Source organism: Cohnella cellulosilytica (assembly GCF_042431195.1).
Lineage (GTDB): Bacteria > Bacillota > Bacilli > Paenibacillales > Paenibacillaceae > Cohnella > Cohnella cellulosilytica.
On sequence record NZ_JBHMDN010000073.1, the window covers coordinates 1 to 57,671 of the forward strand.

44 protein-coding genes (1 of these 44 running past the window's edge) are annotated in these 57,671 nt (G+C 58.4%); 26 read left to right on the forward strand and 18 right to left on the reverse strand.

Annotation, left to right across the window (positions count from 1 at the left end; translation table 11 throughout):
* From ACFFT4_RS31380 to ACFFT4_RS31425, 10 genes are all read left to right on the forward strand, one after another.
* Window positions 1-1,122 (forward strand): type 1 glutamine amidotransferase family protein (locus ACFFT4_RS31380; protein WP_378053100.1); only part of this gene is annotated, 1,122 nt, incomplete at its 5' end.
* Window positions 1,119-2,054 (forward strand): nucleoside hydrolase, encoded by a 936-nt coding sequence (locus tag ACFFT4_RS31385; RefSeq protein ID WP_378053102.1) that lies wholly within the window; start codon window positions 1,119-1,121, stop codon window positions 2,052-2,054. The genes ACFFT4_RS31380 and ACFFT4_RS31385, both read left to right, overlap by 4 nt.
* A gap of 282 nt (window positions 2,055-2,336) precedes the next feature.
* Window positions 2,337-3,356 (forward strand): ABC transporter substrate-binding protein, encoded by a 1,020-nt coding sequence (locus tag ACFFT4_RS31390; RefSeq protein WP_378053104.1) that lies wholly within the window; start codon window positions 2,337-2,339, stop codon window positions 3,354-3,356.
* Window positions 3,357-3,395: 39 nt separating this feature from the next.
* On the forward strand, window positions 3,396-4,508 hold the full coding sequence (locus ACFFT4_RS31395) for an ABC transporter ATP-binding protein (protein WP_378053106.1): 1,113 nt from the start codon (window positions 3,396-3,398) through the stop codon (window positions 4,506-4,508).
* Window positions 4,505-6,160, forward strand: coding sequence for an ABC transporter permease (locus ACFFT4_RS31400; protein ID WP_378053108.1), 1,656 nt, complete (start codon window positions 4,505-4,507; stop codon window positions 6,158-6,160). The genes ACFFT4_RS31395 and ACFFT4_RS31400 overlap by 4 nt, the downstream gene beginning before the upstream one ends.
* A 91-nt stretch (window positions 6,161-6,251) precedes the next feature.
* Window positions 6,252-7,952 (forward strand): sensor histidine kinase, encoded by a 1,701-nt coding sequence (locus ACFFT4_RS31405; RefSeq protein ID WP_378053110.1) that lies wholly within the window; start codon window positions 6,252-6,254, stop codon window positions 7,950-7,952.
* Entirely contained in the window at window positions 7,945-8,748 is an 804-nt protein-coding gene (locus ACFFT4_RS31410; protein WP_378053112.1) for a response regulator transcription factor, read from the forward strand. Before ACFFT4_RS31405 ends, ACFFT4_RS31410 begins: the two co-directional genes overlap by 8 nt.
* Before the next feature lie 390 nt (window positions 8,749-9,138).
* Window positions 9,139-9,939 carry an SDR family NAD(P)-dependent oxidoreductase gene (locus ACFFT4_RS31415; RefSeq protein ID WP_378053114.1) on the forward strand — a complete coding sequence of 267 codons (801 nt, stop codon included), beginning with the start codon at window positions 9,139-9,141 and terminating at the stop codon, window positions 9,937-9,939.
* Entirely contained in the window at window positions 9,936-10,724 is a 789-nt protein-coding gene (locus ACFFT4_RS31420) for an SDR family NAD(P)-dependent oxidoreductase (RefSeq protein ID WP_378053116.1), read from the forward strand. Before ACFFT4_RS31415 ends, ACFFT4_RS31420 begins: the two co-directional genes overlap by 4 nt.
* 31 nt (window positions 10,725-10,755) lie before the next feature.
* Complete coding sequence (locus tag ACFFT4_RS31425; RefSeq protein ID WP_378053118.1) at window positions 10,756-12,156, forward strand: mandelate racemase/muconate lactonizing enzyme family protein; 1,401 nt, start codon at window positions 10,756-10,758, stop codon at window positions 12,154-12,156.
* A 150-nt stretch (window positions 12,157-12,306) separates the two neighbouring features.
* Here ACFFT4_RS31425 and ACFFT4_RS31430 read toward each other — a convergent pair whose 3' ends face one another.
* The 7 genes from ACFFT4_RS31430 to ACFFT4_RS31460 all read right to left on the reverse strand — a co-directional run bounded on the left by ACFFT4_RS31430 (window position 12,307) and on the right by ACFFT4_RS31460 (window position 21,327).
* The gene (locus tag ACFFT4_RS31430; RefSeq protein WP_378053458.1) at window positions 12,307-13,869 is read right to left on the reverse strand and encodes a helix-turn-helix domain-containing protein; all 1,563 of its coding nucleotides are present in this window, start codon (window positions 13,867-13,869) and stop codon (window positions 12,307-12,309) included.
* The gene (locus tag ACFFT4_RS31435; protein WP_378053120.1) at window positions 13,856-15,661 is read right to left on the reverse strand and encodes a sensor histidine kinase; all 1,806 of its coding nucleotides are present in this window, start codon (window positions 15,659-15,661) and stop codon (window positions 13,856-13,858) included. Before ACFFT4_RS31435 ends, ACFFT4_RS31430 begins: the two co-directional genes overlap by 14 nt.
* Entirely contained in the window at window positions 15,658-17,013 is a 1,356-nt protein-coding gene (locus ACFFT4_RS31440) for an extracellular solute-binding protein (RefSeq protein WP_378053122.1), read from the reverse strand. The genes ACFFT4_RS31435 and ACFFT4_RS31440 overlap by 4 nt, the downstream gene beginning before the upstream one ends.
* A gap of 86 nt (window positions 17,014-17,099) precedes the next feature.
* Window positions 17,100-18,074, reverse strand: coding sequence for a mannonate dehydratase (locus tag ACFFT4_RS31445; protein ID WP_378053124.1), 975 nt, complete (start codon window positions 18,072-18,074; stop codon window positions 17,100-17,102).
* 104 nt (window positions 18,075-18,178) lie between these two features.
* Complete coding sequence (locus ACFFT4_RS31450) at window positions 18,179-19,522, reverse strand: ABC transporter substrate-binding protein (RefSeq protein ID WP_378053126.1); 1,344 nt, start codon at window positions 19,520-19,522, stop codon at window positions 18,179-18,181.
* A 42-nt stretch (window positions 19,523-19,564) separates the two neighbouring features.
* A complete protein-coding gene (locus ACFFT4_RS31455) occupies window positions 19,565-20,395 on the reverse strand; it encodes a carbohydrate ABC transporter permease (RefSeq protein ID WP_378053128.1) in 831 nt (276 codons plus the stop codon).
* 2 nt (window positions 20,396-20,397) lie between these two features.
* Window positions 20,398-21,327, reverse strand: coding sequence for a carbohydrate ABC transporter permease (locus ACFFT4_RS31460; protein WP_378053130.1), 930 nt, complete (start codon window positions 21,325-21,327; stop codon window positions 20,398-20,400).
* A 234-nt stretch (window positions 21,328-21,561) separates the two neighbouring features.
* Between ACFFT4_RS31460 and ACFFT4_RS31465 the strand changes: the two genes are divergently transcribed.
* Window positions 21,562-22,467: an RraA family protein gene (locus ACFFT4_RS31465; RefSeq protein ID WP_378053132.1), complete on the forward strand. Its 906-nt coding sequence runs from the start codon at window positions 21,562-21,564 to the stop codon at window positions 22,465-22,467.
* Between the two features lie 20 nt (window positions 22,468-22,487).
* Here ACFFT4_RS31465 and ACFFT4_RS31470 read toward each other — a convergent pair whose 3' ends face one another.
* The 9 genes from ACFFT4_RS31470 to ACFFT4_RS31510 form a co-directional block, all read right to left on the reverse strand.
* Complete coding sequence (locus tag ACFFT4_RS31470) at window positions 22,488-23,654, reverse strand: helix-turn-helix domain-containing protein (RefSeq protein ID WP_378053134.1); 1,167 nt, start codon at window positions 23,652-23,654, stop codon at window positions 22,488-22,490.
* Window positions 23,655-23,668: 14 nt separating this feature from the next.
* Window positions 23,669-24,316 (reverse strand): GntR family transcriptional regulator, encoded by a 648-nt coding sequence (locus ACFFT4_RS31475; protein ID WP_378053136.1) that lies wholly within the window; start codon window positions 24,314-24,316, stop codon window positions 23,669-23,671.
* Window positions 24,317-24,495: 179 nt separating this feature from the next.
* Window positions 24,496-26,244: a methyl-accepting chemotaxis protein gene (locus tag ACFFT4_RS31480; protein ID WP_378053138.1), complete on the reverse strand. Its 1,749-nt coding sequence runs from the start codon at window positions 26,242-26,244 to the stop codon at window positions 24,496-24,498.
* A gap of 177 nt (window positions 26,245-26,421) precedes the next feature.
* The gene (locus ACFFT4_RS31485; RefSeq protein ID WP_378053140.1) at window positions 26,422-27,204 is read right to left on the reverse strand and encodes an alpha/beta hydrolase; all 783 of its coding nucleotides are present in this window, start codon (window positions 27,202-27,204) and stop codon (window positions 26,422-26,424) included.
* A gap of 3 nt (window positions 27,205-27,207) precedes the next feature.
* Window positions 27,208-28,236 carry a FecCD family ABC transporter permease gene (locus ACFFT4_RS31490; RefSeq protein ID WP_378053142.1) on the reverse strand — a complete coding sequence of 343 codons (1,029 nt, stop codon included), beginning with the start codon at window positions 28,234-28,236 and terminating at the stop codon, window positions 27,208-27,210.
* Window positions 28,220-29,239: a FecCD family ABC transporter permease gene (locus ACFFT4_RS31495; protein WP_378053145.1), complete on the reverse strand. Its 1,020-nt coding sequence runs from the start codon at window positions 29,237-29,239 to the stop codon at window positions 28,220-28,222. The genes ACFFT4_RS31490 and ACFFT4_RS31495 overlap by 17 nt, the downstream gene beginning before the upstream one ends.
* Window positions 29,240-29,249: 10 nt before the next feature.
* Complete coding sequence (locus tag ACFFT4_RS31500; protein WP_378053147.1) at window positions 29,250-30,188, reverse strand: ABC transporter substrate-binding protein; 939 nt, start codon at window positions 30,186-30,188, stop codon at window positions 29,250-29,252.
* Between the two features lie 87 nt (window positions 30,189-30,275).
* Window positions 30,276-31,892, reverse strand: coding sequence for an AraC family transcriptional regulator (locus tag ACFFT4_RS31505; protein ID WP_378053149.1), 1,617 nt, complete (start codon window positions 31,890-31,892; stop codon window positions 30,276-30,278).
* A gap of 610 nt (window positions 31,893-32,502) precedes the next feature.
* Window positions 32,503-34,632: a DNA topoisomerase 3 gene (locus ACFFT4_RS31510; protein WP_378053152.1), complete on the reverse strand. Its 2,130-nt coding sequence runs from the start codon at window positions 34,630-34,632 to the stop codon at window positions 32,503-32,505.
* Window positions 34,633-34,842: 210 nt separating this feature from the next.
* Between ACFFT4_RS31510 and ACFFT4_RS31515 the strand changes: the two genes are divergently transcribed.
* From ACFFT4_RS31515 to ACFFT4_RS31540, 6 genes are all read left to right on the forward strand, one after another.
* Complete coding sequence (locus ACFFT4_RS31515; protein WP_378053154.1) at window positions 34,843-35,391, forward strand: hypothetical protein; 549 nt, start codon at window positions 34,843-34,845, stop codon at window positions 35,389-35,391.
* Between the two features lie 936 nt (window positions 35,392-36,327).
* A complete protein-coding gene (locus tag ACFFT4_RS31520) occupies window positions 36,328-37,701 on the forward strand; it encodes an extracellular solute-binding protein (protein ID WP_378053156.1) in 1,374 nt (457 codons plus the stop codon).
* A 301-nt stretch (window positions 37,702-38,002) separates the two neighbouring features.
* Window positions 38,003-38,896, forward strand: a complete 894-nt coding sequence (locus ACFFT4_RS31525; RefSeq protein ID WP_378053158.1) for a carbohydrate ABC transporter permease — start codon at window positions 38,003-38,005, stop codon at window positions 38,894-38,896.
* Window positions 38,897-38,911: 15 nt separating this feature from the next.
* Window positions 38,912-39,796, forward strand: coding sequence for a carbohydrate ABC transporter permease (locus tag ACFFT4_RS31530; protein ID WP_378053160.1), 885 nt, complete (start codon window positions 38,912-38,914; stop codon window positions 39,794-39,796).
* 9 nt (window positions 39,797-39,805) lie between these two features.
* A complete protein-coding gene (locus ACFFT4_RS31535) occupies window positions 39,806-41,596 on the forward strand; it encodes a sensor histidine kinase (RefSeq protein WP_378053162.1) in 1,791 nt (596 codons plus the stop codon).
* A gap of 4 nt (window positions 41,597-41,600) precedes the next feature.
* The gene (locus ACFFT4_RS31540) at window positions 41,601-42,896 is read left to right on the forward strand and encodes a response regulator (RefSeq protein ID WP_378053164.1); all 1,296 of its coding nucleotides are present in this window, start codon (window positions 41,601-41,603) and stop codon (window positions 42,894-42,896) included.
* Window positions 42,897-43,301: 405 nt separating this feature from the next.
* Here the strand turns inward: ACFFT4_RS31540 and ACFFT4_RS31545 are convergent, their stop codons facing one another.
* The gene (locus ACFFT4_RS31545; protein ID WP_378053166.1) at window positions 43,302-43,679 is read right to left on the reverse strand and encodes a hypothetical protein; all 378 of its coding nucleotides are present in this window, start codon (window positions 43,677-43,679) and stop codon (window positions 43,302-43,304) included.
* A gap of 366 nt (window positions 43,680-44,045) precedes the next feature.
* Between ACFFT4_RS31545 and ACFFT4_RS31550 the strand changes: the two genes are divergently transcribed.
* Entirely contained in the window at window positions 44,046-44,426 is a 381-nt protein-coding gene (locus tag ACFFT4_RS31550) for an antibiotic biosynthesis monooxygenase family protein (protein ID WP_378053168.1), read from the forward strand.
* A 178-nt stretch (window positions 44,427-44,604) separates the two neighbouring features.
* Here ACFFT4_RS31550 and ACFFT4_RS31555 read toward each other — a convergent pair whose 3' ends face one another.
* Window positions 44,605-45,852 carry an EAL domain-containing protein gene (locus ACFFT4_RS31555; RefSeq protein ID WP_378053170.1) on the reverse strand — a complete coding sequence of 416 codons (1,248 nt, stop codon included), beginning with the start codon at window positions 45,850-45,852 and terminating at the stop codon, window positions 44,605-44,607.
* 439 nt (window positions 45,853-46,291) lie between these two features.
* Here ACFFT4_RS31555 and ACFFT4_RS31560 point away from each other — a divergent pair, with 439 nt between their 5' ends.
* From ACFFT4_RS31560 to ACFFT4_RS31595, 8 genes are all read left to right on the forward strand, one after another.
* Window positions 46,292-49,693 carry a stalk domain-containing protein gene (locus ACFFT4_RS31560; protein ID WP_378053172.1) on the forward strand — a complete coding sequence of 1,134 codons (3,402 nt, stop codon included), beginning with the start codon at window positions 46,292-46,294 and terminating at the stop codon, window positions 49,691-49,693.
* Between the two features lie 270 nt (window positions 49,694-49,963).
* Window positions 49,964-50,509 carry a signal peptidase I gene (gene lepB, locus ACFFT4_RS31565; RefSeq protein ID WP_378053174.1) on the forward strand — a complete coding sequence of 182 codons (546 nt, stop codon included), beginning with the start codon at window positions 49,964-49,966 and terminating at the stop codon, window positions 50,507-50,509.
* Between the two features lie 214 nt (window positions 50,510-50,723).
* A complete protein-coding gene (locus ACFFT4_RS31570; protein ID WP_378053176.1) occupies window positions 50,724-52,499 on the forward strand; it encodes a cache domain-containing sensor histidine kinase in 1,776 nt (591 codons plus the stop codon).
* A gap of 3 nt (window positions 52,500-52,502) precedes the next feature.
* Window positions 52,503-54,143: a response regulator gene (locus tag ACFFT4_RS31575; protein ID WP_378053179.1), complete on the forward strand. Its 1,641-nt coding sequence runs from the start codon at window positions 52,503-52,505 to the stop codon at window positions 54,141-54,143.
* 105 nt (window positions 54,144-54,248) lie between these two features.
* Window positions 54,249-55,598: an ABC transporter substrate-binding protein gene (locus ACFFT4_RS31580; protein ID WP_378053181.1), complete on the forward strand. Its 1,350-nt coding sequence runs from the start codon at window positions 54,249-54,251 to the stop codon at window positions 55,596-55,598.
* A gap of 93 nt (window positions 55,599-55,691) precedes the next feature.
* Entirely contained in the window at window positions 55,692-56,582 is an 891-nt protein-coding gene (locus ACFFT4_RS31585; RefSeq protein WP_378053183.1) for a carbohydrate ABC transporter permease, read from the forward strand.
* A gap of 12 nt (window positions 56,583-56,594) precedes the next feature.
* On the forward strand, window positions 56,595-57,401 hold the full coding sequence (locus ACFFT4_RS31590) for a carbohydrate ABC transporter permease (protein WP_378053185.1): 807 nt from the start codon (window positions 56,595-56,597) through the stop codon (window positions 57,399-57,401).
* Window positions 57,402-57,422: 21 nt separating this feature from the next.
* Window positions 57,423-57,671, forward strand: the start of a protein-coding gene (locus tag ACFFT4_RS31595) for a glycoside hydrolase family 43 protein (protein WP_378053187.1). 1,860 nt of this gene lie beyond the right edge of the window; only the first 249 of its 2,109 coding nucleotides appear in the window; it begins with the start codon at window positions 57,423-57,425; its stop codon lies beyond the right edge, outside the window.

Consider the following 57,671-nt stretch of genomic DNA (forward strand, 5'->3'; position numbering starts at 1 on the left):
GAAAATCCGTACGGCGGCGTCGTGCCCGAGCTGCTGGAGAACCTGCGCGCCGGGCGGATGGCCGAGCAGTTCCAGCTGATGCTGCTGGAGGCGACGACCTACGGGTGCAACCTGTCGGTGCCGTACGGGGGCTGGATGGGCAACACGATCCGCGACGCGTTCTATGCGCCGAAAGCACCGACGATGGCGGTGCAGCAATTCCTGAAGCGCAACGCGCATCTGATCTCCGACGTGTCGGGAGCGGAGGTCGTCGTCAACTACAGCTACCCGAGCTACTATTACCGGGAGAACGACGCGGTGGAGAACGATCCGAATCAGGCGACGATGCTGTCGTCCACGGTGAACAAGGACGTGGTGATGCCGTTCTGGGACATCATCAAGGAGATGAGCCGGCAGCACGTGCCGTTCGACGTCTTGATCTCGTCCGACGGAGAGCTGTTCCAAGATACGTTCGACCTGGCGAGTCTGAGCAAGTACAAATGCCTCGTGCTGCCCGACAACAACAAAATGACGTCCGAGCAGCTAAAGGTCGTGCTGGACTATCTGGAGAAGGGCGGCAAGGTGGTCGTGTACGGCCGGCTGGCGAACGAGATGGGCGATGCGGCGCTAGCGGAGCGGATATTGGCGCATCCGGGAACGAAGGTGTGCGACCCGGCGGAGAAGCTGTGGGGATTTGTCGGTTCCATACGCGAAGTGCTGCCGGATCGCAGGTTCCAGCTTGAGGTGGAAGGGCGCCCGGATATCGGGCTGAACCCGCACCGGCTGGCGGACGGGCGGACGGCGGTGCATCTGGTGAACTACCAGTTCCACCGGGAGCAGGACCGGGTCGTACCGATCGAGCGCGTGACGTTCCGGCTGCGGGTCGACCGTCCGGTGGGAGGGCTGGCGCTGCATACGCTGGACGGGCGGGAGCTCGGAGCGGAGTGCCGTTATGAGGACGGTTATTTGACGGTGACGATTCCGTCGATGCCGCTGTACGTGCTGGTAGAGTGCCTGACCGAGCGAGCCGGAGGAAAGGGACCGTGCAGATCCGGCTGTATCTGCCGCTGCGGTCATTCGTCGAATTCGGAGGGACGCCCCTGCCAAACGGAAGGTCAAGCGGATGAGGAGGCACAGACATGAGCCGGAACGCGGCAAGGAAAAGAATCATTATCGATACCGATATCGGGGGAGATCCGGACGACGCGACGGCCATTGCGCTTGCGCTCGCCTCGCCGGAGCTCGTCATCGAGGGCATTACGACGGTCTACTCCGATGTCGAGTATCACGCCAGACGGGTTGCCCGGCTGTTCGAGCTGGCGGGTGCCGTTCCGGTTCCCATCTATAACGGACTGTCGAAAACCCTCCTGCGCAACCGGGACGTCAGTTGGTCGAGCGAGGCGGACACGCAGGAGGAGTCGGGAGACGGAGACGCGTTGGACGGCGGATCTCAACCGGAGGACGCCGGCAGCGCCGTCGCCTTCATCGTTCGTTCGATTATGGCCGCGCCCGGCGAAATTACGCTCGTCTGCATCGGACCGCTGACGAACATCGCCGCGGCGATTATCGTCGAGCCGCGAATCATTGGAGCGGTGAAGCAAATCATTCTGATGGGCGGCGTCACCCGATTGGGAAGCAACGGAGCCGAGCTGTATCCGGTGGAGCACAATATCAAATGCGATCCGGAAGCGGCCTCGGTCGTCTTCGGCTCGGGAGCGTCGATCGTAATGGTCGGCCTGGACGTCACGACCAAGGCGCGGATTACCCGCGAGCACTGCCGCAGGCTGATCGCTTCCGGCAAGCCGGTCAACGCGGCGCTGGCCGACGTCATGGAACGCTGGCTCGTCCGCATTGGGGAAGCCTCGACCCCGATGCACGATCCGATGGCCATGGCGCTGGCCATCGACGCCACGCTCGCTACGACGAGAAGGATGAACGTCCGCATCGATTACGATCACCGGGAGGGCACGGGCCAGACAGTCGCGACGGCCGATCCGGACAGCCCGGTGGAGGTATGCATGGACGTCGAAGCCGAGAGGTTTCTGGACTTGCTGTTCGGCCGGTTGTGCAAGTAGAAGTAGAGCAGGCATATGACCGGGCGAGTTTGTTTTTATATATGGAAAAAAGAAAAGAATCATTATTAAAGCCGGTTAAGGCTTTAATAATGATTCTTTTTTGCGTTGCGACATGGTGAGGCAGGTAATTCAGTAATTTTCTGGGTTGAGGAAATGAAAAGTTGACCAATCCGGTTGCGAATATTAGACGATGTTCTCGAATCGTAGGATTATGCATTCCGGATAAGCGGGCTAAAATGAAAGGGCATTCAAAATTAAATCCACTACTGGAGTGAATACAAAATGAGAAGGCTTTCTATTTTATTGGCGGTCTGTACGCTGCTTGCAGGGGCGTTAAGCGCATGCGGGGGCGGGTCGAAATCCTCTAAAGAGAACAAATTGGTCGTCTACAGTCCGAACAGCGAAGAGATCGTCAAGACGATCATCCCGATGTTCGAGAAACAGTCGGGAATTACGGTCGAGCTGGTCACCGCCGGAACCGGAGAAATTTTAAAGCGCATTCAGTCCGAGAAATCGAACCCTTACGCGGACGTTATGTTCGGAGGATCGATGGCGGGTTACCTCAGCAACAAAGATCTGTACGAGCCGTACGTATCGCCCAACGACGAGTTGCTGCTGGAAGGGCACCGCAATACGAGCGGCTTCGCGACTCCGTACATCGGGGACGGAAGCGTGCTGCTGGTCAATACGAACCTGGTCGGCGACATCAAAATCGACAGCTACGCCGATCTGCTGAACCCGGCGCTGAAGGGCAAGATCGCTTCGGCCGACCCGGCCAGCTCCAGTTCCGCGTTCGCTCAATTGACGAACATGCTCAAGGCGATGGGCGGCGATTACGAGAGCGAGGCGGGCTGGAACTACGTCGGCGAGCTGATCCAAAACCTGGACGGTAAAATCGCCAGCGGCTCCGGCGCCGTCCACAAGAGCGTCGCGGACGGAGAATACGTCGTCGGCTTGACGTACGAGGATCCGGCCAGCACTTACGTGCGCAACGGCGCTCCGGTCAAGGTTGTCTATCCGAAGGAAGGCGCCGTATTCCTCGACGCCGGCTCGGGCATCATCAAGGGCGCCCCTCATCTGGAGAACGCCAAGAAGTTCATCGACTTCATCCTCTCGAAGGAAGCGCAGGACGCGTTCGGCAGCCAGCTTACGAACCGCCCGCTTCGCAAGGACGCGCAGCTCGGCGACTACATGACGCCGTACAGCGAAATCAATATGATCGACGAGGACACGAAGTACGTCAGCGAAAATAAATCGAAAATCGTCGAGAAATATACCGACTTGTTCGCGAGCCTGCAATAAGGCCGCCATTCTGGATAAAAAAAAGCGGGTGACAACGAGATGAGCGTGACGATATCCATTCAGGATTTGGTCAAAAAATACGGAGACGCCACCGTCATTCCCGAGCTATCCGTGGAGATCAAGAAGGGTGAATTTTTCACCCTTCTCGGTCCCTCGGGCTGCGGAAAAACGACGCTGCTGCGCATGATCGCAGGCTTCAACAGCATCGAAGGCGGCACAATCAAGTTCAACGAGAAGACAATCAACAACGTGGAGCCGGGCAAGCGGAACATCGGCATGGTATTCCAGAACTACGCGATCTTCCCGCATCTGTCGGTCACGGGCAACATCGCGTTCGGCTTGCAGAACCGCAAGCTCGCCAAGCCGGACATTGCCGCCAAGGTCGAGGACATCCTGAAGGTCGTCCAGATCGAGCAGTACAAGGACCGGATGCCCAAGAACCTGTCCGGCGGTCAGCAGCAGCGCGTCGCCCTGGCCCGGGCGATCGTGATTCGGCCGGACGTGCTGCTCATGGACGAGCCGCTGTCCAACCTGGACGCCAAGCTGCGCGTCGATATGCGCAACGCGATCAAGGAACTGCAGCGGGACGTTGGCATTACGACCGTCTACGTGACCCACGACCAGGAGGAGGCGATGGCCGTCTCCGACCGGATCGCCGTCATGAAGTCCGGCATCATTCAGCACTTGGGCACGCCTCAGGAAATCTACCAGCGCCCGGCCAATCTGTTTGTCGCGACGTTCATCGGCCGCACGAACGTGCTGGAAGCGGCGCTGACAAGCAACCAGGGAACGCGTATGCTGCGTTTCGGAGAAGGCGGCTATCAGGAGCCAGTCGACCACTTGAGCATTCCCGGGGAGGATGCGAATAAGCCGCTGCTGGCGGTGAAGGTATCGATCCGCCCGGAGGAATTCGTCATCAGCGAGGACGGAACGGGCATCCAGGCGAAAATCGTGCACAGCGTATTCCTCGGCCAGATGACGCATTATTTCGTTTCGCTGGAATCGGGGCAGAGCGTGGAGATTACCCAGGAATCGACGACCGCGCGGCCGCTGGAGCCGAATGAGATCATCCGTCTGAAAGTAAAGAAAGATAAAATCAACATCTACGATGCCCACGGAGAAACGAACTACACGGGGAGCGGACGCCCATGATCCAAGCGCGCAAAAGATTCGACGTCTGGACCAACCTCTCCCTGGTCATTTTCGCCTTCTACATTTTGTTTCTGGCCGTGCCCTTGTTCACGATGCTGTTCAAAAGCTTCTACGACGGAAACACGGGAGAGCTGTCGCTGGCTTATTTCACTAAATTTTTCAGCAAGCCTTATTATTTGAACGCTTTGTGGAACAGTATGAAAGTAACGGTCTGCGTCACGCTGCTCGCCGCGCTGATCGCGACGCCTCTGGCGTATATCATGTCTACGGTGAAAATCAAAGGAAGCTCCGCGATTCAAATTCTGATTCTGATCTCGTCCATGTCGGCTCCGTTCATCGGCGCTTACTCTTGGATTCTGCTGTTGGGGAGAAACGGCGTCATTACCCGGTTTTTCAAGGATACGCTCGGGATTGCGATGCCTGACATATACGGATTTACCGGTATTCTGCTCGTCTTGACGCTCCAGATGGTGCCGCTGATCTTCATGTACGTCTCCGGCGCGCTCAAGAATGTGGACCAGTCGCTGATGGAGGCGGCGGAAAGCATGGGCTACAAGGGCTTCGCCAAAATGAGAAAGGTGCTGCTGCCTCTCATTACGCCGACACTGCTGGCGGGCGGCCTGCTCGTCTTCATGCGCGCGCTCGCGGACTTCGGTACGCCGATGCTGATCGGCGAAGGCTACAAGACGGTGCCCGTCCTCATCTTCACCGAATTTATCAGCGAGGTCGGAGGGGACGACGGCTTTGCCGCCGCGATCAGCGTCATTGTCGTGCTGTTCGCCACCGCGGTGTTCCTGCTGCAGAAGTTCGTGGCGAACCGCAAATCGTATACGATGAGCGCGCTCAATCCGATCGAGGCGAAGAAGAAAAAAGGAATCGGCAACATCGCCGCCCATGTCGTCATCTACTTGTATACGCTGCTTGCTCTTATGCCGCAGCTCTACGTCATGTATACGTCGTTCCAGAAGACGTCGGGGCGGATTTTCGTCCCGGGCTATTCGCTCGACAGCTACCGGCAGGCGTTCGACAACATCGGCGACGTCATTACCAATACGTTCGTGCTGGCGATTACCGCGATCGTCTTCATCGTTATGCTGGCGGTGCTGATCGCTTACGTGACGGTTCGCAGACGGAATGCCCTGACGAACACGCTGGATACGTTCACGATGTTTCCTTACATCGTGCCCGGCTCGATTCTGGGCATCGCCCTGCTGGTCACGTTTAACGACAAGCCGCTTATACTGAGCGGCACGGCGGCTATCATGGTCATCGCGTTCGTGATTCGAAGGCTGCCGTACACGATTCGCTCAAGCGCGGCGATTCTGCACCAGATCAGCGGCGGCATCGAGGAGGCGGCGATCAGTCTGGGCGCGTCCCAGATGAAGACGTTCTTCAAGATCACGCTGCCGATGATGCTCGCCGGCGTCGTGTCGGGGGCGATCCTGAGCTGGGTGACGATCATAACGGAGCTCAGCACGTCGATCATCCTGTACACCGGGGGCACGCGCACGATGACGGTCGCGATCTACACCGAGGTCGTGCGGGGCAACTACGGGGTGGCGGCGGCGCTGTCCTCGATTCTGACCGCGATCACGGTCGTCTCGCTGCTCGTGTTCCTGCGAATGACCGGGAAGAAGGAATTTACGCTATAATTGAATTTCACAAAAGCAAGTCGGTACTTGGGCAAATTCCGGGGCCGACTTGTTTTGGCATTTTCGCGCGAGCCTGGATGGGGGAGTCGTCATGGGGCAAGAGAAAAAGCGCAATTTTCAGGAATCGACCCGCAGGCTGTTCCGGCTGTATACGCTCATTCCGTTCGGGATTCTGATCGCGCTGTTTTTCGCGTTTACGATCGTGAACGGCAGACTGGCGGTGGAGCAGCGTTCCGCGCAAGCGACGCAGACAATGGCCGAGTCGATCGGAGACGTGTACCGGCAATATGAGCGGGAGACGCTGCGAATGGCGGAATCCCCGGCGGTGCTGGACTACGTGCGGACGAAGCTGGGCAGCGAGAAGGTGTACGCGGAATTCTACGAGTTCAACAATCGGCAGAAGGTGAAGAGCATCTTCCATATCGTGAGCGTGGACGGCGTATTTCTCGCGACTTCCGCTCCGCCGGACGCGCTGAATTCCGACCAGGCGTTCGGCAACCTGCTGCATCGCATCTCGGTCAAGCCCGACGCGCTGCTGGCGGAGACGAACGGTTTTCGCTATTCGCATGACCGGGTCACGAGCTATACGTTCGGCAAGGCGATTGTGGATGAAGGGCGGACGCTCGGCTATCTTGTCTATCAGCTGTTCGAGACGGATTTGCAGAAGCTTATTTTTCTACGCAACAATGAAGTGGCCGTCGTCACCGCCGAGCACAACACGATCGTCGCCACGACGAGCAATATTACCAAGGGCATTCTGAACAAGTTCCAGCCGGGCGCGGAGGGGAGCGGGAAGGTGCTGCTGAACGGCGGAGAATACGGCATGCATACGCGGGAAATTCCCGGAACGCCGATCAAGCTGCACGCGCTGAACTCCCTGGAATCGGGCCGCGATACGGTGATCACGCTGTCGATCTTCGTGGTCGCCGCCAGCCTGCTGCTGTGGATCGTCATTCATTTTCTCGCGCAGAAAATGTCGTCCCGCAACGCGGAGTCGATCGATAAGCTCGTGCGGGCTTTCCGCCATCTGCGGGTCGGCAATCTGAACGAATACGTCGACATCCGGACAGGCGATGAGTTCCAGACGCTAGGGGAGAAATACAACTATATGCTGGACCGCTTGCGGGAGCTGATGGACAAAAATCAAGAGCTGTCCCGCATCAGCAGCCTGGTCGAAATCAAGCAGCTTCAGTCTCAGTTTCATCCTCATTTTATTTTCAACGTGCTGGAAACCTTGCGTTATGCGATCAAGGCCGACGCGGGCAAGGCGCAGGAGATCGTCATGCTGCTCTCCCGTCTGCTGCGGTACAGCGTCGGGCACGAGCGGAGCGTAAAGCTGGAGGACGACTTGGGCTATGTGCGGGACTACTTGAAACTTCAACAGATTCGATTTAACGAGCGGCTGCAATACACGATCCAGGTAACCGGGGAAGCCGGCAAACTGTACGTGCCCAAGCTGATTCTCCAGGCGGTTATCGAAAACTCCGTCAAGTACGGCTACCGCAACCAGAGCAGCCTGCATATCGACATTCTCGTGTTCGCGGCCGACGGCAAGCTGATGCTGGAAGTCGCCGACGACGGCCAGGGGATGACGCAGGAGAGGCTGGAGCAGGTGAACCGGATTCTGACAAGCCCGGAAAATGCGACGGAGCATATCGGATTGTACAACGTTCATCGGCGTCTCGTGCTGTTCTATGGGGAGGAGTACGGCATTCGGATCGAGAGCAGGCCGGGGGCAGGCACGAAGGTGACGCTGACCATTCCTTACGAGGAGGGCGAGGGGCATGTATAAGGTTCTGCTGGCGGAGGACGAGGATATGATCCGCAACGGCATCAAGTACAGTATCGACTGGCTGGAAGTCGACTGCGTCGTCGTTGGAGAGGCGTGCAACGGGGAAGAAGGGCTGGAGAAAATCCGCGAGCTTCGGCCCGACATCGTGCTGACCGACATCAACATGCCGATTATGGACGGGATCGCGATGATCGAGCAGGGGCAGAAGCTTCATACGTTCAGCAGCATTATCATTTCCGGGTACAACGAGTTCCATCTGGCTAAGCAGGCCCTTCATTTGGGCGTGAGCGATTTTCTGGTGAAGCCGCTGGAGGAGGAGCAGTTGATCAAGGCGCTCGAATCGGCCAAGAGCAAGGTCGAGCTGATGCTGAAGTACGAGAAGATCGCCAGCCGCTCCGAAGAAGCGGCGGACGAGCTCCCGGCTGTTGCGCTGCCCGACGACAAGCTGAAGACGTCCAAACATGTCGCGAAGATGATCGAATACGTGCAGGAGAACTACCATCGCAAGATCAGCATTCATCATCTCGTCAACCTGCTCGACATCAGCGCGTCGTATCTCAACCAGAAGTTCAAGGCGGAGACGAGCTATACGTTTAACGATTTCCTGAACCGTTACCGCATCCACAAAGCGATGGAACTGCTGAAGGCCGGCGATGGCAAAGTGTACACAATTGCGCAGGACTGCGGCTTCAGCGACTACAAATATTTCATCAGTATCTTCAAGAAGTACGCGAACTGCACGCCTAGCCAGTATCAGGAGTTTTGCGATCGGCAGAGTTTTCGGGGGGAGCCTTGAGGACTGTCAACAAAATCGGCTCTGCCGGACCGCTAGAGGCAATCGTCCGCTCGGATTCGCTCACGCAACGGTCTGCCAGACCGCTAGAGGCGGTCATTCGCTCGGATTCGCTCGCGCAACGGTCTGCCGGACCGCTAGAGGCAGTCGCCCGCTCGGATTCGCTCGCGTAACGGTCTGCCGGACCGCTAGAGGCGGTCATCCGCTCGGATTCGCTCACGCAACGGTCTGACAGACCGCTAGAGGCAATCGTCGACCCCGATCCGAATCGCTTAAAAAAATCAACAAAATCGTAATTTTAAGGCATCGCTTTTCCCGCGGGCGGGCCGCTATGATAAGGGTAACGCGGCCCGTCGGGGCCGCACCGCACCTGTCGACGGAGGTGGCAGCCCAATGAGATTGCAAGGTAAGGTCGTCTTTCTGTCGGATGCGGACAGTCCGTCCGGTAGAGCGATCCTTGTCCGATTGTCCGAGGAAGGCGCCAGCTTGCTCCTGATCAGCGATTCGAACGGCGCGGACATCGCCGAGGAACTGGAGCTGTGCCGCGCAAGAGGCACGTCTGCGCTGGTCGACCGCGTCGACCTCTGCGACGGCGATCAGATCGGCCGGCTGCTGGATCGGACGGAGCGGACGCTGGGACCCGTCGACGTTCTCGTGCATAACCGCAGCTTGGTGCTGCCGACGAGCGTCGAGTCGTGCGACGAACGGACCTTCGACGAATCGCTGAACGTCAACGCGAAGTCGGCTTTTATCGCCTCGCAGGCGATCGGCGCGAGAATGGCCGCGCGGGGCGCGGGAACGATCATTTTCGTCGGATCGATTCACGCCGAGAAGCCGACCGGCAGCGCTTTCGCGTACAGCGCGGCCAAGGGCGCCGTGCAGATGCTGTCCCGCGAGGCTTCCTTGGCGCTCGGCAGACACGGGATCAATGTCAACCATATTCAGATGGGACCCGTGCGGGGGGACGATGCCGTATTTAGAAGCGACATCTCCACCCTGTACGAAGACTACGAATACAAAGTGCCGAGCACCGAATTGGCGACCTACCGGGACTTGGCGAGCCTGATTGTCTACCTGTCCGGCGATGAAGCGAAGCATTTGAACGGAGCGGATATTCGGCTGGACGGGGGGTTCCTGAACCACTATCTCGACATCAAGATGAACATGCCATCTTCCGGAGGTGAATCGTCATGAGTCTGGGTGGAAAAATCGCCGTCGTCACGGGGGCGGGAACGGGGATCGGCCAAGGCATCGCGGTGGAACTGGGCAAGCGGGGAGCGAAGGTGGCCGTCCATTACAATCGCAGCGACGCCGGCGCCAAGGAAACGGCGGAACGAATCGCGGCCGCGGGCGGCGAAGCGTTCATCGTTCAGGCGGACGTCTCGAATCGCCCGGAGATCGAACGCCTGATGGAGCAGGTGGCCCGGCATTTCGGCGGCATCGACATCCTCGTCAACAATGCCGCGCTGCAGCTCAACGTGCCGTTCCTCGAATATACGGGACATCAGTTCGACCGGATGATGGATACCAATCTGAAGGGCTACTGGCGATGCATGCAAGCCGTCGTTCCGTATATGAAAGAGCGGGGCGGCGGGCGCATCGTGATTATCTCCTCCGTGCATGCCAAGCGGGCGACCGACTTCGATCCGGTCTACGGCATGACGAAGGGCGGCATTCGCATGCTCGGCAGAGAGGGAGCCATCGAACTCGCCAAATACAACATCACCGTCAACATGATCGAGCCCGGCGCCGTTACCGTCGGCCGGCAAAGCGCCCGCGACGCCCGGCCGTTCCATACGCCGGAGGAGAAGGAAAAGCTGAAAAGCCGCCCGCCGCGTCCGCTTACGGCCAAGTTCCCGCTCGGCCGCGTCGGCCTGCCTTCCGATGTAGGGTCTCTGGTCTGCTATCTCGTATCCGGCGAAGCCGAATTTATGACCGGCTCGGCGTTCCGCCTCGACGGCGGAAGCATGCTGCTGTAAGACAACGATTCTCAAAGGAGCGATTCCGGCCATGGTCCATCCAAATCAAAGCGCAAGCACGTACGAGGAAACGCTGGCGCACGTCCGCACGCACGCAAGCCCGTCGGAGCTGAAAATCACCGACATCCGTTTTGCCGACATTCTCGGCGGTCCCTTTCATTCCAGCCTGATCAAGATTTATACCAATCAGGGTTTGGTAGGCTTTGGCGAGGTGCGCGACAGCGCGGACAAGGTGTACGCCCAGATGCTGAAAGGCCGTCTGCTCGGCGAAAACCCCTGCAACGTCGACAAGCTGTTCCGCCGCATCAAGCAGTTCGGCCATCATGCCCGGCAGGGCGGCGGCGTCAGCGGACTGGAGATCGCTCTGTGGGATCTCGCGGGCAAAGCCTATCAAATCCCGGTCTATCAGATGCTCGGCGGTAAATTCCGCGAGCGGGTCCGCATGTATTGCGATACCGACGTGGACGGCAAGGATACCGGCAAGGCGATGGGCGAAGCGCTCAAGAAACGGATGGAGCAAGGCTTCACTTTCCTGAAGATGGATCTGGGGATCGGACAGATTGTGCATGAGCCCGGAACGCTAAGCGCGCCCCTCGGGTTTCTGGAGGAGATGAGAGCGGCTTCGCGGGCCTGGTACGGCCGCAGCGGCGGCGGCCACACCGAGGAGGAGCTGCGCGGCATTCGCAATCGGCACTACGACATCTCCAATATCGCCCACCCGTTTACCGGCATCCACGTGACGGAGAAGGGACTGGACATGCTGGAGCAATACGTGGCGGACGTTCGTTCGGTAATCGGCTACGAGGTGCCGCTCGCCATCGATCACTTCGGCCACATCGGGCTGGAGGACTGCATCAAGCTGGGGCGGCGGGTCGACAAGTTTAATCTGGCCTGGATGGAAGACATGATCCCTTGGCAGTATACGGATCAATACGTGCGCCTGGCGCGGGCGGTGACGACGCCGATCTGTACGGGCGAGGATATTTATTTGAAGGAAAATTTCAAGCCGCTGCTCGCATCCGGCGGCGTCTCCGTCATCCACCCGGACGTGCTGACGTCTGGGGGCATACTGGAGACGAAAAAAATCGCCGATATGGCGCAGGAGCATGCGGTCAATATGGCGATCCATATGGCCGAAAGCCCGATCGCCTGTCTGGCTGCGGCGCACGTCGCAACCGCCTGCGAGAACTTCGTGGCGCTCGAATACCATTCGGTCGGCATTGATTGGTGGGACGACCTCGTTAGCGGCAGCCTTCTGCCGAAGCCACTCGTGCAGAACGGGTTCCTGACCGTTCCCGACGCGCCGGGACTGGGCATCGAGGAGCTGAACGACGAAGTGATCGCCGAGCATCTGCACCCGGAAATCCCGGGTCTGTGGGAGTCGACGGACAGCTGGAATCATTATTGGAGCTCGGATCGGCTCTGGAGCTGAGTCGTCCGGCGACCGGCGAAGAACGCAAAGCTTCGCGGCTGGGCACCGGGGCCGCCGGTTCAAGCCGTCCGGCGCAGCGGCGGTCCGAACGGAGGCACGGCCTTGCCGTCTCTTCCGCGCGGACCGCATGGCCGCCGCTTGCCGCCGCTGTCATTCCAGAAGCTCGGGCCGCTCCTGCGGCTCCGTCTTCCGGCGGGAAGACATGCGCTCGCGGAATTGGCTCGGCGTCGAGCCGGTAAACTTCTTGAACATCTGCCCGAAATATTTCACGTCCTCGTAGCCGACGGCCATCGCGATCTCGGCGATTCTCGTCGGCGTCGAGGCGAGCAGCTCCATGGCCCGCTGCATCCTCGTCCGGATCACGTAATCGACAAACTTGACGCCGGTCTCCTTCTTGAACAGCTCGCTTAAATGATTCGGATGCAGGTGCACATGCTCGGCCACCTGCGTCAAGCTCAAGTCCCGGCCGACCTGCTCCTCGATATAGACGATCGCCCGCACGACATGGGAGATTTTATCCTCCGCGAGCAGCTGGCGGCCGTATTGCATCGTATCGAACAAATGCTGGAACAAGCCTTCGTTCTCGATCAGATTCGCCTCGTAGCGAAAAGGAGGGACAACGGGCGGCTCCCGTTCGTCCTTCCGCCCGACGGCGGATACGATCCGCTCCAGCCAGCGGTGCGCGGCCAGCGCGACGGATTGCAGCGAAGCCTGCAATGTCTGCGGCGTCGTGTCCGTGTCCCGCAGATGCGCTTCGATATAGCCGCCGGCCCATCGCTTGAGCGCGATCGGATCGTCCTCCAGCAGAATAGCGGACAGCTCCTTTTCTTCTTCCTGGGTGCATACCGTTTTGCCCCCTTTGCGGTCCGCAATATCGGCATACTCCCACAGAGCCGCGTTCATCAGCGGCTTGAAACGAAGAGCCTCGAGCGCCGTCGCGTAGGAATCGCGCAATTGCTGCGGGTTCGCCTTCACCAATCCGCCCGCGACGACCAGATTGCAGTTCAGCGTCTTCTCGAGCCGGGCGAACTCGCCGCGCCGCCGCTGTCGATCCGGCTCCCCCGAGCTTGCGGGCACCACCATGGCGATCCGCCCGTCATGAACGAAGCTGGCGCGGGAGAGCAGGTCGCGGACGGCGTTGTTGACCGCGAATTGCAGCAGCGCTTGCTCCCTCCGGGACGTTCCCCAGCCGTCGGCTTCGGCAATCAGCACCTGCCAGCGCCCGGTCGGGCTCGCCGGCAGCCAGTCGGTCCGCGCGGCGTCCTGTTCGCCGTGTACGATCCAGCCGACCAGCCGCCGGTTCCGCTCGTGCTCGTCCGTCTGATATTCGCGGCTGCGCAGCCGCTGCTTCTCCTCGGCCTTCTGCTTGGCTTTCAGCACCGTCCGAATGATTTCCTCCGGCTTGCTCGTCTTCAGCAGATAATCGCTGACGTTCTGCCGGATCGCCTGCTGCGCGTAAACGAAATCGTCATAGCCGGTCAGAATGACGACTTCCAGGTTCGGGAGCTTGCCCCGGGCTTCTTCCGCCAGCTCCAGACCCGTCATGCCGGACATACGAATATCCGTCAGCAGAATGTCCGGCTTCTCGCGATCGATCCGCTCCAGCGCCTCCTCCGCCGAGGCGGCCGGCTCCAGCAGCGTCAAGCCGATTTCCTGCCACTTGATGACCTTGGCCAGACCGTTTCGAATGATGACCTCGTCATCCGCGATCATGATTTTCACCGAATCCCTCCAGTAACGGAATGGTAAAGGAAAACTGCGTGCCCGCATGCAGTCGGCTGTCCACCTCGAGACGGGCGTCAGGACCGTAATGCAGGCGAAGCCGTTCGGACACGTTGCGCAAGCCGTACCCCGAGCCCGTATCGGACGAGATGACGGCCGGGCCCGCCTCCTCCGATTCATCGTGCGCGAGCGCCCGCCGCAGCTCCTGCAGGCGCTGCTCGGACATGCCCGCCCCGTCGTCCATGACCAGCACCTGCATACGTCTGCCCCGGTGCTGCATGTAGACAGTAATGCGGCCCCGTTCCTTTTTCTTCAGGATGCCGTGGATCAGCGCATTCTCGATAAGCGGCTGCAGCAGCAGCTTCAGCATCCACTTGTCCAGCAGCTGCGGATCGGCGATCAGGTCCAGCTCGATCTGGTCCGGGTAGCGAATCTGCTGAATCTGGATATAGTTGCGGATATGCGAAATTTCCTGATGAATCGGGCAGTATTCGTTTCCCCTGTTCAAGCTGAATTGCAGAAAATCGCTTAATGCCCCGACCATGTCGGCAATTTGCTTCTCCTCCCGCATCAGCGCCATCCAGTGCACGGAAGAGAGCGTATTGTACAGGAAATGCGGGTTGATCTGCGCCTGCAGAGCGCGGATATCCGCTTCCTTCTTGCGGGCTTCCTGTCGGATCAACTGCTCCTTCAGCCGTTTGATATACATGCCGAGTTTGTTGTAGCTGGCGCCCAGCTGGCCGATCTCGTCGGCGGAGGAGGCGTGATAGTAGGGCATCAGCCCGTCGGGATTCACCTTGGTCAGCAAGCGGGTCAGCACCCGAAGCGGGTTCGTGACGCGATGGATGACGAACAGCAGCGACCCGACCACGATCAGGATCGTAATGACGACGGCGACGGCTGTCAGCTGCAGGATGTAATTGTTCTGCGAGCGATACAAGTCGTAGGGAATCGTGGCGACGAACGTCCAGCCGATATCGCTGTCGCGATTGAACAGAATCGTGCGCTTGCCGTCGTCTCCGCTGAACGTGTCTCCCTGGACGCCGGCGGCGATCGCGGCGTACGCGTCCGGATACATCCGCTCGAACGATTGTCCGAGCCAGGAGTGCTCGGTCGAGGAGAGGACGATGCCGGCCTCGTTCAGCAAAGCCACCTGTCCCCGGCCCTCGCCCGGATTCAGCTCCGCCCAATAGCGGGCCAGCGCGTTCTCGTCCAGGCTGATCGCCAGCCAGCCCATCGTCGATTTGTAGGCGTATACGCTGCGGATCGGCCGCACGAAAGTGAAGACGTCGTGAGTGCCGGAGTAGTCGAATACCGAATAAATTCCGGTCCACGTTTTCTCCCGCACGCTGGCGATGTTGACCTGCCTGTTCAGATCCGAACGGTAGATCGTCGCCGTCGACAAATATTCGTCCATGGAGGCCGGGTAGATCGTAATGTTGGAAATGTAGGGCTTGTAGCTGGACAGATTGGTGATGAAGGCGAGAATCTGTGTGCGCAGCGAATCGGGACTGTCCGAGCCCCGCAAATACCGCTGGATGTCTCCCTGCCCGATCAGCGACATGGAGATGTTCTCGAGATCGCTGACGATAAAGCGCAAGTAAGCGTTCATGCGCCGCAGCGAGTCGATTCCGGTCTGATCGCTTTTCTCTTTCGTAATATTGGAAGAAATAAAATACGTAAAAATGCCGAGCGACAACAGCGGAACGAGCGTGGAGACGAGCATGATAATCGACAGCTTCCGTCGGAGCGACGAGCCGAGCCACTGCCGGAAGGCTCTCATGGGAGTCCTTGGGCGACCGCGGCGGCTTGCGCTTCCTGTATTCGTTCGGCAATGGCCGACGGATCTCCGCCGAGCAGCAGCTCCTGCAGCCCTTCGTTAACGGCGAGCGTCGCTTCCGCGCTCAGCTCGGCATCATATACCGGGCTTAGCTTGGTGCGCTGCATCAATTCGTACAGCTCGAGGAACAGCGGATGGGCTTTGTCGGGGTCCGGCTCGATCCGGAAGCTGACGAGCGTGCTGCTGTCCAACGTCGCCTTCTGTCCCTCCGGCCCGGCCAAGGCGTAGAACAGCTCCAAGGCCGCCTGCAGCCGATCGCCCTCCAGCTGCTTGTTCACGCCGAGCCCCGTGCCCACGACTCCGGAAATCGCTTGCGGATCGCCCCTGCCGCCTTCGATCGGCGGGATAATCATAATATGCGTATGGTCGAGCACTTCCGGCGGGGCGTTCTGCACGATATTGGAGGTGGCCCAGCCTCCGTTGATGAACATGGCCGCCTTGCCGTCGAAATAAATTTGCGCCATCTGATTCTCGTCGATGCCTCTGTACCCTTCCTGGAAAGGCTCGGCCAGGCCCAGCAAGCGCAACTGCTCCAAGGCGTCCAGGAAGACCGGATCGGTGAACTTGGCCCCGTCCTGCCGAACCGCGCTCATAAACCAGTCCGACCCGGTAATCCGGTCCGCCAGCGTGCTGAAGAGGGTCGACTGCACGAGCCAGTTGGCTTTGTTGCCCAGGGCGATTGGAATGACGCCGGCCTGCTTAAAGGTCCGGATCGCTTCCATCCATTCCTCCCAGGTGGACGGCGGCTTGACGCCGTAACGGTCGAAAATGTCCCGATTGTAATAAATCAGGGAGGTCGGCGCCAGATTCATCGGCACCGCATAGACGAGGTCGTTCACTCTGTAGCCGTCCAGCTTGTCCGGCGGGAATCCGTTCCGCCAATCCGGCCTGCCGTCCAGAAAATCGTCGATCGGCTGAATCAAATCCGCGGCGACGAGCTCCTTGGTCATCGTGCCGGGAAACAGCACGAACAGATCCGGCAGCTCGTCCGCCGCGGCCGCCGTGCGGATGCGGGATTTGAAGGAGTCCGTCGGCATGCCTTCATCCGTAAGGCGCACGTCCGGATGGGCATCGCGGAATTCGTTCAGAATCCCGCGCATGGCGATCGCTTTGCCGTCCTGACCGACCCAGTTATGCCAGATGGTCAGCTTGATCTGATCTTTGGCGACATCGTCCGCCGGCGCGGCAGGATCGCTGCGCAGCGGCTTGCCGCAGCCGGCCGCCAGCAGGACGAGCAGCCCGATGAGCAGCCCGGCGAACGGCAAGCTTCCGGCCCTCGTACGCGCAATTCCCATCCGATCGCCCTCCTTCTTGAAGACGTTTTCTTTCTTCATCATACGAATATCCGGTTGTTCTCACAATAGGGGCGACCCTATTCGTTTCAGTCGACGATTCGTTCTTTGCCCGCCGCCTCCATCAGGCCCTTGATGTACCCGACGCCGAACAAGCGGCCCAGCAGCTCGTAGCCCGGATTCGCATTGTCCTCGCCTTCCATCGTCGGCACATGATCCGGCCGGGCCGGTCCCGCATACCCGACTTCAACGTACGTTTTCATCGCTTCGTACATATCCGTCATGCCGTCGTCGTGGAACGTCTCTGCGAACTTGTCCGCCGTCCCCCTGACATCCCGAAAATGGACGAAGAACAGCTTCTCCGCGCTTGCGAACCGGCGAATAACCGCCGGGACCGATTCCCCGGCCGTCGCCAGGGTGCCTTGGCACAGCGTAATTCCGCTGTTTGCGCTCGGAACGAGGTTGATCGCCCGCTCCAGGCTGTCCGCATCCCGCAATATTCGCGATACGCCGCGGATCGGAGAGATCGGCGGGTCGTCCGGATGCAGCGCCAGCCTGACGCCGGCCTGCTCCGCAACCGGCACGATCTGCTCCAGGAAGGCGTGCAGGTTCTCCCAGAGCTGCGTTTCCCCGACGACGCCGGCTTCGGTGAGGGGAGCGCCGGCCATCAGAGAGTGGTCGTAGCTGGAGACAAGCGCGCCTCCGCGGGTACGCGTCGTCGTCGACGTGCGGAACCAGCCCATCTGCGCCATGAAGTTGTAGCACAACACCGGGATGCCCGCCGCGCCCATGTTGACGATCAGCTTCTGCATCGTCTCGATCTCTTCCTCGCGGCCCGGCAGTCCGAGCTTGATCCGATTGGACGGCGGCATGTTCTCGATCACGGTCAGCTCGAGGCCGTGGTCGGCATAGCGCTGCTTCATCCGGATCAACGGCATCAGATCCCACGGCTGTTCTCCGCGCGTCTCCCAGGGAAGCGGCCCGACCGCGTAATCGATTCCCATCTGCTTGGCCAGCGCCCACAGCCGGTCGGGCTGCGAGGTGAAAAATTCGGCTAATTGCATCTTCCGGTCTCCTTTGTCCGCCGTTGGTCTATACAGGACAGCGGAGCCCGCGGCGTCGCAATGGACGCCGCGGCTCCGCTCCCGAACCGGCGACTGTTTATTCCTTACTTGTTCTTCGCCGCGATCTCCTGCCCCAGCTTGTTCAGCTTCTCATAAGCGTCCTCAAGCGACGTCTGGTCGAACATGACGCCTTCCATTGTAGACTTGAACGCGTCGACCCATTCCGTGTAGCCGGCCGCGATCGAATAGAACGGCAGCGCCTTCTCGACGGATACGTCGTACACCTTCTTGCCGAGCTTCTCCTTCGGCTGCAGGGTGTCTTCAAGAGACTTGTAGATTTCCGGGCTGATCGGAATGCCGCGCGTCAGTCCGAGCGTCTTGCCCGCTTCCGGGTCGGAGATGAACCACTTGACGAATTTCTTCGCTTCGTCCTTGTGCTTGGAATCGGCGCTTACCGCCAGGAAGATCGTGGATTGCGCCCATCCGCCGCCGCTCGGACCGTTCGGGATGTTGACGACATCCACCTTGCCGGGCATAAGCGTTTCCAGCGCGGACACGGAGCCGGTCGTCGCGCCGCGGGTCATGACGACGCCGGAGGCCATCGGGTCGGCGGTCGGATCGTTTTCCTTGAATGCCAGCACCTGGTCCGGCGGCGGGACGGCCTTTTCCTTGCGCAGACTGGCGAATTCGCCCTGGTATTTCATGAACAGATCCTTGTTCAGTGTGAACGTCTTGCCGTCGCTGCTCATCAGCGGTTCCTCGCCGTTGCCGGTCTGATACCAGTTGTACCAGTCCCAGGCGTTGGAGGTGTCGCTGATGCCGTATTTGCCGTCGGGCAGCTTGCTCTTCGCTTCGCGGGCGAAGGCGAAGAAATCGTCCCACGTCCAGTTTTTCTGCGGCAGCGAGATGCCCGCGGCTTCCAGTTCCGGCTTGTTGAACGCGACGCCCTGGGCGTTCTGGCTAAGCGGGATGCCGTACAGCTTGCCGCCGATTTTCAGATTTTCGATGACCGCGGGATCGACGATGCCCGACAGCTCGATATCCGTCAAATCCTCCAGCACGCCCTTGGCTACATACTCCGAGATATACGCCGCGTCCATCTGCAGCACGTCGGTGATGGTTTTGGACGCCGCCAGCGTCGGCAGCTTGTCCCAATAGGCGTCCCAGGCCAAATATTCGGACGTGAACGTCACATTGGGGTTCTGCTTCGTATAGACGTCGAGCGCGGCCAGCGTCGCTTGGTGTCGCTCGTCGGCCCCCCACCACATGATCGACATCTTGGCGGCCTCGTTCGCATTTCCCGACGAAGACGAGCCGGCGGGAGCGCTTGACGACGGCGCCGCAGAGCTGCTGCTGTTGTTGTTTTTGCCGCTGCCGCATGCCGACAGAGCCAGCATAATGGCCAGCGAGCCGGCAAGAACGGTAAATCCGGTGCGTTTCCTTTGCATGTTTCGTACCCCTTCCTTTGTGTTCATAGTGTTGTTGCTGGATCAGCCTTTCAGGCCGGTTGTTGCAATTCCCTCGACGAAGTGTTTCTGCGCGAGGAAGAATATAACCGTAGACGGAAGCACGGAGACCAGCGACATCGCCAGCAGGTAGCCCCACTGGATTTCGAACTGGTCAATGAAGGAACGCAGCGCCAGCGACACCGTGAATTTCTCCACGGAGCTCAGGTACAGCACCTGTCCGAAGAAATCGTCCCAGCTCCAGATGAAGGTGAAGATTCCGACCGTTACGAGCGCCGGCTTGAGCAGGGGAAAGACGATTCGGGCGAAAATGCCGTACACCGACGCGCCGTCGATCTTCGCCGCTTCGTCCAGATCCCGCGGAATGCCGCGAATGAACTGTACGAGCAGGAAAATGAAGAAGGCGCCGTTCCCCAGAAAGTGCGGCAGAATCAGCGGAACGTAGCTGTCCGTTAAGCCGAAATTGTTGAACAGGATATACTGCGGCACGATGGTCACCTGCGTCGGCAGCATCAGCGTCATCAGCAGGATGGAGAACCACATCCCGCGAAGCTTGAAGGAGAGCCGCGCGAAGCCGAAGGCGACCAGCGCCGCGGTAATGACGCCGCCGAACACGTTCGCGACCTCCATCAGCAAGGTGTTGAGGAAGAAGTGACCGAACGTGAATTTGTCGGAAAATCTCCAGCCCTCGATGTAGTTGTCCCAGATCGGCGTCTTGGGCCAGATGGTCGGCAGCGTCATTTCCTGCATCGTCTTCAGCGACGCGCCCGCCCACCAGAACACCGGATACAGCATCAGCAGCGAGAAGACGATCAGGAGCAGATGGGAGCCGATTCTCGTTTTCCATGTCGTCATCGTTACCGCCCCCCTTGCTCCGAGTCGGATTCATAGAACACCCAGTAGCGGGAAGCGTAGAAGTTGAGCGCCGTCAGCGCGGCGACGATGACGAGCAGCACCCAGGCGAGCGCCGACGCGTATCCCATCTGGAAGTGCTTAAACGCCTTTTCGTACAGAAACACCGCGTACATATAGGTCGATTGCATCGGCCCGCCCGGTCTGGGCGTTACGATATAGGCCGGCGTGAACATCTGGAAGGCGTTGATGACGCCCAGAATGATGTTGAACAGAATGACCGGGGAGAGCATCGGCAGCGTAATCCGGAAAAACCGCTGCACCTTGCGCGCACCGTCCACCGCCGCCGCTTCGTACAGCTCCTGCGGAATCTGCTTCAGTCCCGCCAGGAAGATGACCATCATCGACCCGAACTGCCAGGCGTTGAGCACGACCAGTGTCCACAGCGCCGTATCCGGGTGGGAGATCCAGCCTCTGCCGGCGATTCCGAACCAGGACAGGATGACATTAATGAAGCCGTCGATGCCGAAGATGTTCCGCCACAGGACGGATACGGCGATGCTGCCCCCGATCAGCGAGGGAAAATAAATCGCCGTCCGGTAGAAGTTCATGCCGCGTACGCTTCGGACGAGCAGCATGGCAACCAGCAGGGAGAAGATAAGCCTGATCGGAACCGATACCGCAACGTACGTGAAGGTGACCGTCAGCGACTTGACGAACGTTTCGTCTTCCATGAAAATCCGCTTGTAGTTGTCCATCCCGGTCCACACCGGGTCGGACAGCAGCGAATACTCGGTGAAGGCGAGGAAGAACGATTGTCCGATCGGCCACAGGGTCAGCACCAGAAACCCGATCAGCCAAGGCGAGATGAAGATATAACCGGCCAATTGCGTAGAATTCAGCGGCTTGCTTCGCACCTCGCGCCTCCTTTCCATCGTTTGTTGATCCCAACTATAAACGGAAACGCTTACAGGAGAACAGGTGAATAAATTCGGCGGGCAGGGTGAGAAAATCAAGATTTTGGTTTCGCCGCAGGCGCAAGGTGCGAAAAATTTACGATGCGCGGCCGGAAGTCCTTAATTTCACGGCCTATACAACCGCTCCGCAAGCCTCAATAATGAAGGGGGCAGGGAAGTCGACCATCAGACCAAGAAGGAGCGGTGATTCGAATGAGATTCGATCATGCGGAGGATATCCGGCACATTACGCCATTATGGGAGGGAGAGCGTTTCCCGAATGGACGGCCCAAGGTGCCGGCCGACATCTTGCGGAGAATGCGGAAGATAACGCTGGAGGAAGCCTGGGGGCCGCTGTGGCATCACGGCTATCAATTTCAGTTCGAGGGAGACTTCAAGATCGTCCATCCGGAGCGGGTGACGGTCGGCCGCGCGGTCACGGCCGTTATGGTGCCAAGCCGCCCTGATCTCCATGAGACACTGTTGCGTTACGGACACGAGCAGGAGGGCAGGAAGGGCTTTTTCAACCAGTGGGTGATCGATCAATTGGAGGAAGACGACGTCGTTGTCGTCGATATGTTCGACAAGGTTTTCAAGGGCACGTACATCGGCGGCAATCTGGGGACGGCCATCTCTACGCGCACGAAGCGCGGCGGCGCGGTCATCTGGGGCGGCATCCGCGACAACCAGCAGGTCGTTCAGATCGAGGACATCAACGTCTACTACCGCGGCAGCGATCCGACCGCGATCGCGGACGTGACGATGGTCGGCATGAATACGCCGACGCGGATCGGGCGCGCGATCTGCCTGCCCGGCGACGTCGTGCTCGGCACGCCCGCCGGGGTCATCTTCGTACCGCCGCATCTGGCGGAGCTCGTCGTCGTGAACGCGGAGAAGTCGCAGGTGCGCGACATATTCGGGTTCGTACGGCTGCGCGAGGGCGTATACTCGACGGCGCAGATCGATTCGAACTGGCCGCTGGCGCTGTGGAACGACTTCCACGAATGGTTCCGGACCGCCGAGGCGGCCGCCGAGTATCGCCATCTGAGCTGGGAACGGGAGCTGGAGGACGCGAAGCGGAGGGAGGACGAAGGGCCTTCCCACGAGGTGCGGCTCTAGGACGTGTATGCATACACGCCCTAGCCCGTGACGGATTCCCGGTATTCGCTTGGGGACAAGCCGACCTTCTTCTTGAAAATTTGGCTGAAGTAGCGGGAATCGCGATAACCGACCTTTTCCGCTACTTCATAGTTTTTCAGACAGGTGCTGCGCAGCATTTCCTTCGCCTTGTTGATCCGGATGTCCGTCAGCTGCTCGATGAAGGTCCGTCCGGTATTCGCCCGGAAGAGCATGCTCAAATACGTCGGCGTCATATAGACGCGGCGAGCGACGCTGTCCAGCGTCGCATGCCGGCATTCCGCTTCCATGTACACGATCGTCTGCTGGATGACGCTGCGGCGGACATCCTTCTCGCGTTCGCGGCGATGGAACTCCTCTCTCAGATCGGCGAAATAGCCGCTCACGAAACGTTCGATCTCCTCCAGCGTCTCCATTCGCAGGATCGGCACGATTTCATGGCGAATTCGCCCGCCGTCCTCCTGTTCGTCCGGCGTGAGCCGGTTCTCCACCCCCGCCAGCAGCCGAATCGTCAGCTCGTAGATGTGGTCGATCTCGATCGGTCCGTCCTGCAGCAGTTCCCGGTAAAAGCCGCTCACATCTCGCGCGATCGCTTCCTCATCCTCCAGCTTCGGAATGCGCCGGGCCAGCTCCAGCTCCCGCTTGAGCGGATATTCCCGCAGCGCGTGCGACGGCGGCACTTGAGCGTAGCGGATGACCCGGTTCGTTCCGCGGTAAAATTTGTGCCGGAGCGCGGCTTGGGCCTGTTCGTACGACAGCCGGATGTCGGTTAAGCGGCTGCACGAATTGCCGACGCCGACGCTTACGGGGCCGCGCAAAGCCGCTTCGCTTTCTCGCCGCAGCGATTCGAGCTCGTCGGATGCCGATCGCGAGAACAGCAGCCCGATCTGTCCCGCGCCGTTGGCGAATACTTCCGCGCCGTCGGGCGCACGGCCTTCCAGCGTCTCCCGCAGCTTGACCGCTCTGCGGTTGTCGTCCTGCTTGCCGGCGCCCGGATCGAACAGCGCGACGGCCGGAAACGCATAATGCGGATTAACGCCGGCATGCGCCAGCATCTCCTGAAGCTCGGACGTGTCCCGGCCGCCGCCAAACATCAGGTCGCGCAGCACCCAATCCCGGATCATCGTCCGATAAGCCCGATCGTAAACCTCGACAGTCCCGTTTTTCATGAAGCCGTTCCTCCTCATTCCATCGGGATGATTTTATACGCGTGCATATGCTCGATAAATTCCCGCTCCGCCAGCTCCGGGTCGTTCGATTTCAGCGCGTCGATCAGTCTCAGATGCCATTCGACCAGGTTGTCTGTGGAATGGTATCGATTGGAAATCGCCATAAACCGCATCATCTTCGTCTTCATCTGATTCCACAGCTCCAGGATGGCCCCGTTGTCGCACTTGCGGTACAGGTAGCCGTGGAATGCCATGTCCTGCTCCAGTATTTTCAGATTGTCCCGTTCGCGCACGGCTTCGCCCATTCCGTCCAGGACTCGCAGCAGCGCGGAGAAGTCCGCGTCGGTCAGCGAGGCCATGGACGATCGTACCGCATACGCCTCGATCAGTTCCCGAAGCACGAACAGGTCGCGGATTTCCTTGGCCGTAATGTTGGATACGACCGAGCCTTTGTTCGGCTGTCCGACGATCAGCCCTTCCATCTTCAGCCGCTCGAGCGCCTCCCGCACCGGGGCCTGGCTGATCTCGTACCGACCCGCGATGTCCGTGACGATCAGCCGTTCTCCGGGAGGCAGCGTGCCGTCCAGGATGGCGCTCTTGAGCGCCGAGTAAACGCTTTCGCTAATAGAATGAATCTTCAACGGTTCCGATGGGCTCGCCATTCGTTCACCTCTCGTTTTTCTTTGATGTTGATCATTATCGATTATCGATAATCTGTGATGGCCTTATTGTAAAACGCCCGGAGCCTGCCGTCAATAGAAGGTTGACGAGAGGCTCCGGGCGGCGCTTTGAGCTGAAACGGTGACACCCCAAGCAGATCCGCGCAAAGGGAACGATGAAGCTAGACTTTGAACCGGCCGACGGCTTCGTCCAGCTCGATCGACAGCGCGCGAAGCCGCTCGGAGGCGTTGGCGACGTCCTCCATAGAGGCGAGCTGCTCCTCGGAAGCGGCCGCGACCTGCTGCGCGTGCGCAGAGGACGACTGGGCGATTCGCTCCAGCTCGTCCAGAGAAGCGGCGATCTCTTCGCTGCCCGCCGACATCTGCTCGGAGGCGGCGGATACTTCCTGCACTTGTTCCGACACTTCCTTGAACGAGGACAGGATGAGGCGGAGCGTATCGCCCGTGGAGTTCGCCAGCCGAGTGCCTTCGCGCGCTTCTTCGACGGAGAGGGCCAAGGAAGCGGCGACCTCCTCCGAGCGGGCGCCGATCGTATGCAGAATCTCGGCGATTTCCTCCGAGGATTCCTTGGAGCGTTCGGCCAGCTTGCGAATTTCGACGGCGACGACGCTGAATCCTTGGCCGTGTTCGCCGGCCCGGGCCGCTTCGATCGAGGCGTTCAGCGCGAGCAGGTTGGTCTGGTTGGCGACTTCGGCGATGTGGGACAGAATGTCTCCGATCCTGCCGCTGTACTCGCTTAGCTCGCGCATCGAGCCGGCGGCTCCGAAGACGTGGGATTCGATCGTCTGCATCTGCAGCGCCGTCCGCTCGACGACCGAGGCGCCTTCCGCGGCTTGCTTGGCCGTATGGGTCGCAAGATCGGAGACGACGGAGGAGGACTCGGCGATCCGCTGGATGCCGACGGCCATCTCCGTCATGGCGCGCTGGCATTCCTGGGAGCTTCCGAGCTGCGTCTCCGTGCCGGAAGCGACGTTCTGGATAGCCGAGGCGATCTCGTTGGTCGCCTGCGCGGTCTGCTGCGCCGTCTCCTTCAAGTCCCTCGAAGAGACGGTCACTTCTCCCGAGTTGCGTTGGACGCGCAGCGCCAGCTCTCTTAAATTGCCGATCATCGTATTAAAAGAGGCCGAAGCCTGGCCGATCTCGTTGCCGGTCGTAACCGGAACGGCGACGGTCAGATTGCCCTGCGCCGCTTCGTTGGCGGTAACGGCCAGCAGCCGCAGCGAACGCACGATCTGCCGTACGAGATAGAAGACGAGCGCGATGGCGGCCAGAGCGGCGATGATTCCGATCGCGACGGCTTTCCAGAGCATCGCGATGATTTGATCGTGCACGCTGTCGTAGTCGTAATCGATGCCGAACATGGCGACCGTTTGGCCTTGATCGTCCAGAACGGGAGCGGCATAGGTGATCCATTCGCCGTATTCGTCTTCATAGGCGGGAGTCAAGTAGGGCTCTCCCCTCAAGGCGCGGCCGAAGGCATCGAGCAATATGTCGGGCGGCACGAATTCCATGCCCGCGCCGCTTCCCGAAGCTTCGAGCGACGCGTTGACTTGAAGATTGCGCATGACGATCCGGTTGTCCTTCGTCTCGGTGACGGCGGACAGGTAATAAGCATTGGTCAGAGACTCCTTGTCCGTCATCCCGTCGAGGAGCTTTCTCAGGGTGGACATGGCGCCGGACGGGGGTTCTTCTCCGGCGTTTACGGCGTTGGCCGCGGAGGCGATCAGATCGATATTGACTTGACCTTGGGCCTGGAGCTTATCCCCGACCTGCCGGAATTGTCGGAACAAATCTTCTTTCTGCGCGGTGTACAGTACGGCAACCATTACGCCGATGACAATGAGGAACAGCAAAGACAATACGATGGAGCTGGTGAACAGCAGACTTTTGCGTTTGAGCCATTTGATCAAGAAAAAGCACCTCGCGAATTCGAAATAAACTAACAGGATTATATTAGGGAAATGTTAGCGAAGTTCGCGATTTTTTATGAATTTTCAACGAAATCATACAAATGATTCCGGGAACGGGACAAGGCCATGCCCCAACAAGCGGACCAGATGCTTGATGGGGGCATGGCCTTGTTCGTCCTATCCCGAGGCGAAGCGGATCGCCCGGCTGATCAGTCCGGGCAGCAGGGAGACGTGATTGTCGTCCTCGAACGACCGGTACTCGACGTGCAGGCCCGGCCGGTTCAGGGCGGCGAGCCGATGGGCGAGCTCTCTGGCGCGATCGACCATCCGGCTCTTGTGATTTTCCTCCAGAGAACCGACGGCGATGAGCGCGCGGATGTCTTCCCCTGTTCCGCCTCCGGCGGCGAATGCCGCTTCTTCCGTCTCGATGGCCCGCTTGTTCCAATGAATGGACGGACTTCCCGCCACGTAGGTGCGGAAGGCTCCGGGGGCGGCGAACAGGGCGTACAGCGCGAACAGCCCCCCGAGCGAATGGCCGAACAGCGTCTGCCTGGAGGTGTCGACGGCGTAGCTTCGCGCGATGTCCGGCTTTAACCGGTTTTCCAGAAACTGTAGAAACGATCGCGCTCCCCCTTGGGGAGGCCACTGGCCTCCCTGGGGATGAAGCGGAAGGGCCGCCGGATCGTCATCCAGGGTAAAATCGTAATGCCGGTCCGGGGGGAACGGCTCTTCCGAAGGATAGCCGATCCCGACGACGAGCGTAGGTGGCACCCCGGTCTTGTCGGAACGGCGTCCCTGCACGTTCGCGGTTTCCGCCGCCGTCCCGAACACGGCGTTGGCGTCGAGTACATAGAGCGTCGGATAGCCTGCGGGCGGAGGCGCCTGGTCCGGCTTGGCGATGCGGATGCGATAAGTCCGGCTGCCGTCTTCCGATTTCATTGTTCGTTCTTCGATATGCATGGCTTAAGCTCTTCCTTTCCGGCGGCGCAGCAAATAAACAAAGCTCGGAACCCCGAGGATGGCGACGATGATGCCTGCGGGAAGCTCGACGGGGCTGAAAATCGTCTTGCCGATGAAGTCCGCGGCCAATACGAGCAGCGCTCCGACGACGGCGCAGATCGGCAGCGTGCGCTGATGGGCCTGGCCGACCAGCCTGCGCGCGATATGCGGCGCGATCAGTCCGATGAAGCCAATGCCTCCGGCCACGGACACGCACGCGCTGACCAGACCGATGCCGGCCAGCAGCAGGATCGCTTTCTGCCGTTCCAGCCGGACCCCGACGCTGCGGGCGCTGTCGTCATCCAGTTGAAGCAGGTTCAGCGTGTGCGATCTGGCGTAGATGACCGGTACGAGTACTGCGAACCAAGGCAGAATGGACGCGATATATTTCCAGTTGGCGTTGTAGATGCTGCCGGACGTCCATACGGCGACCATCTCGAAATCCTGGGCGTTCATGCGCAGCGTCAGGAACAGCGAGACCGCGCTAAGTCCGGAAGCGATCGCGAGGCCCGTCAGCAGCAGGCGCTGGGGCTCCAGACGTCCGCCCTTCCAGGCGAACAGATAGATCAGCAGCGCTGCCAGCAGGCCTCCGATCAAGCCGAACAGCGGCATGGCCATGACGGACAGCCAGGTAACCTCGCGAATTTGTCCCTGATAGAAATAGAGAAAAACGACGATGGCGACGCCTGCCCCGGCGTTGATGCCGAGCATCCCCGGATCGGCCAGGCCGTTGCGCGTCACGCCCTGGATGACGGCGCCCGCGACGCCGAGTCCCATGCCGACGAGAACGGCAATGACGATGCGCGGCAAGCGGAACTCGAAGACGACGAGATCGTAGTCGGGGTTCGGGTCGATGCGCAGCAGGGTGCGCGCGATGTCCTTGACCGGGATGTCGAATTCCCCGTTGGTCAGACTGACGTAAATCAGGGCGGCGATCAGGCCGAGTCCGGCGAGCAGCAGAAGGACGAACGTTCCCTTAATCTTTGCCGGCACGCATTCCGCCTCCCTTCGTTCGGATCAGATAAAGGAAGAAGGGAACGCCGAACACGGCGGTGACGACGCCGATCGGCATTTCGAACGGATAGTTCAGGAAACGGCTGCCTACGTCGCACAGCGTCAGGAACAGTCCGCCGAAAGCGGCCGACAGCGGCACGATCCAGCGGTAGTCGACGACGCGCGCGATCATCCGCACGATATGGGGCACCAGCAAGCCCACGAAGCCGATTTTGCCGGCAAGGGCGACGGCGATTCCCGTCAGCAGAACGACGCTTCCCATTACGGCCAGCTTCACCGCGGTCGTCTTCACGCCCAGCCCTGCCGAGACGTCCTCTCCCAAGGACAGTATCGTCACCGACTTGGACAGCAGCAGAGCCAGGACCAGACCGACGACGGCAAACGGAATCGCCAGCTGGATCATGCCGGGATCGAGCTGGTGCAGCCGGGCGTTGTACCAGAAGCTGATGTTTTGCGAGACCTGGAAATACGTCGCCAGCGCGGCGGACACGCTGCTCAGGAAGGTGCCGATGACCGTGCCGAGGATCGCCAGGGAGACCGGCGACAGCCGGCTGAACACGGAAGCGGCCAATCCAAAGACGACGATTACGCTGAACGCCGAGCCCAGCAGCGAATAGAAAATCATCGCCAGCATCGAGGAGTTGGGGGCCAGGACCATGCAGAGCGTAATCGCGAACACCGAACCGTCGGAAATGCCCAATATAGAAGGGGATGCAAGATAGTTCCTTGTCATCCCCTGCATGAGCGCTCCGGATACGGCCAGGAAAGCTCCGATCAAGAGCGAGCCGGCTGCCCTCGGCAGCCGGGAGTGTCTGACGATCTGATGATCGACGTTGTCCGGATCGAAATGCAGCAAGGCGTCGCGGATCGTATCGAGCGGGATGGCTTTAGACCCGTAGGCGACGGATACCGCGAGCGCCAGCGCAATGGCGACCGGAGACAAGGCGAGCAGCAGAACCGGCAGTGTGGCTTTGAATTTCATGCGCGGATTCTCACTTGCCTTTATAGAGCTTGGTTTGCTTCAAAGCTTGAAGGAAAGAGATTTTGCTGTAGGCCGTTCCGCCTTGGGCCAGAGGATCGACGATGTTGACGTAGACGTGGCCGTTTTTGACCGCTTTAAGGCTTTTCCAGATCGGATTTTTCTGCAGCTCTTCAAGCGCCTTCGGCTGGTCCGCGTTCTCGTCCGGCGAGAACTGAACGAACAGGTAGTCCGGGTTGATCTCCGCGAATTTTTCCAGCGAGATGTTCTGCTGCGCTTTCGCCGCCGCGACTTCCTTCGGCACGGACGCGCCCAAATCCCGGTACAGGGATGGGTTGAAGAAGACGTCCTTCGGATAGATGAACAGATTTCCCGTACGGATGCGGATCGCCATCACCGTCTTGTTTTTTAGTTTCGGAGCGAGCGTCTTTTTGACCAGCGCCAATTCTTTCTGGTACTGCAGAACGGCTTGCGTGGCCGCGTTCTTGTTGCCGATCAGATCGCCGAGCAGCTTCAAGTTGTTGACCCAGTCGGTCGAGATGTGCGAGACGGGAATCGTCACGGCGATTTTGGCCAGCTTCTCGTTCGTCTCGGCCGGGAATTTCGTGCTCGTCAGAATAACGTCCGGCTTCAGCTTAAGGATCTTTTCCAGATTTGGCTGTGTTTTCTCCCCGATGCCTTGAACGCCCTTCGTAATCCGGGAGTACAGAGCCGGGAATTCGCCGCCGGTCGTCGGCGCGCCCAGCGGCTTGTAGTTCAAGACCAGCGCGTCTTCCATGGCTTCCAGCGCGCCTACGATGATGATTTTATTCGTTTTGACCGGTACGGTGTAAACCTGCCCCTTATACGTAATCTCCCGCTTCGCGTTTGCCGCCGGCGCCGCGCCCGCGACGGAAGCGAGACCGAAAACAAGCGCGCAAGCCATAACCAGCGCGGTTAATCTTTTGAACATCGTTCCAACAACTCCATTCCTTCGAATAGTAATGATAATCATTCTCACCAAAGGATTATAAACGGAAAACGAGCCCGTGAACATGGATTATCTCCGGAATTCATCTGGACGATCTCCGCATAGGCGGCGGGCCAGATCGTCCGTCATTCGTCCCGCGGCATGGGCGGAGTATTCGCGCCACGGATCGGAGGGAAGCTCGTACACTTTGTTTCTGCGGACCGCCTGCAAATCCTGCCACAGGGAAGAAGCTTGACGGGACCGCCACTCGGCGAGCGTCTCCGGTTCCTGGCAGATGTTCAGCAGAATGCGGTCGGCGTCGAGCTCCGCGATTTTTTCCGCCGTGATCGGGACGTTGTACCGTATATCCTCGAAGGCGCGAAGAAGATTCAGTCGCAGCTCCTGGCCCACAATCTCCGTCATCCCGCGGGTGGGGCAATAGTAGAATTGCCCCTTGAAGAAGCTGAGCGGAAGAATCGACTCGTCGCCAAGCTCCCGTCGCACGCTCTCGCGGACCAGTCTCAGCTTGCGCTCGTATTGCGCCAGCCAGCTCTCGGCATCCCCGTCGGCGTTCGCGAACCGCGCGATCACACGCAATTGCTGGCGCCAGTCGGTTTCCTTGGCCGGAATGACGAGCAGAGGAGCCAGCGCTTCAAGCCGTTCCCGCTCTCCGGGATGCAGGTAATCGAGCGTAATGACGGCGTCGGGACGGGCGTTCGTCAGCGCGGCGATGTTGGCCTCCCAGTCTTCATTAAAGCGATAGGCGCTGAGATGGAGCGGGATATCCGTTCGATAGCTATTGTAATAGTGAGACGTCCACTTCGGATGCAAAGGGGCGGCATACGGCATCAGGTTAAGCGCGAGCAAGTGGCCGGCGATCGGGGACATGTAGGCCGCGAACTTCCTCCGGCGGTTTCTGGCGTAGGCGGAAGGCGTCAAGCCGGTCGTCTGCTTGAATTTACGGCTGAAGTAGAATTCGTCCTGATAGCCGACCTGGTGGGCGACATCGCTCAGCTTCATATCCGATTGGGCGATCATTCGTTTGGCCTGGTTCAACCGGGCTTCGGTGACATAATCGATCGTGCTGAGGCCGTACGTCTTCTTGAACAGGTCGACATAATATTTAGGGCTGAGCTCGGCGATTCTGGCCAACTGTTCGATGGTCAGATTCTCGTGATAATGGCCGTCGATATAGGATTTCGTTCGCTCCAGCGCCGTTCGCGAATTGGGCGAGGAGACTCGCGGAACCGGCTTCAGGAGCGCGTACAACCATTCCTGAAGGACGGCTTGGGCGCGAAATCTCTCCAAAGGCCCGCCTTCCGTCCAATACTGGAGCAGCGTTTCGCAGCTTGCCGCGGTCGTCTCTTGAGGCGCCAGCTCTCCGCTCGCGGGAAAGCACGCCTCGGAGCCGTCCTCCCGTCTGGCGCGGAACCGAACGAGATAGAGGGAGAAGGCCTCGTCGCCATCCGGCCGGGCGGCAATCGTCTGACCGGGCGATACGAGGTAAGAGACGCCCGCATCCGCGCGGCAATCCCGCAGGTCGATCGTCAGACGTCCCCGGCCTTGCTTGACGGTCAGAACGGCATGCGAATCGACCAGCCGCGGTTTGATTCGCCCGCGGGGAATCCATTCCGCGTCGACGAGCTTGATCCAGAGGGAATCCAGCTCGTGGAAAGGCGGTAAGCTGCGCGAATAGGCGTCGTGCACCGTAATCTTCCTTTCGGGGAGAAGTTGTTGAGAATCGTTATCAATAACGTATCATGAAGGCGATCGGGGGGTCAAGAAGGCGCTAGGAGGAACGAGCTGGAATGGCAATAACGGCGCGTCGGACCGTTAATGGAGTGGGAGACGGGGATTTGGGTGAATAACGGCGCGTCGGACCGTTAATGGAGCGGGAGGCGGGAGTTTGGGGGAATAACGGCGCGCTGGACCGTTAATGGAGCGGGAGTCGCGGATTTGGAGGAATAACGGCGCGCTGGACCGTTAATGGAGCGGGAGGCGGGAGTTTGGGGGAGTGGCGGCGCGTCGGACCGTTAATGGAGCGGAAGACGGGGATTTGGGTGAATAACGGCGCGCCGGACCGTTAATGGAGTGGGAGACGGGGAATTGGAGGAATAAAGGCGCACCGGACCGTTAATGGAGAGGGAGTCGCGGATTTGGGTGAATAACGGTATGTGGGACCGTTAATGGAGCGGGAGACGGGAGTTTGAGGGAGTGGCGGCGAGAAAAAATCCAGCCCGGTCCGGAGCTGCGCAGAGGCAGTCCACGGACCGGGCCAAAGTCTTGACGACGTCGCTGGTATTCGCACAAATCGAGCCTAGTCGTTCTTCTTTTCCATAGCCGCCTTCAGCAGGTCGCCGAGGCTGTTGCCGAGCGGCTCCTGCTGCTTGGAGAATTGGCTGACGAGTCGCTGCTGCTCGCGCTTGTTCATGTGCGTGCTGTCCTTGTTCAACGTCTCCGTTAACCCGCATGGCAAGCACTGTACGTATTTTCCCGCTTTGCCTTCTTTAAGCACCATCTTCTTGTGGCACTGAGGGCAGCGGCGGTTCGAGAGCTGCTGGTCGCCGGAGCGCCGGTAGCCGCAATCGTCGTTGGGGCAGGTGAGCAGAAGGCCGCGTTTTGTTCTCTTCTCCAGCATCCGTGTGCCGCAGTCCGGACAATGGCTGGCCGATACGTTGTGCGGGACGTAGGAGGCGCTGCTGTTTTTGACCCCGCCGACAAGCTCGCGAGCCATATCCCGAATGCCTTTCAGGAACGGATCGGCTTTGCCCTGTCCGCGGGCGATGCGCTCCAGCTCCGCCTCCCAGCGGGCCGTCAGGTCCGGCGAGCGCAGGTCGGCCGGAGCAAGCTCGATGAGCTGCTTGCCTTTGCCGGTCGGGTGGAGCGAGTTGCCCTGCCGATCGATCGTATCCGAGCTGACCAGCTTCTCGATAATATCCGCGCGCGTGGCGGGAGTGCCCAGTCCGTGCTTCTCCATCTGCGTCAGCAGGGCGGCTTCCGTATACCGCTTCGGAGGGGAGGTTCTTCCGGTCTGAATGCGGCACAGCTTCACCTCAAGCGTCTCGCCCTCCCGCAGCTCGGGCAGCAGCGTATCCTTATCGTCCGCGGAATCGTCGTTCTCCTCGTCCTCCATCGACTGGCCGTCGTAGACGGCCCGCCAGCCCGCATCCTTGATCGTCGTACCCTTAGCGGACAGCGTCTCTCCGGCCGCTTGAACGGTGACGGCCACCTGGTCGAAGCGGGCCGGTCCGTAAAACAAACTGATAAACCGCCGCACGATCAGATCGTACAGCCTCCGCTCCTCGTGGCTAAGCGCGTTCAGCATGACGACCTGTTCCGTCGGGATAATGGCATGGTGGTCGGTCACCTTGCTGTCGTCGACGATCCGCTTGCTTACCGGCAGCTGGCCGCGCAGCAGAGGCCGGGCGAACGGCGCATACGGCCCGATAGCAACGGCGGACAAACGTTCCTTTAACGTGCCTGTCATATCCGAAGTCAGGTAGCGAGAATCCGTGCGCGGATAGGTGACCAGCTTGTGCTGCTCGTACAACCGCTGCAGCACGTTCGACGTCATTTTGGCCGAGAAGCCGAGCAACCGGTTCGCGTCCCGCTGCAGCTCCGTCAAATCGTAGGCGAGCGGGTGCGGCACCGATTTCTCGCTTTTTTTCAGCGAGACGATTTTGCCTGTTTTACCGGACAGCTTCTCCTGCAATTCCTTGGCCTTCGCCGCATCGAAAATCCGCGAATCCCCGTTCGGTCCGCGCCATAACGCCTCGAATTTGCCCAGGTTCACGCGCAGTTGGCTGAACTCCTCCGAACGGAACGACAAAATCTCCTTCTCCCGCTGCATGATCATGCCCAGCGTAGGCGTCTGCACGCGTCCGGCGGACAGCGGCGAGCCGAACTTGCACGTCAGGGCGCGCGTGACGTTCAGTCCGATCATCCAATCCGCCTCGGCGCGGCAGCGCGCGGATTGGTACAGCCGCTCGTACTGGCTGCCCGGCTTCAGCGAGGCGAAGCCTTCCTTGATCGCCTTGTCTGTCTGCGAGGAGATCCACAGCCGCTGGAACGGCTTTTTCCACTTGACCATATCGATGATCCAGCGGGCCAATAGCTCCCCTTCCCGCGCCGCATCGGTCGCCACGATCAGCTCTCCGATATCCGGCCGGCGCATAAGCTGCTGCACCGCCTTGAACTGGTGGCTGCTCTCTCGCAGTACCTTCAGCTTCATGCTCTCGGGCAAAATCGGCAGATCCTCCAACGCCCAGCTCCCGAGCTTGGAATCGTAATCCTCCGGCTCCGCCAATCCGACGAGGTGCCCCAGCGCCCAGGTGACGACATATTTCGGTCCTTCGATAAAGCTCTTATTTTTATTATGGCTGCCCATCACCCGTGCGATCTCGCGCGCGACCGACGGTTTTTCCGCCAATACCAATGTTTTTGCCATTTTTATCGAGTCCCCTTCCTTTGTTCATTATACTATTCGAGGCGATAAATTAAAGGAAGAGAACCTGCAAGGTTCGGATACGGAGAGCGGGAACGCGTGATATACTTGACAAACGAAGGACGGGAAGACGAACGGACGATCGAAGGTCGAAAGCGACCGCGCGGGAGACGTTTGGGGGAAGAGAAGTTTTTTCGGGAGGTTTCGAAGGCCATGAACGTTCCGGACTTGCTGCAACAAATCATAGACTGGGAGAAAAGTGTCGCGGGACGGCTTCCGGATTGGGCTGCGCCCTCGGGTCTGATCTTGGGAGTTACGGGAGACGGAGACGGGGGATACGAGTGCACCCCGGAGCGTTCGATCACGTTCGCGCGCACGGGGGCCGACGGCATCCATTTCGCCTGGATTGCGGATCGGAGGGGAGTCTCCGACGATCTGGACGAAGCGCCGATCATCTGCGTATCTCCGATGGACTTCGACAATCCCGTCTGGGCGGTGGCGCGGAATATCCGGGACTTTTTCTCTTTGGTATTCTACGGCCACGACTTGCTGTTGAATAACGACTTCGGCAGCCGGGAGCATTACGAGAAGGCGCAGCGGGAGCAGGAGCAATACGATGCGGAGTCGCCGTATCTTCAAGCGTGGGGAGAGGAGACTCGCAAGCTCGCGTTGGAGGCCAGAGAGAAGTTTGAGCTGGCTCCGATCGACGATCCTTATGGCTATATGCGGCAGATTCGTTCCGAAATCTCTGATCTCGGCTGATCATTCTTAATTTGCTGCTCCCTCTTGCTCAGCAGGAATAGCAAACGGGTCGGACATTAGCACAATGGCCAGTTTTGCTCCGTCACGCATCCCCTGTAAATATAACCGTTCATTCTCCAAGGCTCGACAGTAATGGTGCTTGTCTTCCCATTCCGTAAACTCGGGACATTGCGTTTAAACGAGTATTATCACGCAATCTCTTATCTAATTTCAGAAACTCATATCATTAAACCTCATTTTGAGTATAGGGCCTTTTGTTATTCCGCAGAATAACATTTAGAGAGTCAAAATACGCTTTTCGATACAAATAGTAGTCATACCAATATGAGCAACTCCCCACCAATAAAAAAGTAATCCGAGAAATCGTCTCCATGCTCGCTCGATACGACGAACAAACGATTGGAATGGCAAAAAATATATTATCTGAGGTGCTAAAGTATTCCCGCAAGTGAGCCATGTCGACAAAATCGGCATGGCTTACTTTTTTTCTGGATTGCCTGATTCTAAGAGAAGATCAAACATTCAAGCCGGCTCGTGCAACGACCCCGCAGACCATAAAAAGCGGTTAAACGCTCGAGTCCGCTCGCGTAACGGCTTGGCAGACCGTAAGAGGCAGTCAAACGCACAAATCCGCTCGCGTAACGGCCCGGCAGACCGTAAAAAGCGGTCAAACGCACAAATCCACCCGCGTAACAGCCTGGCAGACCGTAAGAGGCAGTCAAACGTACAAATCCACTCGCGTAACGGCCCGACAGACCGTAAGGGATGTTTAATTCAAGTGGCGTTGCGCGATTCTTTCGAGCAATTTGCCTGATTCTAGATGCACCCTCGGCAGGGCACCTTAAAAAAACAAACATCAACTCTTAAGTAACTTTATTGTTCGTCCATGCGCTTCGGAGGATAATGAGCCTATTAAAACATCAAGGGGGATGTAAGATGAAAGCTCTGAATAGAAAAATGCTCCTCACCGCCATGTCGGGCCTGCTCGCGGTCGGCTTGGCCGCCTGCGGATCTTCCGGCAACGGCAACAACGGCGCGAGCTCTCCGGAGGGCAGCCAGGCGGCCTCGGAATCGCCCAAGGCGAGCGAATCCGCCGGCAGCAACGAGAAAGTCACGATTACGTTCCAGAACATCTATCCGGACCCGACCGATCCGAAGTACAACATGCTGCGCAAAATCGTCGCGCAGTACGAAGCCGACAATCCGAACATCAAGATCGAGTTGGATTCCCTGAATACGGACCAGCAGAAGCTGAAGCTGAAGACGCAAGCGGCCTCCAAGGAGGTGCCGGACATCACGATCGTGAACCCGGCCGCTCAGATGCAGCCGTTCGTGGATGCGGATCTGTTTGCGCCGCTGAACGAGATGGTCGAGAAGAACGGCTTGAAGGGGACATTCCAGGAAGGCATTCTGGACTACTACTCCTTCAACGGCAACCTGTACGCCCTGCCGGACGGCAACAACATCGCGCTCATCTATTACAATAAGAAAATGTTCGACGAAGCCGGCGCGACGGTGCCGACAACGTTCGAAGAGCTGGTCGATACCGTCAAGCTGCTGAAATCCAAAGGCATGACGCCGATCGCGATCGGCGAAAAAGATTCCTGGACCGGCTCGTTCCTGTTCATGAACGTCCTGCTCCGCACGAACGGCGGACCGGGCTTCCTGCAAGACGTGCTGGACGGCAAGAAAACTTTCGAAGATCCTGCGTTCATGGAAGCCGTAGACGCGTTCCAAAACCTCGTTCAAGCGGGCGCGTTCCAGGAAGGCGCAACTTCCTTCGACTATAACGCGGGCGAGAACCTGTTCAAGACGGGCAAAGCGGCGATGTACTTCATGGGAAGCTGGGCGACCGGCGGCATCGAGACCTCCACGGTCGGCGAGAACGGCGAAGTCGGCGTATTCAAATTCCCGACGGTCGGCGGCAAAGGCAACCCGGACGAATTCATGCTGGCGCCGGGAAGCGCGTTCGCAGTATCCAAGAACAGCAAGCATCTGGCCGAGACGCTCGACTTCCTGAACTACTTCATGCTGAACTATCCGAAAGAAGCGTTCGCGGTGAAAGGCGCCGTCGGCGTCGCTCAGAACGTCGAAGAGGATTTCAAAGCGGCCGGATATTCCGATATGGCGATGGAAGTGCTGAGCATGTTCAAGGACGTGAAAGGCGGAGACCTCGCGTTCGACAATACGATGAATCCGGGAACGGCTCAAGTCCACCTGTCCAGCATCCAAAACCTGTTCGTGGAGAAAAAGAATTCGGCGGACGTGGCCAAAGAGCACCAAAAAGGCTACGAGGAGAACAAGGAATAATATCCGTCGCTAGGAACGAAGGGGGCGCGTTCGCGCCTCCCTTTCGTCACGATTCGGCAAGTCAAGTTTCACTTGTATATTTGCCTGAATCGTCTCCGCAAAGCTTCTTCGGCGTCCGACCCTGGTCGGAAACTTCGTTTCCTGCTCGGGTATGCATCCTACCCTGGTCGGAAACTTCGTTTCCTGCTCGGGTATGCATCCTACCCCGGTCGGGAACCTCGTTCCCTGCCCGGATATGCATCCCGGGACGCCGAAGGCGTTTTTGCTTGAGCGATGAGAGAGCTTGAAGGGGGCGGGAGCCTTGAAAGTATTGAGAGTATCCGGATGGACGATCGCGGCGTTCGTGCTGCCGTGCCTGGTCCTGTATTGCGGTCTGGTGTTCGCTCCGATCCTCGTATCCGTCTATAACGGAATGCTCGATTGGAACGGCATCGGCACCTCGAAGTTTGTCGGCTTGGCCAACTACGAGAAAATGTTTACGAACGATTCGCTGCTCTGGCCTGCGGTAGGCAGGACGTTCCTGCTCGCGGGCTTCTCCATGCTTATCCAGCTGCCGGTCGCCTTGTTTGTGGCCATTCTGATCAGTCGGTTCGTTCGCCGAACGGGCTTTCTCGTCTCGAGTTATTTTCTGCCCGTCATCTTATCCGTCGCCGTTATCGGCCAACTCTGGAAGACGATCTATAACCCGGCGCCCATGGGGGGCATGATCAATCAAATTTTGCTCAACCTCGGTTTGGATTCGTGGACGCATTCGTGGCTGACCGAGCCGAAGATCGCGATCTACGCCATCATTGTCGTCGCGCTGTGGCAGTATTTGGGGTACCACATTCTGATCCAATTCACCGGAATTCAGAATATCCCGGCCGACATCTACGAAGCGGCCAAGATCGACGGCGCTTCGGGCTTCAAGGCGGACCGCTACATTACGCTGCCGCTGATCGTCCCGATTTTCAAAATTTCCGTTGTGCTCTCGTTCATCGGATCGCTCCAATCGTTCGACCTGATCATGGTCATGACGGGCGGCGGACCGGCGAACGCGACCAACGTTCTGGCCAGCTATATGTACAATATGAGCTTCCTGTCCATGAAGTACGGCTACGGAAGCGCCATCGCTTCGTTCCTGGTTATCATCTGCCTGGCGGCCACGCTGTTGATCAACCTGCTGTTCAACCGGCTGGACAAACGATTCTCGTAAAAGGAGGCGCTCCGCATGAGCCAAACTGTAACCCTGAAGAAGGAAGCGCCTGTCGTCGCGGTCCGCAGCAAACGTCGGGTATCCGTCGGCAAAGTCGCCGTATTCACTTTATTCGGCGTCCTGCTCGTCACGCAGCTGTACCCGCTCGTCTGGCTGTTGATTTATTCGCTTAAGACGAACGAAGAGATTTTGTCGGGAAGCTTCTTCTCGCTGCCGGCCATATGGCAGTGGAGCAACTACTCTGCCGCCATAGAAAGCGGGAACTACTGGAAGTATCTGTACAACAGCGCGTTCGTCACGATCGTTACGATGCTGAGCATTATTTTGCTTGCGTCCCTGACGGCTTTCGCGATTACACGTTTTCGCTGGAAATACGGGCAGCTCGTTATGCTCTTGTTTTTGCTCGGTATGATGATCCCGCTGCAGGCGACTTTGCTTCCGTTAATGCTCATTTTCAAAAATATGGACATTCTCAACACGCATCTTTCGCTGATTTTGCCGTATATCGCTTTTCAGACGCCGATCGCCGTGTTTATTCTGAGCGGGTTCATGAGGACGATCCCTACGGAGATCGAGGAATCGGCCATTGTGGACGGCGCCGGAGTGCTGCGGATTTTCGGCTCCATCGTGCTTCCGGTGTCGATTCCGCCGATTATGACCGTATGCATCCTGGCCTTCATTAACATCTGGAACGAGTATATTTTGGCGGCTACGTTCATCTCCTCCGAGAAGCTCAAGACGCTGCCGTTCGGGGTATACAGCTTTGTCAGCCAATACTCCGTCAACTACGGCGCCATCGGGGCGTTCCTCGTGCTCGGCGCGCTGCCGGTCGTTCTTATTTATTTCCTGCTTGCGGAGAAAATAACGAAAGGGATGGTAGCCGGTGCGGTAAAGGGGTAACATGGGAGAATGATCAACTTTCGGTCCATTCACGGTCGTCTTTTTCTCATATTCCTGTTCTGCATGCTCGGACTGCTGCTGATTGTCAGCTTCGTCTACTATCAGCGCGCCACCGAACAAATACGCGACAAGATGAGCAGCGTCGCCGAGAAAAATATTTCCCAGACGGCCGGCCTGTTCGACCTGATGCTCAAGGGCTACGACAGCGTGACCAAGTCGCTGAATTCCAACAACGAGCTGATGAAGCTGCTTCGCGATCCGTCCTCCGACCAGACCGTGGAGGGCGTGAATTTGGAACGCAGAATTACCGATATTCTCGGGGCGATTTTCTATTCCCGCAACGATATTGTAGGGATTCATATCGTCACTAACCGGGGCAAGGTGTACAGCTTCGACCGTTCCGTCGGGGCGACGGTGCGCGATCACTCCGAGCAGGAATGGTATACCCGGCTGCAGCGCTCGACCGGCGAGATGATCTGGCTGGGCGTCTATCCTCATTCTCTGATGAGCGGCGGCATTGAGAAATCGGTGTTTGCGTTCGGCCGTCAGCTGTTCGAGCTGAGCGCGCTGAAATCGGTCGGCATCGTGCTGATCGAGACCGACGCCGACGCAATCGTATCCGCCCTCTCCAACGCAAGTCTGGGACCCGGCAGCAATGTGGTCATTCAGGCGGCGGACGGGGTGGAAATCATTCGCACGAATCCCGTCCAGTCCGACAGGGATCGTATCCCGCTCGGCTGGCCCGGACCGCTCAAGACCGGAGAGGTGCTGATGACGGAGCGGGAGGACGCGATGATTACGGCGGCCGGAATCCGTACGGCAGACTGGACGGTTATCGGCATTACGCCGACGAGGGACCTGCAGCTGGAGCTCAGGGAGACGCAGCGGTTTCTTCTGTCCGTCATCATCGTGCTTGTCATCGCGGCTACCGCGCTGGCGACGCTCGTGTCCCGTTCCTTCTCCTCTCCGTTCAAAAGGCTGATTCAGCAGATGAAGCAGGTGGAGCTCGGCAATTTCAAGGGACAGGTGCGCGTGCATTCGTATCAAGAGCTGAACGTGCTTGTCAGCTCGTTTAATCGGATGGTTCGCCAGATGGATGAGCTGATCGAACGGATCAAGCTGGCGTCCATCAGCGAGAAGAACGCTCAGCTGCAGGCGCTCCAATCGCAGGTGAATCCGCATTTTCTGTTCAATACGCTGGATATGATCTACTGGATGCTGGACGAGCGCGAGAACGACCGGCTGGGCAAGGTGATCTTGTCGCTGTCGCAGATTTTCCGGTACGGGAGCGAGTGGGAGGAAGCTTCGCGGGCTCCGCTTCGCCGCGAGCTGGAGCAGTTGCGGCATTATCTGACCATTATCGAGACGCGGCTCGGAGGCCGCGTTCATACGGAGTTCGAGGTAGAGGAGCGCTGGCTGGGCATCGAGGTTCCGAAAATGTGCCTGCAGCCGATCGTCGAGAACGCGGTCAAATACGGGCTGGAGCCGCTGGACCGGCCGGGCTTGCTGCGCATCTCCTCCCGCGAGCGCGATGGCAAGCTGGAAATCGCGGTAGAGGACAACGGCGTCGGAATGGACGAAGAGACGCTGGAACGGATTGTGCATGCGCTCTCCGGAGAGCGCGTTTCCCAGGTGGCGGATGAGGCGGCCGGCCCCGAGAGAAAAGGGATCGGGCTGCAGAACGTGCATTCCCGCATCCGTCTTCTGTTTGGAGAAAGCTACGGCTTGAGCGTCCGAAGCCGCTTGAACCAGGGAACCGCCGTTACGGTGACGATCCCCATTCCTCCTGAAAGGGGGTAATTCTTTGAACATTCTCGTTGTCGACGATGAAAACGTTATTCGCAGCGGAATCGAACGAACGATCCGCAACCAGTTTCCGGAGCATGCCGTATACTTGGCCGCGAGTCCGGGAGATGCGGTCGACTTGCTCAAGAACGAATCGATCGACCTTGTGCTCACGGACGTTCTGATGCCGGGGATGACGGGGCTCGAATTGATGGAGATATCCCGCAAAAGCCACGCCCACGTCAGATGGGTCGTCATCTCGGCGTATTCCGAATTTGCCTACGCTCAGGAAGCCGTTCGGCTGGGGGCCAGGGATTATTTGCTCAAGCCGATCGGCAAGGACAGCTTGATCCGGCTCATCGGCAAGCTGGGCGAGGAGATCGCCGAAGAGAACGCCCGCACGAAGGAAACCCAGCTGCTGAAAAGCAATCTTCGCCTGCTGCGGGAAGCCGTAATCGCCCGCTGGGCGTCGGGGCTGGACCTCGGGGGCATCGATCTGAAGCCGTTCATCGAGAAGCATCCCAGCTTTCGTCTGGTAATGGTTCGCATGGAGAGCGAACGGGACATGAGGCTGGAGCATTTTATCGTGGAGAATGTGCTGACCGAGCTGATCGAAACGGCGGGCACCGGCTTTGTCGCCAGCATCGACGCCAAAAGCCTGCTCGGACTCGTGACGCTGCGGGAGGAGAGCGCGCTTCACTGGCTGGTCGACCAGCTGAGAAGCCATCTGAAGCGGTACTTGAAGGCGCCGTTTCAGGTGCTGCACACCGAGCGCATCGCGGATTTCAACCAGGTGCCTGAGGAGATGCAGCGCATGCGGACGGCCGCAACCAGCCAAGTATACGACCACTACGCCAGCGGCGGCGACCAGGCCGTCGAGGTTGCGCTGCAGTATATTCAAGGGCACTATCACACCGATCTGTCGCTGGAAAAGGTCGCTTCGATCGTCTATTTGAACCCGATCTATTTCAGCCAGCTGTTCAAACAGAAAACCGGCCACGGCTTTAAGGAGTATATCACCCAGCTGCGGCTGGAGCGGGCGATGGAGCTGCTGCGCAAATCCGAGCTGAAAATCGTCGACATCTCCGAGCGCGTCGGCTACCCGGACATGCGCCATTTCTCGCAAATTTTCCGCAAAAAAACCGGCCTCACCCCATCCGAGTACCGCCAATCCATGGGCTCGGGCTCAGGCCCGGGTGTAGGCTCGGGTGAACGCACCGACAGAGGCGCCGGCTCGGGCGTGGATAGAGCTCTGGGTAAGGACAGAGGCGTAGGCTTAAGTGTGGACGCCGTTATCCCCGTCGAGCAGGAGTGAGCGAGGGGCTAAGCCTGCTCGACGGGGTTTCGTGGGCGCGGGATAAGCCCGCCTGGGGAGCTTACCGGCGACCGGTTCACCTGATTCGGGTGAATAAGCCCACCTGGGGAGCTTACTGGTCACCGTCCCGCGCGGTTCCGGCGAATAAGCCCGCCTGGGGAGCTTACTGGTCGCCGTCCCACGCGGATCCGGCGAATAAGCCCGCACGACGAGCTTACTGGCGGCCGTTCCGCAGGATTCCGGTGAATAAGCTCTCCTCGCGTGCTTACCGGTCGCTGTTCCGTGTGATTCCGGCGAATAAGCCCACCTGGGGAGCTTACCGGCGGCCGATTCACGCGGTTCCGGCGAATAAGCCCGTTCCGCGAGCTTGCCAACGGAACGGGCTTGGCCCCGTAATGACTGTTTCTACAACGCGCCTGAATCCTGGACGATCTGCAGCGCCTTGTCGTAGTCGTCCTCTTCCACGACCGCAGTCAGCAAGATGTCCCATCCGTTCACCCGATTGTCCGCGCCGCCCGAGCTGTATCCGCTCGCGCTCACGCTTGCGGCGGCAAGAGCGCCGGCGTCGGGAACGAAATTTCCTCCAAGCGTCAAATAGCCAAGGCCCGGGAAATCCGCGGAAAGCGGATTTTCGAATTTGTCCAAATGCTGGACCCCTTCCCCCGGATAACCGTCGAAACGGTCGATCGAGTGCTCAATCAGACGGAGCGAGCTCAGCTTTTCCACCGCCTGCTGCGCTTCCCACGGCGTTTTGAAATAAGCCATCAACGTTCTTTCGGACACTTGCTTTCCTCCGTTTTCGCTAAGGGTAATTTTCCCTGTAGTATGGGGCGAACGGGCACGGAACTATTCGGGCTTTCCTGGGACCATCGTTTCACTAACCAGGCCAACGCCCCAGCATATCGAGACATGGTCCCGCCGAATCCTACGTATCGAACCATCACCCCACCAACCAAGCCAGCAATCAAGCCATCGCCTACTAACCAAGCCAACAGTCCCGTCACATCGAGCCATCGCCCACCAACCAAGCCGTCACCCCGCTCATCGAAGCCATCGATGGGGTGCATCGATAACATCCAATCGCGCCGCGAACAAATTCAAGTACAATAAAAGTAAAGGCAATAAACTGCTCGCACCGGAGGGGACGAGATGGAGACAAGGGAACAAGCGAACGACGGCGGGTATTATGCGGTTATTTTCACCAGTCGGCGTACGGAGGGGGATAACGGTTACGGCAAAATGGCCGAGGAGATGGAGCGGCTAGCTTCAGCCCAACCGGGCTTTATCGGCGTCGACAGCGTCCGGGACGAATCCGGGGCCGGCATTACGATTTCGTATTGGGAGAGCCTGGAGGCGATCGCCAATTGGAAGAGTAACTCGGCGCATCGAGTCGCGCAGGAACGCGGCAGAGCAGAGTGGTACCGGGGCTACGAGGTGAAAATATGCAAGGTGGAGCGAGAATACCCGTTGAGCGAAAAGGCCGGGGCCGAGGATGAACATGCCGGGTTTGACGCGGAACGCGAAAGATGAGGCGGCACTAGACAGTAAATAACTGCGATTCGGCGTCTGTGCGCAGCATTGTCTTGACGATGCGGATTTATGCTTATCCTGATCTGCAGCCGCAAAGCTACCCCGGCGTCAAAGGACGCCGAAGGTTTTTGGCTGGCAGCGAGACAATATATTTGGGGGATGCCGAAGGTTTCGGAGGCTATTCGAACGAATCGATGACGTCCGTCAGAAGGACAAGCTCATCGTTAATCGGGATAGAGACCGTCCGAATCCAGAGATGGGTGTCCAGGTCGGCGTATTTTTCCGAGATTTTGGCTTCCGCCTCCGCCGCCGCTGCGCGAGACAGATGCGGGATGAAATACGGCCTCCAGCTCCAATCGGCATAGCGGTACTCCAGATTGACCTCCCAGATCTCCTTATCGCTGCGGGCATGATTGGCGGACAATTGAATGCCCGTCGTCCGGCATAAATACACGCGCATGCAGGAGTCGTCCAGGCGCGGCAGCAGAAGGCGGATCGCCTCGTCAGCGAGCTCCGCTTCTTCGTCGTTAGGCATGCGTCGCTCCAGCAGCTCCCGGATACCCGATTCCCGTACTTGCTTGACCATTCCGCTGCCGATTCTCTCCCAGCGCTGTCGAGTTTCTTTCACCAGAACCCGATGGGCGTCCAGCTCCGCTTCGATCAGAGGGGTGAAGGCGCGTTTTTCTTGAAAATCGGCCTGCGCTTGCGAGAACAGATAGCCTTGGACGTATCGTGCTCCGGCTTGGATCGCTCTTTTCAGATCCTGGTTCGTCTCTACGCCTTCGAGCAGCAAGGAAGCGCCGATCTGCTCCGCGAGGTTGGAGAACGAGCGAAGCACGCCAAGGTATCCGCTGTGGGTAGCGCTCTTTTTCATCAGTACAATGTCGATTTTGAGCAGGTTAGGCCGAATTCGGGCAATCCGGTCGAAATTGCTGAACCCCGTTCCTATATCGTCTATGGCAATTTGACAGCCGGCTTGCCGATAAAGCTCCACGATTTGCGTTAATTCGGACAAGGATTCCCCGAACTCGTCCTCTGTGATTTCAATGCACACCTTGCGAGGATCTACGCCGTATTTGTACAGCAGCTGGAGGGTATGCAGTTCCCCCGTATCTTTGTAATACCGATATATCCACGAGGGTTTCAGATTCACGAACAGAAGGGGAGGTTCCGTTAACGCACTTAATTTGGCTATCGCCTGCTCGCGAAGGATGCGGTCGATCCGAACGTGCTCTTCGACCGATACGCTGCTATCCGCGAAGAAGGGGCCGAGGCTTCGCACCGTGCCGTCGACCCGTTCCCTTCCCAAAGCTTCGTAACCGATGATCTCCCGGCTTTCCATAGCTACGATAGGTTGATAGTAAGCCAGCAGTTGTCCTTGAGGATTGTGTCGAAAGGTGACATTGTTGTTCGGTAGATTGCTCATAGAAGCCCTTTCCGATCGTGATGGTGTTAGATAAAGTAACATATATTGTTGATTGTATAGAAGGCGGAAGAATCCTACAAGCAAAAAATAGACAAATGTCTGCACAAAAGAGAGGCAAAGTGCCATCCCTTAAGCAGATTCGCTTGAGATTATCGATAGACAAACCGGGGTATGTACCTCCTGAAGACTCTGTTTCATGCGCCTTGCGCCTTTTGCCTCCGATTATCTTTCAAGTAAAACTTGGCGGGCTTAGGGGACAACCTCTCCTCTTATTTTCGCAGGAATCGACAGGAACTTTTGGACGCCTTCGACGTCTATAGAGTAGCTGAAGATTTGCTGAAACTTTCGCCGATGTTTTTACGTCCAATTACCAAGATCATGAAATCCGAATGCGGAAAAGAGAACAATTTCATTTTTCCACCCAGAGAGGATGAATCCAGTGCGTAAATTTCTTCCCTTGCTAGCGGCATTTGCCATCGTCATTTCGTTCTTTCATCAACCGCAAGGAGCCAAGGCCGCCACTCCGATCCGAATTTTCATCGACGGCCAAATTCTGCAGACCGACCAGCCGCCTTTGCTGATCGGAGGGTATACGATGGTTCCGCTTCGCGGGATCTTCGAAGCTCTGAACGCGCAGGTGCTATGGAACCAGAAGGCCAAGACGGTCACCGCCAAGAAGCGCGACACGACGATCGTGCTGACAATCGGCGCCAAGACGGCGACCATCAACAACGAGACGGTCACGCTCGATTCGCCGGCGCGCGTGCTGGCCGGCCGCACGATGGTGCCGGTCCGGTTCGTCAGCGAAGCTCTCGGGGACGACGTTCGCTGGGATAAACTGTCGCAAAGCGTGCTGATTACGACCAAAACGGTCCAGCAAGTCGGCAAGGTCACCCAGCTTGGCGTAACGGAAGTTTCCCAGAACGGCGACGGACGGGATTTGCAGGTCAGCTTCTCGCCGCCGTCCGATCAATCGAACGTCAGCGGATACCGGATTCTGGTCGTGAAGGCCGAGAACGTCGCTTCCTTTAATCTCGCCAAAGCGCTGTCCGTTCGCGCGGCCAATTACACGTCGGTAAACAAATCCGGTTCTTACCAACGCATAACGCTTACTTCGCAGAGCCGCGACGTCGACGGAGCGCTGCTTCGCGCCAATCAAGCTTACAAAGTGTTCGTACTGACGATTGGGCAGGATACGAACGCGCTGTCCGACTCCTCGATCTCGATTACTTTAAGGGCGGTCCCTGCCGTAGGCCAGGCGACCAACGTGAAAGTGGAAGACATCGGCGACCTCGGCGACGGCCGCGATCTGCGGGTCTCGTTCTCCAGAGCGACCAACGAAAGCAATATTTCGGGCTATCGGGTCATGGTCGTCAAGACGGCCAACGCTTCCGGGTTTAATCTGTCCCAGGCGAACGGCATGTCCAGCTCCTACTATACGAATGTCTCCAAGACGTCCGGAACGGGCGCGCTCAGCGTGACACTGAATTCGTCGGCCCGGGATACCTCCGGCGATCTCATTCGCAACGGAACGGCGTATACCGCCTTCGTGATGACGGTCAGCTCGAATACGACGAACTGGGCGCATGCTCTGTCCTCCGGCTCCGCATCCGTAACGCTCGGTTCGTCCGCCCAAACCCCGGTTATCACGGGAGTGGCGGACGTGGACGATAACGGCGACGGGCGCGATCTGCAAGTGACGTTCAACAAGGCCTCCGACGAATCGAGAATCGCCTCGTACAGAATTTTCGTCGTCAGAGAGGGAGATTATGCGAGCTTTAACTTGACGGAAGCCAATCGCGTCTCTTCCGGCAACTATTACGATCAATACAGAACGGGCAGCAATTATAACCTTGTCCTCTCTTCGAATATGAAGGACACGAAAGGCAATAAGCTGGCTAACGGGGTAGACTACCGGGTGTTCGTGATGGGCGTGTCCAACAACAGCGCTTACGCCAATACGCTCTCGGCGGCTTCCGCCAGCATCAGGCTTACTAACTCCGGAGTTCAGGCGGTAACCAATCTGTCGGTCAGCGACGTTGCGGATTACAACAATGGCCGCGACCTGCAGGTCTCGTTCACGAAAGCGACCAACGAATCGCTGATCAAGAACTATCGGGTATTCGTCGTCAAGGAGGCTAAAGTCGGAACCTTCGGCTTGGCCGCGGCGAACGCAGTCACGAATTCGAATAACTATACGACAATCAATAAAACCAACGCTAACATCGCTCAATCGTTGGCCGCAGGCGCACGGGACGTCGATGGGGAGACGATCCGCAACGGAGTCACTTACCGGGTGTTCGTCATGTCCGTAGGCACCGCGAGCGGCAGCAATGCCCTGTCGTCGATGTCCGCTTCGATCCAACTCAGCAACAACAACGTTACGGCGGTCACGAACGTCGCAGTCAGCGATGTCGCGGACTACAACAACGGCCAGGATCTGCGCGTGTCGTTTACCAAAGCGGCCAACGAGAATAACATTGCCCATTACCGGGCTTATGTCGTGAAGGAAAACGCGGCGGCTTACTTCAACTTGAACACCGCCAACGCGGTAGCGCACTACACGACGATTTACAAAAAAGGAACCAACATCGTCCAAGAGCTGAACGCCGATTCACGCGACATCGACGGCACGCTGATTCAGAACGGCATCAAGTACAAGGTGTTCATCTTGTCGGTAGGCGTCTCCAACGTATATGGCAACGCGCTGTCTACTGCTTCTGCGACGATTCAGCTTGAGAACAAAGGAACGGTAACCGCCGCTACGAACGTGACGGGAGCCGACGTGGCCGACAACGGCAACGGTCAGGATCTGCGCGTGTCGTTTACGAAGGCATCGGTGGAGACGAATATTAGCGAATATCGCATTTTTGTCGTGCAGGATGCGGCAGCCTATCAGTTTAACCTGAACAACGCAAATTCGATCACCAATCCGGCATTGTACACGAGAGTTGCCGTCGGAGCGAACTATAACGCAGTGCTGGCAAGCACCGCCGTCGACAGCTTCAATCAGCCGATCAAGAATAACGTGCCGTACCGCATCTTTGTCCTGTCGGTAGGCTTCGGTCCTTCTTACGGCGTGAATGCTTTGTCTACCGCTTCTCCGGCGGTCACTTTAACGACTTCCGGCGCTCCTGCGGCAACCGGCGTCGCCGTCAGCGACACCGGGGATTCCGGAACGGGCGCAGACCTGCGCGTCAGCTTTAACAAAGCCGCGGACGAGAGCAACATTCAGGAATACCGCGTCTTCGTTGTCAAAAGTGGCAGCACCTTTACGCTGGCGACAGCCGTTAACGCTGCTCCGTATGCGGCGTTCGCTCCGAACGGAACGAATCCAATCTTGAATCTGGGCGCGGTTCCGACCGATACGAACGGCGCGGATATTACGAACAACGTCAGCTATCAAGTGTACGTGCTTTCCGTAGCTAAAACAGGCAGCAGTTCGTTGTCCTCTCCCTCGGCGGCGATCAGCCTCTCCTCGCCGATTCAGGTGGGCGAGGTTACGAACGTGGGCGTAGCACAGGTCAGTGCGGATAAACTGCTCGTCACCTGGACTCTGCCGGGGTCGCAGACGGGAATAAAGCAATATGCCGTGTTTGTAGTGAACTCGAACGGGACATTGAATGTGAATACGGCTTATAATTTGCTTAATCAAGCGCCCGCAACCGCGAATCCGGAAGCGAATTCGGCGGAATTGCTCCTGGGCAGCCCGGTTGTCGGGGGCGGTACTGTGACAGCGGGTACGGCTTACCAGATCTATGTCTTAACGGTCGCAGAAGGAGCGAACCCGACGCTTCACAAGCTTTCCGCGCCTGTCTCGATTACTACGGCAGCGCCTTAATCGTTTCTCACGCCGATATCAAGAAGCAAGTATCCTCTAACGCGGCTCGCACAATGGATCGCGAGCCGTCGGAGGGGGCTTGCTTCTTTTTATTGACTCTCAGCATCGGCGTTCTCCGGGTGCGCAAAGGGAAATAGAGGACAAGCCCGCCCCGCGGTCAATCGTTGAGGAAACGGGAGGATCGGGAGAACCCGCAAAGGGAAGGCGTCGAAATGTGATTTCAATCCCCGATCATGATAGAATAATAGAAAAGGTTAAAGGAGTGTCCGCGTGAAGCTGTTCAGAAAAATACGCAGCTGGGTAGGCTCGCTGGCGATCGCCTACGTTTTGTCGCTGCTGATCGGAATCTTTCTTCTCCAGCCCTATCGAGTGGACGGACACTCTATGGACCCGACGCTGCGCGATCATCAGCGGTTGTTCGTGTCGAAGCTGTCCCACACTTTTTCCTATATGCCGGACTACGGCGATATCGTGATTATAGACAGCCGGGTGAGCCGGGAGCGCAGCTTTATGGACGATGTGAGGGAGAATCCGTTGATCCAACTGCTGACCAGGGACGAAGACCGCATTTACTATGTGAAAAGGGTGATCGGCAAGCCCGGCGACGTTCTTGAGCTTGCCGACGGTCAGTTGTATCGCAACGGCGAACGGCTCGACGAGCCGTACATCAAAGAAGAGATGAACGCGTTCGTCGGAGGCGTCTGGCAGGTGCCGGACGGGCATGTGTTCGTCATGGGAGACAACCGCAATCACAGCGACGACAGCCGTTCGATCGGGTATATCCCCTTGAACCACGTGCTGGGCAAGAAGCTGTAGCGCAATCGCAGCAAACATCCGCAAGGAGCCGGGCCGGCATCGAGCTGCGTCCGGCTCCTTGCTGCATCATGATTCCAAAGCTTCTCCGGCCTAACGCGTTCATCGTCCCAAGGACGCCGAAGGCGTTTTTTTGCTTGTTCGGGCAAAATGTAATATCCTGTCTGCATCATGTTACAATAGCAAGCATGCCGTATTTCGCGTAAGGGAGAGAACCATGAGAATAAGCATTCGGGCGAAAATTTTTATCGGCTTCTCCATTCTGCTGGTCGTATCTCTCAGCCTCGTCACCTGGATCTGGTACGAGAAGTATTCGCGCAACCTGCGCGAATCCTCGGAGGAGTTCATGATTCGCTCGATTACCGAGATGAACGACAGCTTCGAGCTGACGATGAAGGACATCGACTACATCAGCACGATGATCTCGCTGAACCGTCCGAACGTCATCGACGTGCTCGTCGGAGACCCCGAGGACACCGTTTTCGACCAATTGCAGAAGGACCGCAAGCTGGACAACTACATTTCCAGCCTGTACGGCTACAAATATTACATCTCCGGAATCAGCGTCGTCAGCGGGAACGGAAGGGCGTATTCGCAGGGAACCTCGCTGACGGTCGCGCAGTTTCAGGATTCTCCCTGGTACGCGAGCATGACCGAGCGGCAGGGCCGTCCCGTGTTCGTCACCACTCACGCGGGCTCCTCCCTCGACCGGGTGTCCGAGTTCCCGTCGCAGAACGTCGTCTCCCTTGCGCGCACGATCCGGGACGGCAACCGGCAGGTCGGGTACGTGCTGATCGACTTCGGGTACGAATTCGTGCAGAGGATGTTCAGCAGGCCGTTGGTGAAATCGGGGCAGTCGTTCCTGCTCGACGGGGACGGCCGTTTCGTCTACGCGCAGGAGGAGCTGGACATCAACCGCAGCATCCGGCAGACGAAGTACGCGGACGTTCTTCCTTTGCTGCAGGGCTCGTCGGGGAGGAAAACGATCGATATCGGGGGCGAGCCTCATTTTCTCGTCTATTACAAATCCCAATATACCGACTGGACGACGGTGGCGCTCGTGCCCAAGAACGAACTGCTGGCGGACAGCCGCAGAGCGGCCAATACGTCCATGATCGTGCCGCTCGCGACGCTGATTGCCGCGCTTCTGGTCGCCACGGTGCTGGCGCGTCAGATCACCCGCAACATCGGCATTCTTCGCAACGCGATGAAGCGGGTCGGATCGGGCAACCTGACCGAGACGATCGCAATCCGCTCGCGTGACGAAGTGGAGGAGTTGAGCCGCGGCTTTAATCAGATGGTCGAGAGCATCAAAAATCTGGTCGAAGACGTGAGGCGAACGGACGAGAAGCGCCACGAGATGGAGTTCAAAGCGCTGCAGGCGCAGATCAATCCCCATTTTCTGTTCAACACCTTGAATCAGATCCGCTGGCTCGCCGACATTCAGAAGGCCGACAATATCAAGGAGCTTGTCTCCTCGCTGCTTGCGCTGCTGCACAGCAGCATGGGCAAGGGCGGCGAATATTTGACGGTGCGCGAGGAGATCGACTATCTTCGCCATTATTTGAACATTCAGGAGTACCGCTATTACGACAAGTTCGAAGCCGTATTCGATTTCGAAGAGGAGATTCTGGACGGGCGGATCTTGAAGTTCCTGCTCCAGCCTCTCGTGGAGAATGCGTTGATTCACGGCATCGAACCGTTAAAAGGCAAGGGATTGCTGACGATAAAAGGGTTCGCCGACCGCGGGGACCTCGTACTGCAGGTGTCCGACAACGGGATAGGCATGACGCCGGAACGGCAGGAGGAGCTTCTCGTTTCTTCGGCCGGGAAGGACAAGCTCCGCTTTAGCGGAATCGGCTTGAGCAACGTCCAGGAGCGCATTCGCATGCATTACGGTCCCTCTTACGGCCTGGAATTGCAGAGCGTCTCGGATTTGTTTACGACGGCGACGATTCGACTTCCATACCGGACGGAGAAGGAGGAGGAATGACGAATGCTGCGAATCATGCTGGTGGACGACGACTTGCCGACGTTGAACCGCCTGAAAAACATGCTGGAATGGGAAAAGCACGGCTTTGTCCTGTGCGGGGAAGCGACCGGCGGAAAATCCGCCCGGCGGATGGCGGACGAGCGCGAGCCCGATATTGTCGTCACCGATATGAGCATGCCCGGAATGGACGGCCTGGAATTGATCGATTACCTGACGAAGCGCCATCCCCGGACGAAAATCATCGCCGTCAGCGGCTACAGCGACGTGCACTATATTCGCAACAGCTTGCGGAGCGGCGCAGTCGACTATATTCTGAAGCACGAGCTGAGTCCGGCCCTGCTGCTGGACGTGTTGGGCAAAGCCTCCGACAAGCTCGAGGAAGAGCGGATGGCGACGGAGAAAAGCATGCAGCTGCAGCTTCAAGTGGAGCGAAGCCGCGTCTTGCTGAGGGAGGACGCGATTCGCCGGCTCGTCCAGGGAGAGCGGCCGGACGAATCCGTTCCGGCGGCCGCTTTGCAGGAGCTCGGCCTCGAATTCTATCCGGGAGGCGTCACGGCGGTCGTTGTGTCCTGGGACGGATATCTGCAGTTAAGGGAAAGACTCGAGCGCAAGGATCTGGACAATCTGACCCAGTCGTTCAAGGATATCGCCGGCAACATTCTCGCGGACGCGGACAAAGCCTACTTGGCGCAGACGGAGGAAGGCAGGTACGTTCTTCTGTTCACGCTGCAGACCAGCAGCCGCCTGCTCTGGCATACGACGATTCACGAGACGCTGCGGCGGATTCGGTCGAGCGTAAAGCGGCAGCTCAACCTGAGCGTCAGCTGCAGCGTCAGCGTGCTGTGCGATGCGATCGCGGATATTCCGCAAGCTTTCGCGGAAGCCGAACGGGCGCTGGAGGAACGGTTCTATGCCGGGACGGACGCGGTGATCTGGCCGGAGTCCGCCCGCAAGCCGAAGGAGGCCGAGGTTCCGACGGTGGACGTGCGGCTGGAGCGCGAATTGTCGCTCCGGCTGTCCCGCCTGGACGAGGAAGGCGTCGGGGAAGTGCTGGACGATCTGTTCGATCGAATGATCGAGGCGCACGCGGCTTACAAATCGGTGCAGATGGCCTGCGTCGAGCTTATCCATCTGGCTAATCGCAGCTTGAAGGAAGCGGGCATTGCCGAGGAAGAGGTGTATGGCGGCGGCTCCGCGACGCCATATGAAACGTTGATGCAATTCGATACCGCCCGCGCGCTGCGGGACTGGATGACGAACGTGTACCACGATCTGCTGCGCGCGCTGCGTTCCCGCCAGACGCCGTCCGCGCATTCCGATCTCGTGCGGCGAACGCTCGAATGGATCCGGCGGCACCATGCGGAGCCGATCACCTTGCAGCTCGCGGCGGACGAGGCCGGCGTCAATTCCTCCTATCTGAGCCGCGTGTTCAAGGAGGAGCTGAAGCTCGGATTCGCGGATTACGTCACCCGGTTCCGGGTCGACCAGGCGAAAAGGATGATTCGCGAGGGGGAGAGCGATCTGAAGGAGATCGTGCGGCGGACGGGATTTTCCAGCTACAATTATTTTTTCACCGTGTTCAAGAAAGTGACCGGAATTACCCCTGTCGAATACGAGAAAATGCCGGATTCGGCCGAGACGTAAAAAAGCTGTAGTGAAACGTAAAAAAAGTGGAGCCCTTGGGCGGGCTTCTTTTTTTTATGATTAAGAGGGACAAATTAAGAATTAACCTAGGGAGGTTCAACAGAGATGAGAACAAAGAAGTGGCAGTGGGCTCTGACCGGCGTCGTCGCCGCGAGCCTGGTCGTCTCGGCGTGCGGCAACTCCAACAATAGCAATGCAGGCGGGGAGAGCTCTCCTTCGGGCACGGCTCCGGCAAGCTCGGGCAAGCAGGAGACGGTTACGTTCTGGTCCTGGGTGCCGACGGATATTCAATCCAAGAAAGTGATCGAGGCGTTCGAAGCGGCCAACCCGGACATCAAAGTCGAATACTGGCGCGGCGAACAGACGGACTTCCAGAAAAAGCTGCAGGTGGCGATCGGCGCAGGCGAAGGTCCGGATCTGATGGGGATGCAGGTCGGCGGCATGCTGAACCAATACGCGAGCATGCTGGAACCGATTCAGCCGCTCGCGGACGAGAAGTGGGGCGCGGGCTGGGAAGAGAAGTTCGTTCCGTCTTCCATCGATCAAGTGAAGTCCAAGGACGGCTCCATGGTCGCTCTGCCGCTTAACTTGACGGGTCAAGAGTTCGTTCTGTACAACAAGGCGATTTTCGATAAAGTGGGCATTACCGAGGTTCCGAAGACGTATGAGGAATGGAAGCAGGTTAACGCGAAAATCAGCGAAGCGGGCATCGTGCCGGTCGCGATGGGCGCGAAGGACACCTGGCATGACGTCGACATGTTCGTTGCATTGAGCAATCAGTTCGCTCCGGGCAAAGTGTACGAAGCCGAGCAAGGCCAAGTGGCGTTCACGGACCAGGCGTTCGTCGACACGATGAACGCGTGGAAGCAGCTGTTCACGGACAAAGTGTTCCAGGACGGCGCTCTGGGTTTGTCCACTTATCCGGACGCTCGCGACCAATATTTCTACTCCGGTAAAGCGGCCATGTTCATGACCGGCTCCTGGCACGTCGGCTTCGGTCTTCCGGGAGGAGAGAAGGAAGGCACGGCGATCGAGAACGATCCTGCAGGCATGTTCCTGCTGCCGCAGATCGGTCCGAACCCGTCCAAGGCGGTGGCAAGCGTCGATACGGCGCTGGCGATCAACAAAAATTCCAAGCACAAGGAAGCCGCCTGGAAGCTGCTTGAGTTCCTGACGATGGGCGAAGGCCAGCAGATCATGGCCGACTTCATCCAAGGCTCCCCGTCCAAAATCGGCGTAGAGGTGCAGACGCTGGATCAATTCAAGTTCGACTCCGAGAAGGAAGCGGTGGGCATCGTGAACCAGGAGATTGCCGGCGCAGTCGGCAAGCGGCTGCTCGACTATCCGGAGCTGAACAATGCGATCGGCATCGCGATGCAGGACGTCGCTGCGGGCAAGGACGTCGAAGCGGCGCTTAAGGAAGTGCAGAAGGTGTCCGAAGGCGTTGCCCGATAACGCAATCGAACGACAATAACGGCGCGGGCATGAGCGGTAGAGAGAATTCTCCAGGCTCATGCCCGACGTTCGTTGCCAACAGGGGGGATCATCATGTCCGGCAGCCGTTCCGTTCTATCCGGGGGGAAGGCCTATCTATACATTTTGCCGATTCTGATTTTATCGGGAATTTTCCTGTATTACAGCATCGGATTTACGGTTTATACCAGCTTTCATCAATGGAACGGCATCGATTCCCAGATGAAATACATCGGCTTCGACAACTACAAGAAGCTGTTCGACGACTCCACCTACCATATCGCGCTTAAGAACAATCTGATTTTCCTCGTATGCACCGTCCTGATTCAGGCGGCCCTCGGACTGCTTCTGGCCGTGCTGCTGCGGGCCAAGCTGTTCGGGAATCATTTTTTCAAATCGATCTACTTCATTCCGGTGGTGATGGCGCCGGTTATTATCGCGGCGATCTTCCGCATTATTATGGATACGAATTTCGGCAGTCTGAACGAGACGCTGCGCGCCTTGCATCTGGATTTCCTGGCCGTCTCCTGGCTCGGCGATCCGAAATACGCGCTGATGTCCGTCATTATCGTGAACATATTCCAGTGGATGGGCTTCAGTATGACGATGTACTACTCCGGCCTGCTGGCCATCCCGGATGAAATATACGAATCCGCCAAGATGGACGGATCGGGCTTCTGGAGAACGCTGTTCCGGATTACCGTTCCGCTCGTTGGCGGGACAACTTCGACGCTGGTCGTGCTCGGCATCGTCGGTTCGTTGAAGACGTTCGATATTGTCGCTTTGCTGACCGGGGGCGGCCCGGGGCGGTCCACGGAGTTTCTGACCACTTACGTGTACAAGAAAGCGATCGACGAGTTCAACGGCGGCATGTCGGCGGCGGCGGGCGTAACGATTCTCGTGATCGCCGTTGTGCTGGCGGTCGTCCAATTGCGCCTGGGCAACCGGCAGCAGAATAACCACTAGGGGGGAACGGTCATGTTTACGAATTTGCGGCCTGTCAACAAGCTCGTCATCCAAGCCGTTCTGCTCGTCTTTGCGGTTATCTGGCTGTATCCGCTTATCGAATCGGTCATCCAGTCGCTGCAGATTAACGGATTCGACAACTATTTGGCCGTGATCCGGCATCCGAAGGTCGACTATTTCCGCGTCGTGTTCAACAGCCTGTTCGTGGCGTTCTGCTCGATGCTGATCGTCAGCCTGCTGGCCAGTCTGGCCGCTTACGCCTTCGCCAAGATGCAGTTCCGCTTCAAGAATGTGCTGTTCTACTCGCTGGTCGCCTGCTTGGCGATTCCGGCTACGGCGGTCATGTCGCCGCTCTTTTTCACCATGAAGTCGCTGCATCTGATGAACACGTATTGGTCGCTTATTTTGCCGCTGGCGGCGTTTAACGCTCCGTTTATGCTGCTCATCCTGAAAAATTACTTCGAAGGCATCCCGAACGCCATTCTGGAAGCGGGGATGATCGACGGAAGCTCTTCGATCCGGCTGTACCGGCAAATTATGCTTCCGCTCGGCCTGCCTGCCATCATTAACGTGATGGTGCTTACGTTCATCTATTCCTGGAACGACTATATCATACCGCTGCTGTTCGTGCGGAAGGAATCGATGTATACGGTGACGCTGGCCACGCAATTTTTTACCGGGACGACGGGGCAGACGCCGGAGATGGTCGCGCAGCTGTACGCGGCGCTCATCCTGATGACGATTCCTTCGATTATCATTTATTTGTTCGGACAGCGGTACATGCAAGCGGGCTTGACGGCGGGGGCCGTGAAGAGCTAACGACGGGGGAGGCGGATTCGGTTGGACAAGGAAGGAAAACGCATTGTGCATTTGCCGGTGACGGGGGAGCGGACTTACGTCAATCCTCTGCCGCTGGAAGGCGTCGCGGGAGAAGCTCCGGTATCGGATGTGCATCCCGATCCGTACGTATTGAAGCATAACGGCGTGTACTACACGTATGCCACGGGGGAAGCCGGTGTGCTGGCTCTGCGCTCCAAGGACGGCGTGAATTGGGAGCATAAGGGCTGCGTTTATCGGCGGGAAGGGTTC

Coding starts and splice junctions, on each gene's coding strand:
- ACFFT4_RS31385 (WP_378053102.1), top strand. CDS start 1,119: ATGAGCCGGAACGCGGCAAGGAAAAGAATCATTATCGATACCGATATC.
- ACFFT4_RS31390 (WP_378053104.1), top strand. CDS start 2,337: ATGAGAAGGCTTTCTATTTTATTGGCGGTCTGTACGCTGCTTGCAGGG.
- ACFFT4_RS31395 (WP_378053106.1), top strand. CDS start 3,396: ATGAGCGTGACGATATCCATTCAGGATTTGGTCAAAAAATACGGAGAC.
- ACFFT4_RS31400 (WP_378053108.1), top strand. CDS start 4,505: ATGATCCAAGCGCGCAAAAGATTCGACGTCTGGACCAACCTCTCCCTG.
- ACFFT4_RS31405 (WP_378053110.1), top strand. CDS start 6,252: ATGGGGCAAGAGAAAAAGCGCAATTTTCAGGAATCGACCCGCAGGCTG.
- ACFFT4_RS31410 (WP_378053112.1), top strand. CDS start 7,945: ATGTATAAGGTTCTGCTGGCGGAGGACGAGGATATGATCCGCAACGGC.
- ACFFT4_RS31415 (WP_378053114.1), top strand. CDS start 9,139: ATGAGATTGCAAGGTAAGGTCGTCTTTCTGTCGGATGCGGACAGTCCG.
- ACFFT4_RS31420 (WP_378053116.1), top strand. CDS start 9,936: ATGAGTCTGGGTGGAAAAATCGCCGTCGTCACGGGGGCGGGAACGGGG.
- ACFFT4_RS31425 (WP_378053118.1), top strand. CDS start 10,756: ATGGTCCATCCAAATCAAAGCGCAAGCACGTACGAGGAAACGCTGGCG.
- ACFFT4_RS31430 (WP_378053458.1), bottom strand. CDS start 13,869: ATGATCGCGGATGACGAGGTCATCATTCGAAACGGTCTGGCCAAGGTC.
- ACFFT4_RS31435 (WP_378053120.1), bottom strand. CDS start 15,661: ATGAGAGCCTTCCGGCAGTGGCTCGGCTCGTCGCTCCGACGGAAGCTG.
- ACFFT4_RS31440 (WP_378053122.1), bottom strand. CDS start 17,013: ATGGGAATTGCGCGTACGAGGGCCGGAAGCTTGCCGTTCGCCGGGCTG.
- ACFFT4_RS31445 (WP_378053124.1), bottom strand. CDS start 18,074: ATGCAATTAGCCGAATTTTTCACCTCGCAGCCCGACCGGCTGTGGGCG.
- ACFFT4_RS31450 (WP_378053126.1), bottom strand. CDS start 19,522: ATGCAAAGGAAACGCACCGGATTTACCGTTCTTGCCGGCTCGCTGGCC.
- ACFFT4_RS31455 (WP_378053128.1), bottom strand. CDS start 20,395: ATGACGACATGGAAAACGAGAATCGGCTCCCATCTGCTCCTGATCGTC.
- ACFFT4_RS31460 (WP_378053130.1), bottom strand. CDS start 21,327: ATGGAAAGGAGGCGCGAGGTGCGAAGCAAGCCGCTGAATTCTACGCAA.
- ACFFT4_RS31465 (WP_378053132.1), top strand. CDS start 21,562: ATGAGATTCGATCATGCGGAGGATATCCGGCACATTACGCCATTATGG.
- ACFFT4_RS31470 (WP_378053134.1), bottom strand. CDS start 23,654: ATGAAAAACGGGACTGTCGAGGTTTACGATCGGGCTTATCGGACGATG.
- ACFFT4_RS31475 (WP_378053136.1), bottom strand. CDS start 24,316: ATGGCGAGCCCATCGGAACCGTTGAAGATTCATTCTATTAGCGAAAGC.
- ACFFT4_RS31485 (WP_378053140.1), bottom strand. CDS start 27,204: ATGCATATCGAAGAACGAACAATGAAATCGGAAGACGGCAGCCGGACT.
- ACFFT4_RS31495 (WP_378053145.1), bottom strand. CDS start 29,239: ATGAAATTCAAAGCCACACTGCCGGTTCTGCTGCTCGCCTTGTCTCCG.
- ACFFT4_RS31500 (WP_378053147.1), bottom strand. CDS start 30,188: ATGTTCAAAAGATTAACCGCGCTGGTTATGGCTTGCGCGCTTGTTTTC.
- ACFFT4_RS31510 (WP_378053152.1), bottom strand. CDS start 34,632: ATGGCAAAAACATTGGTATTGGCGGAAAAACCGTCGGTCGCGCGCGAG.
- ACFFT4_RS31515 (WP_378053154.1), top strand. CDS start 34,843: ATGAACGTTCCGGACTTGCTGCAACAAATCATAGACTGGGAGAAAAGT.
- ACFFT4_RS31520 (WP_378053156.1), top strand. CDS start 36,328: ATGAAAGCTCTGAATAGAAAAATGCTCCTCACCGCCATGTCGGGCCTG.
- ACFFT4_RS31530 (WP_378053160.1), top strand. CDS start 38,912: ATGAGCCAAACTGTAACCCTGAAGAAGGAAGCGCCTGTCGTCGCGGTC.
- ACFFT4_RS31535 (WP_378053162.1), top strand. CDS start 39,806: ATGATCAACTTTCGGTCCATTCACGGTCGTCTTTTTCTCATATTCCTG.
- ACFFT4_RS31550 (WP_378053168.1), top strand. CDS start 44,046: ATGGAGACAAGGGAACAAGCGAACGACGGCGGGTATTATGCGGTTATT.
- ACFFT4_RS31555 (WP_378053170.1), bottom strand. CDS start 45,852: ATGAGCAATCTACCGAACAACAATGTCACCTTTCGACACAATCCTCAA.
- ACFFT4_RS31570 (WP_378053176.1), top strand. CDS start 50,724: ATGAGAATAAGCATTCGGGCGAAAATTTTTATCGGCTTCTCCATTCTG.
- ACFFT4_RS31575 (WP_378053179.1), top strand. CDS start 52,503: ATGCTGCGAATCATGCTGGTGGACGACGACTTGCCGACGTTGAACCGC.
- ACFFT4_RS31580 (WP_378053181.1), top strand. CDS start 54,249: ATGAGAACAAAGAAGTGGCAGTGGGCTCTGACCGGCGTCGTCGCCGCG.
- ACFFT4_RS31585 (WP_378053183.1), top strand. CDS start 55,692: ATGTCCGGCAGCCGTTCCGTTCTATCCGGGGGGAAGGCCTATCTATAC.
- ACFFT4_RS31590 (WP_378053185.1), top strand. CDS start 56,595: ATGTTTACGAATTTGCGGCCTGTCAACAAGCTCGTCATCCAAGCCGTT.